Source organism: Mesorhizobium sp. DxT (genome assembly GCF_058448885.1).
The window spans coordinates 1-54,706 of sequence record NZ_JBZFLJ010000012.1; the positions used below are offsets into that span (position 1 = coordinate 1).

Sequence of the window (54,706 nt, forward strand, 5' to 3'; positions counted from 1 at the left end):
GCGCTTGAACTCGTCACTGAAATTGCCGGTCCCCATCATGGCCTCCTTGCCTCAAATTTAGGGAAGAAGGCGTCCACAAATCTAGGGGCTATTCACAATACGCAACCTTGAGACCGCCAAATCAAATAGATGTGCCGACAGGGCTCGACCGGTCTGCCCCCATCTTGCCGCGCAATAACTATAGATTCCTTCCTTCTAATTTAAAAGAATCTCAACCCGGCTGTCACAAACTGCTGCACCTAGCGTACCGAGATGTTTGGCGATCACCGTGGCTGAACTGACAAACAACACGCAGAACGTCCAGACTGCCTACGTACTTATGCGTCGGACGCTGGACCTTCTACCGGATGGTGTTCTGATTATCGGACACAATCGTGAAGTGCTCTACTTCAACGAGGCGTTCGAACGGCTGTGGCGTATCCCCCACGATGTCGCCAAGGACGGCGACATTGCCATGCTTGATCACGTTGTAAGCCAACTTGACGATCCAACGTCGTTCGTGGCCCTCGTGGAACAGCTCTATGAAAGTTCCGAATTCTCCGAAGACGAACTGACCTTCAAGGATGGACGGGTCTTCAACAGGCGCAGCGTTGCCCTGGAAGACGGTGGCGGCGGCTACAGCAGAATCTGGATATTCAGCGATGTGACAGAAGCATGGAGCGCGCGGATCGACGTGTTGACCGGGTTACTTAACCGGCGTGCATACGCCAACGAACTCCCCGAATTCATGGCTTCCACCGAGCATGGCCGCACGAAGTCATTTGCACTGGTCGATGTGGATCAGTTCAAGTCGTACAATGACAGCTATGGTCATGCGGCCGGAGATGCTGTCCTTGAGAGGATTGGCGAGATATTGCGTCATGCTTGCGACAGCAATACAGCCTCGGCATATCGTATCGGCGGAGAAGAATTTGCTGTCACGTGCGTATCTGATGACGACCACGCAGCACTCTCTTTCCATCAGGCAATTTTGCAGCACATTCGCCAAGAAGTCGTAAAGCACGATGGAAACCATCCCCACGGCATTGTCACCGTCTCTGTAGGTCTTGGGCTCTTCTCGGGGCCTGCAGACGCAAAGGTTGTCTTTGCGTCTGTCGATCGCGCGCTATATCGGGCGAAGAAGCTGGGCAGAAACACAATTGCGCTTGAGCCGATAGGGCATCTCTCAGGGCTCGCGTCAAATCAAGCACCGGAGACGTTCAATAAATTGCAAGATCATTCTCCCCAACGCAATATGATTTTAACCGAAACAGGTTAGCCCGAGAGGTAAATGGACCGCAGGGCTCTCACTATGTTCGCTTCCATGAGGACGAATACCGAGATGGCGCAAAAAGACCGCTTATTCGATGTCCTCACACATTCAGTGCCCGGCTTCGTTTGGCTGTCCGATCCCAACGGCAATGTTGAATTCGTTAATGATGCGTGGTGTGAATACACCGGTCTCACGTGCACCGCGTCACTTGGAAAGGGATGGGCCCAGATGGTCCACCCCGATGATCTTGCTGCTCTTGGAGCGATCTGGCCGCCACAGGCCAATGGTCAGAATCCGGCCTATCAAATCCAACTGCGGTTTCGCCATAAGAATGGGCAGTATCGCTGGCACATGGTGCGCGCCAATCCGGTTGCAGATAGCGACGGGCAGTGGATCGGTTGCTCGACTGATATACATGATCTGGTCGCCATGCAGACGAGAGATCGTGCTCAGGCCGAGATCCTCAACAAGGTCGCTGCCGGCGACGACGTTTTCTCCATCCTAGAAGAACTTTGTACGCTGGGCGAAGAGCAGCTGCCAGGCAGTCGTTGTACGGTTCTCCTCCTGAACGACGGTGGCACAGAATTCACCGGTGGTGCGGCCCCATTTCTTCCTGACACTGTTCATTCGTTGATACCCGGCACGAAGGTCGGAACTGGTGTCGGCTCCTGCGGCACTGCGGCTTTCGAGAAGCGCGATGTCGTTTCAGAATGTATCGCGACCGATCCTTTATGGGATGATTGGCGAGAAGCATTCACACCACTTGGCATCAAGGCTTGCTGGTCGCTGCCGGTATATGGGCCCGATGGTGATGTGCTCGCAACGTTCGGCTTCTATTTCTGCGAGGAGCGTGCCCCCCGGGAGGATGAGCTCAAGAACCTCGACAATCTGCGGCGCTTGGCATCCGTAGCCATCGACAAGGCGCGAACAGCGCAGGCCCTTCGGGAAAGCGAAGAACATTATCGCCACACAGTCGAGCACAACCCGCAGATCCCATGGACTGCCGATCCGCAGGGGCGGATATTGAGTTTGTCGTCGCGTTGGAAGGAAGCGACCGGCTTGCCGGTGGAAAGTGCCATTGGTCATGGGTGGTTCCAGGCTCTCCATCCTGAGGACGTTGACCGCGTAAGGGGCTATTGGGCGGAAAGGCTTCAAACCGGTGAGCCGGCGGACCTGAAGTATCGCATACGCCTGGACGACCACACCTATCGATGGGTTCGAGCTCGGGCAACGCCGAGACGCGATGAGAATGGCCAGATCGTCAAATGGTATGGTGCAGTGGAAGACATCCACGACCTTGAATTGGCCACTGAGCGGCTTCACAGGCAGGCTTATGTTGACGATTTGACGCGGCTTGCGAACAGGCGGTCTGTTGAAGAAGAGTTGGCGCGCTTGCTACAGGAGTCCCGAGTTTGCGGTCCCGTCGAACTTCTGGTCGTAGATCTCTCTGGCTTCCGGCACCTGAACGATCGCTTTGGTCATGAGACGGGGGATGCGGTCCTCCGGCTCTTTGCGATTCTTCTGCGCAAGTGCCTATCTGAAACCGATGTGATTGGGCGGATTGCGGGCGACCAGTTCGTGGTGATGCTTCACGTGCCCATTGGTGAAGCCGGCTTGCAGCCGTTTGCGGTCAAGCTCGCCCGCGAACTCGAGCATCGAATGGATCGGAACACAAGAACGCGCAATGTTGGAGTCCGTATCGGTTGCGCCCGGTCGTTGGTTGGTGATCGTTGCGACGATTTGATCCGCCGCGCAAAAATGGCACTGTACGCAGCCAAGGAAGACAGCAAACAACCAGCCAGGTTGTTCACGCCTGCTCTTCAGCGCACTATCAACGAGCGTGCCGATCAGCTGGAACTCGCCAGACAGGCACTCAGGTCTCGCTGGTTGGTTCCCTACTACCAGCCCATGATCGATTTCAGATCTGGCAAGGTGGCTGGCGCTGAGGCTCTGCTTCGGGTCGACCATCCCACCGATGGGATACTCTCCCCTGCGTCTATATGGGCTGCACTTGACGCTCCCAAGCTCAGCAAGTTGATCAACGACCAAATGATGGCGCTCGTGCTTTCTGACCTACGTGAATGGGGGCCATGGCCTGCCTCGGTGGGAAGCATCTCGATCAATCTCTCGGGCGAAATGCTAATGCAGGAGGGGCTAGCGCGCTCGCTGCTGCGGAAGCTTGAGCGTAAATCCGTCAAACCACACCAGCTCACTGTCGAAATTACTGAACGTGTGCTGGTGGACGAGCTCGCCCCAAAGACGCGCCAATGCTTGGAGCAATTGCAGAGGCATGGCGTTCGGGTGTCGCTCGACGATTTCGGCACCGGCTTTGCATCACTCACGCACCTTCAGCGACTCCCGGTGAACGAAATCAAGATCGATCGATCTTTTGTCAGCGATCTCGGCCAGAGCGGCACCGGGACGGCGATTGTAAAATCGATGATCCATCTGGCGCTAAACATGGGAATAGATGTCGTAGCAGAAGGGGTGGAGACCGCTGAGCAGGCACGCCTGTTGCAAGAATGGGGGTGCAGATACGCCCAAGGGTATTATTTCTCCAAGCCTTTGCCAGCGGATGAGTTCGGTGCGGTTTGGTGTGATGTTGCGAAGCCCGACCGCGGAACATTCAAGCAAAAGCGCGCCCTTCCGACGCGAAGTGATGGTGTTGCAGTTCCGCATAGCTAGCCGTCAGCTCGGCAAGCGACCAGGCGTCGAGATCGTGCCTCATATCACGTGCGCGCAGAGATCAACGCGTATGGTCTGGCTGGTTCCGCCCGTTGCCGCCGTTGGCGCAGCGATGCCCGCCGTGATGCCGGACCATGTCTCGGTGGCTGGAATCGGGACCGATCGCAGGAACTCGTTCTCGGCAACCGGAGGCGTACCGTTCAAGAGGACAACGCGGGAGCTGAAATCGGTCGCCTCCCTATAATGGAAGCTCTCTTCCAAAGACCGACGAAGTAGGTCTCGCACCCGGACCCTTGTAGCGCTGTCGCGACTTCGGGCGCTCCGGCTCCATAGCCGTTTGCCGTCACCACGGCGGGACCGTCAGCCGACTTTGTCAGTTCGACAGCAACCGGCAGGCGGAACGATCGCCTCGAAATCGACCGTGGGGACCGCACGCGCCCGCATCGCCCGCGCGCTCATGAGCGGTACCGTGCGGGATTGAGGTCCGATACGTCGATATCGGGAACCTTGTCCGAGACGAGGTCCGCGAGAACGCGTCCCGAGCCGCACGCCATCGTCCAACCGAGCGTTCCATGTCCGGTGTTGACGTAGAGCCCAGGGATGGACGTGGCGCCGATGATCGGCGGGCCGTCCGGGGTCATTGGTCTCAACCCACACCAGAAAGATGCGGCAGCAACGTCGCCCGCCCCCGGGAACAGGTCGGTAACCGAATGTTCGAGCGGCCTGCGGCGGGAGGGCGGCAAGGACAGATCGAAGCCCGATATCTCGGCAGTTCCACCGACGCGGATGCGGCCGCTCAGGCGCGTGATGGCGATCTTGTAGGTCTCATCCATCACCGTCGATACAGGCGCGGCAGTGGCATCAGTCACGGGTATGGTCAGCGAGTAGCCTTTCACCGGATAGACAGGAACATGCACGCCGACGGGGGCGAGTAATCGCGGAGAATGGCTTCCGGCAGCGACGACGACTGCGTCCGCCGTAAGCAGCCCGCCGGCGGTCTGGACGCCCGTGACCCTGCCGCCTTCGTGGACAAGTCCCTGGACCGAGACGCCAAAACGGAAATCGACCGCGGCGGAGGCGAGAGCCGCCAGCTTCTCGGTAAAGACGCGGCAATCTCCGGTCTCGTCGCCGGGAAGCCGCAGGCCCCCAACGAACTTCTCCGTCACCCGCGCGAGCGCCGGTTCCGCGGCGACACAGCCCGATGGGGCAAGGACAGTGAAATCAACCCCGAACTGCTTGAGGACCTCGACGTCGCCGACGATTCCGTCGAGTTGCTTCTGGGTGCGGAACAGCTGCAGGGTACCCTGCGATCGCTCGTCGTATTCGATGGCGGTTGTAGCCCTCAACTCGCGAAGGCAGTCACGGCTGTACTCCGCGATCGGCACCATGCGCGCCTTGTTCACGGCGTAGCGCCGCGACGTGCAGTTGGCGAGCATCTGCAAAACCCACGACCACATCGCCGGATCGAACCGGGGACGGATGGCGAGAGGGCCGTGCTTCATCAGGAGCCAACTGATCGCCTTCAGGGGCACTCCGGGCCCCGCCCACGGTGAGGAATAGCCAGGCGACACCTCACCAGCATTGGCGTAGCTCGTTTCCAGTGCGGGACCCGGCTGCCGGTCGAGGACGGTGACTTCGTGTCCGGCGCGCGCCAGATACCACGCAGATGTCACGCCGATGACCCCGCTGCCTACGATGAGAACCCTCATGTCCGCCTCCTGCGGACGGCGAGTTTGGAAGCCGCGCACATGCGGCTGGGGCGTCTGTCGATCATCATGCATCTCCACCGGGCCAGCGGCGGCGGACCCGGAAATCAGAACCGAATTTTTGACTTGGTTGGATTTCCGGCCCCCGGTCGACGGCCTTGCGGCCGCGCCAGGGCTAGATGCATGCGATAAGGCTACCCGCGTGGTTCATGAACCGGATGCGGGTCCGCGATGATGTCCTGTCCATTCGAGAAGTGGGCACAGCACGAACTCAAGTGTTTCCAAGTTCCACAATAACGCAGGCAACGCTGCTTGCAATGACCTGGCCCACGATTCCGGCGCATCCGGAGGCAGCTGTGCGTGTTGCTGTAGTCTCAGAACAGCAGAGCGAGCACAGCCACCGACGCGACTGCCAGAGCGATCATGCTCGGTATCATCACGGCTACGCCCGAACCGAATGCGAGCGCCGCCACCCAATCGAATTTCCTGTCGGTACGCTCGCGCATCATTCGCTCCGTGCTTCGGCAACGTTGGTCCGCTCAAGATCGTTCCGATCCCGTAGCGGTGCGTCGTCTATCTCGTGCAGCAAAACTCGCTCGGCCGCGCCGTCCAGGTCTTCCAGCTGCCCACTCCTCATTGACCACAGGAATGCGATCAGGCCAACAAGCCCCATGCCCAGTGCAACCGGGACCAGCCACGACAACAGGCTCATGTCGCCTCCGAAAGCCGAAGCGACTTCCAGGCGGTCCTGTCGCGTGATGGCGCTCCGCCTCGCCCTGCAAGGCGCAGTGCGTTGGCGACGACCAGAACCGACGAAGTCGACATTGCCACCGCGGCAACAAGGGGGGTCACGTATCCTGCGAGCGCAAGCGGCAGTGCCATCGCATTATAGGCGATCGAGAGCCCGATATTCTGCGTAGCTAGCCGCTTCGCCTGGCGCGCGACCACGATCGCCTCCGGCACGCTGTTGAGACTGGAGCCAAGGAAGACCAAATCGGCTGCGTTCCGGCCGACATCGGCTGCCGACGAGGGGGCCATCGAAACGTGGGCCGCGCCGAGAGCGGGGGCATCGTTGAGCCCGTCGCCGACCATGAGGATCTTGCGGCCATGAGATGCGAGGGCTTCGAGGCGAGCGACCTTGTCGCGGGGAAGCATGCGTCCCTTCGCCTGATCGATCCCCACGGTACTTGCCGCCTCGGCGACCGCCTCCTCGTCGTCGCCCGACAGGATTTCTGCAGAGAGTCCGAGCCGACGCAGCTGCCTCACCGCTTCGCAGGCGCTGGGCCGCAGCGTGTCGGCGATCTCGAAGCCGCCCAGCACGCGACCGTCGACGGAGAGCCAGGACGCGGCAGGAACTTGGCTGGCAGCTGAAGCACCAACCCAGTCCTGGCGGCCAAGCCTGTAGGTTCGGCCCGCTATTCTGCCTTCGATGCCGTTTCCTGGCGTCTCGCGCACGTCCTCGACGATCAGCGAAGGCGCGGGCGCAAGCGCGGCCACTGCCCGCGAGGCAGGATGCCGCGACATTCGGGCAAGCGCGGCGGCGGCCCCCAGTTCGCGCTCGGGCACGGTGAATGACGTCACCCGGGCCATTCCCTCCGTCAGCGTGCCAGTCTTGTCTAGGACGACGTGGTCGACCTCCGCCAGCCGTTCCAGCGCAGCCCCGTCCTTGAGCGTCACTCCGAACGAGAACAGCCGCCGCGCTGCGACCGCGTGGACTATCGGAACTGCGAGCCCCAACGCACACGGGCACGTGATGATCAGGACTGCGATGGCGATCGTCAGCGACCTGTGCACGTCCCCGGTGGCCCAGAGCCATGCAAGGAAGGCCGAAAAGGCGACGCCATGGACGACAGGGGAGTAGAGCGAGGCGGCCCGGTCGGCGATGCGGCGGTAGCGCGCCCTGCCGCCTTCGGCCGCCTCCATCAGCCGCACCATGTCGGAGAGGAACGAATCCTTCTGCTGACGGTCCACGATTACGGTCAGCGGCCCGTCGAGGTTGAGCGAACCCGACAGGATCTGCGATCCCGGACCGACCTGTTCAGCGGCGGACTCGCCGGTCACGATCGACAGGTCCAGCGAAGCGGAGCCCGACACGACGGTTCCGTCGACGGGCACCCGTTCGCCGGCAAGAACGAGAACAGTTTCCCCGGCTCTGATCGCCGAGGTCTCACGATACTCGCGGCCGCCGTCCGGCGCGACCACCGTCGCCCCGCGCGGCATCATCCTGGCGAGCGACCTGACCGCGTCACGGGCACGTCCGCGCATCGCCCGGTCGACGGTCCGTCCGGCCAGCAGAAAAAACAGTAGCGAGGTCAACGCGTCGAAATAGGCGTGCGGGCCTCCCGCCACGGTATCGTAGAGGCTCATAAAAAATGCGAGCAGCACGCCGACGCTGATCGGCACGTCCATGTTGGTGCGTCCGACGCGCAAAGCGCTCCAGGCAGACAGAAAGAAGATGCGTCCCGAATAGATCAGCGCGGGAAGGGCTAGCGCGGCCGAGATCATATGGAAGGCTTGCCGCGTCTCGTTGCCAGCACCTGACCAGACCGAGACGGATAGTAGCATGATGTTCATTGCCGCGAAGCCCGCCACGGCACTAGCCCGCAGGAGCCGCGCCATCTCGGGATCGGCGGCACTGTCCTCAACCTCCGTCAGGCTGGCGTCGTATCCCGCGCCGCGCAGGACATCGATCAGCGGAGGTACGCCAGTTTCTCGCCTCCATTTCACGACGACGCGTCTGGCGGTCAGGTTGACCCGTGCAGAAACGACGCCCTCCAGTCTCGCGAGCGTTCCTTCGATGGTCCGGATGCATCCGGCGCAGTGCGCTGCCGGAACGGACAGGTCGGTCTGCAACGTGCCGTCGCCGAGATCGCGACTGGCGAGAAGGATCTCGCGGTCATCGAGAAGGCGGGCAGGTCCGATTTCGAGGGCCCCTTCGGTTCCGGGCGCGCAGCAGCTCAAGGCTCATTCCTCCGGGCGCGCCACTGCCTTGTAGGCATGCCATGTAGCGTGCCCGAGAAGCGGGAAGATGACGATCATGCCGACCAGTCCCGTCGCCACGCAGGCAGCGAAGAGCACCAGGACCATGGCTCCCCAGGCGATCATGGTTGGCAGGTTGTTCCAGACGAGCTTCATGCTCGTGCCCATGGCGGTGAGCGCGTCGACGCGGCGATCAAGCAGCATGGGGACGGCAAAGACGCTGACCGAGAAGGCGAATGCGGCGAACAGGCCGCCTATGGCCGTGCCGATGACGAGCATCGCCCAGCCGGAGGGCGTGCCAAGCAGGATGCCGACGACATGCTCGAGGCCCGGGAAGGCGGTGACCCCGAAGAACAGCGACCAGAGCAGGACGGCGGCGCGCGTCCACAGCAGCATCACAAGGCTGAGCAGGAGCCCGGTGAAGAACACCTGCGCACCGGCCCTTGGCCTGACGCGCAGCATCGATCCGAGTGTGATTGGCCTGTTTTCCCCGATCGCGCGGCTCTTCTCGTAGAGCCCGATGGCAAGGAAGGGGGCGACGATCAGGAACCCCGCAAGCGCCGGGAACAGGATATAATCCCTGCCGAAGCCGACGAGCGTCCAGACGAAGAGTACGGACAGCACGAACACCCCCAGGCCGTAGGCAAGGCTCGATGAGGCGCCGTTCCAGAAATCACGCCACCCGGCGGCAAGCCAGCGTCGTCCCTCGAGCAGAGGCAGGTCGCGCTGAAGGGCTGGGTCATGCGTCTCGCCGATGCCAGACGTCTCGCTGAGCAGCCAGTATCCCTTGTCGGCTTCGCCCATGATTTCCTCCCTCAGCAGGCCGACTTGGCGGCGCGGTAGCCACCGTCGCCGTCGGCGGACTTCAGATGTTCGACACATTCCGGCTGCGACTGGAACGCGACGTAGACGAGGTGAGCGTTCGCGCCAGCGAAGAGCAGAAGACCCGCCGGGACAAGGACCCATGGCAGCCATCCGCCGGGGAGCCGCGCGCGTCCCCTCATGGCTGCGCCGTCCCGAGATCGTGGACGTAGACTGCCAGCGTCCTGATCTCAGCCGTGCTCAGGCGCTCGTCCCAGGTGGGCATGTGACCCTGACGGCCGCCATGGACGGAGGCGATGATCGTATCGAGATCGCCGCCATAGACCCAGTAGGCATCGGTCAGGTTCGGCGCGCCGACTTCCACGTCTCCCTGCGCGCTCTCGCCGTGACAGGCCGCGCAGGTGGTGGCGAAGACTTCGCGGCCCGCGTTGATGCGATCGAGGTTCGCCGGAGTCGAATAGTCGGGGTGCGTCAACGAGTAGACATAGGCGGCGACGCTGCGGACCTGCTCGCGGTCGAGCATCTCGTCGCGGCCAAAGGCTGGCATCTGGGCGACCCGGCTTTCTGGATGCGCAGTGTTGATGCCGACGCGCATCGTCTGCTCGATCAGCTCCGGGCCGCCACCCCACAGCCAGTCATCGTCCGTCAGGTCGGGATAGTTGGCGCGGCCCCTGCCGTCGCGGCCGTGGCACGCAGCGCAGTTGTCACCGAACAGCTGCCGCCCTGTGTCGCGCACGGTCCGCATCAATGCCTCGTCAGCGAGGATCGTGTCGTAGGGCTCGTTCTCCAGCCGCGTCGTCCAGGCTGAACGCTGCTGCTGGCCGTCGAGGAGCCGCGCCTCGACCGTCGTCTGTTGGTCGATACCGAGCAGGCCCTTCGTATAGGTTACGCCAAGTGGCCAGGCAGGCACCATGAACCACCAGAAGATCGCCCACACGTGGGTGACGATCAGGAACATCAGCACCCCGCGAGGAACAGGCGTATCCAGTTCCTTGATGCCGTTCCACTCGTGGCCCGTCGTCTCGCGTCCAGTGACGGGGTCGCGTTCTACTTCCGCCATGGCGTGTCGTCCCGTTCGAGGATGCTGTGCTTGGCCCGGTCGAACCGCTTCCTGTTCTTCGGCCAGAAGGCGTAGACGCAGACGGCCAGGAAAAACGCCATCATGTAGAACAGGCCCCAGCTCTTGGAGAAGGCGACCAGCGTTTCGTAAGAGAAGTCCATGTCTGCCTCCTTAGTCTTCCGGATCCGATGGCTGCTCGGTGGCCGCGGTATCCGTGTAGGCGGCGTTGGTCAGGCGGCCCAGCACCTGAAGGTAGGCCACGAGGGCATCCATCTCCGTGACCTGCGTGGCGACGCCGTCGAAGGCGCTGATGGTGGCTTCTTGGCCGTAGCGCTCGGTCACGCCGGAAGCGAATTCGGTGTCCGGGGTGGCCTGGCCGTAGGCGTCGCGCGCGGCGTTCTCCACCATCTCGTCGGTGTAGGGCACGCCCAATGATTGCTGCGCCGCCAGATGCTTGGGCAGGTCTTCCATCCTGAGCGGCGTGCGTGCCAGCCAGCGATAGGCGGGCATGTTGGACTCTGGAACGACGTCCCGCGGATTGTTGAGGTGCGCAACGTGCCAGAAGTCCGAATACTTGCCGCCGACGCGGGCAAGGTCCGGACCGGTCCGTTTCGAGCCCCACAGCATCGGGCGGTCGTACTGCGACTCCACCGCCAGCGAATACGGGCCGTAGCGCTCCACCTCGTCGCGCAGCGTCCTGATCATCTGGCTGTGGCAGGCATAGCAACCCTCGCGGACGTAGATGTTGCGCCCGGCCAGTTCGAGCGGCGTGTACATCCGCATGTCGGGGGCTTCCTCGACGGTCTCGTCGATTGTGAACAGCGGCGCAATCTCGACGATGCCGCCGACGCTGGCTGCTGCAATGATCGCGAGAACGAAGCCGATGGCCGAGCGCTCGAGCTTGCGATGGAAGAGTTCAGGCATCGGTCATTCTCCCGGAACGGCCGCTGGCTGGACAGGCGCATCGGAGCGGGTGGCGGCGAGCGGGGCCGCCCTGACCGTCATCCAGATGTTGTAGCAGCCGATGATCGTGCCAATGAGGAACAAAAGGCCTCCGAAGGCGCGGGCGATGTAGTAGGGATACATGGCGACCAGGCTGTCGACGAACGAATAGGCAAGTGCGCCTTCCTCCGTGTACGTCCTCCACATCAGCCCCTGGATGATGCCCGAATTCCACATCGCGAAGACGTAGATCAGGGTTCCCGCGATCGCGAGCCAGAAATGGACCTCGACCAGCGTGGCCGAGTACATGCGCTCGCGTTTCCAAAGGCTCGGCACCAGTGTGTAGAGCGAGCCGAAGGTGATGAGCGCTACCCACCCGAGCGCCCCTGCGTGGACGTGACCGACGGTCCAGTCGGTGTAGTGGCTGAGCGAGTTGACCGGGCGGATCGCCATGAACGAGCCCTCGAAGGTCGAAAGCCCGTAGAATACGGCCGCTGCCATCATGAAGCGCAACGTCGCATCGTCCCGCACCCGGTGCCAGGCGCCGTTGAGGGTCAACAGCGCGTTACCCGCCGACGCCCATGACGGCACGAGCAGCATGACCGAGAAGGTCATTCCGAGCGTCTGTACCCAGTGGGGCAGGGCGGTGTAGTGCAGATGATGCGAGCCGGCCCACATATAGAAGAAGGTGATGCCCCAGAAGCTGAGGATCGAAAGCCGATAGGAAAAGATCGGGCGCTGTGCCCGCACGGGCAGGTAGTAGTACAACATCCCCAGGAAGCCTGCCGTCAGGAAGAAGGCGACCGCGTTGTGCCCGTACCACCACTGCACCATCGCGTCCTGCACGCCCGGCCAGATCGTGTAGCTCTTGGCGTGCCCCCAGGAGATCGGGACCGCCAGATTGTTGACGATATGGAGGATGGCCACGACCAGGATGAAGGCCATGAAGTACCAGTTGGCGACGTAGATGTGCGGTTCCTTCCGCCGTGCGATCGTCGCAATGTAGAGGACGAAGTAGGTCACCCACACGATCACCAGCCACAAGTCGGCGTACCACTCAGCCTCGGCATATTCCTTCGATTGGGTCACGCCGAGGAGGTAGCCGGAAACGGCGAGCAAACAGAACAGGTTGAAGCCTAGCAGCACGAACCACGGGCTGACCTGTCCCGCTAGCCTCGCACGCGATGTCCTCTGGACAACGTGGAATGAGGTCGCGATCAGCGCATTGCCGCCGAAGCCGAATATCACGCCGCTGGTGTGGGCCGGACGAAGCCGACCGAAGGAAGACCATGCGGCGTCGAAGGCCAGTTCGGGCCAGGCCAACTGGGCAGCGACCCAGACACCCATGAACATGCCGAACACGGCCCAGGCCATCGAAAGCACGATGCCGACCTTGATCGGATCGTCGTAGTAGGATGCGGCCCGGTCCTCGTTTGGCTCGGGGCCATAGAAGGAAGAAAGAACCAGATAGAGCAGCGCGCCCGCGAACACCATGATAATCACGCCATGAACGCCCAGAGTGTCATTCCGGCCTAGTATGGCGAGTGCGGCTCCAGCAACAGCAAGGGTGAGAAGGATAATGGCTGCGTTCTGCCGCTCGCTGGACGTGAGCTGTTCGATCATGTTGCCTCCATGCTGTACTGGATAACCTGCCTCATGCGGCCCTGGGTGGGTTTGAGGGTGTTTCCAGCAACGCTTCGAGCAATGTTCGATTTGCGACGATATCCGCCAGAGTATAAGCATCGAACACCGCGAGGAAAGCTTCAACGGCCTTGCCGACAATGCCCTTCAACCTGCACGCCGGCGATATGACGCACGTCCCGCCATCCGACCGCTGACATTCCACCATCGCGAATCCGTCCTCGGTTCCGCGCACGACATCACCGAGGTTAATGTCCTCTGGCCGCTGGGCAAGGGCGATGCCTCCTAACCGGCCTCGGGTCGTTCTGACATAGCCAAGGCGCCCGAGATTCAGCGCGACCTTCAGAAGGTGATTACGTGAGAGACCGTACGCATCGGCGACATCGGACACAGTCGTGGATCGCCCTTCGCGCAATGCGAGGAAGATCAGCATGCGCAGTGAATAATCGGTGTAGAGGGTCAGTTTCATCCCTTATTCCACGCTCGTCTGGGGCTTGTCCCGCCAACCTAGCCTGAATAGTGCCACCAATGCGACCGCAGCCAGCGCCGTTGCCTTGCTCGCTTCCAGCGTCGCGTAGAGCAGATGATGGGCAGAGGGCGGCATCGGCTGGCCAGAAAGAACTGCATCGACACGTGCGTCGAGAGCAGGCAGCAGCCAAAGCGCCTGAGTCAGAACGATTAGAACGGCCGCAAAAGACAGCACCACCTCCGCACGTGGTGCTCTTGGAATGAAAGTGGCTATGACGAGGAACGCAGATAGACCCCATTCCACCTTTGAAAACGCAGCAAAGGTCACTTGTCCCACTTCAAGTGCACTGGGGAGCGCCAGTGAAGGAGCCTGAAACTTAATAGGCGTCGCAAGGAACGAAACGCCAATGAGCATGCCCAACCAGGCTGTTGCCACAAAGGCGGTCACGGCGTCGGGAAAGGGTTCGGTGGAGCGAAGGGGCATCCTAGCTCTCCGCGGGTGACGGGCCGGGAGCCGAAAGTCGGTAGAACATTGCAAGTTTGAGGCTCTGGGCGATGCGCTCGGCGCGCTCGACAAAGACGGCAGCGACCGCCGGCTCGCAGACTTCTGCTGCCGTCTGTCTGAAAATGCCGAGCCAGATATCGAAGTCCTCCTCCCGCACCTGTTTCAGCTTGAGATGAGCTGGAACCGGTCTGCCGCTGTAAGCGCCGTTCTTCAGGATCACCGAGCACCAGAAGTCGGTCATTTTCTCCAGGTGGGGTTCCCAGTCGCCGTCGATTTCCGAAGCGAATATCGGGCCCAGGCGGCTATCGGCGCGCACGCGGGAATAGAAGTCCCTGACAAGCGCGCCGATGAACGCGCGGTCCATGAGGGGATGCACGAGCGGCTGCTCGGGCTGCGGTCGGATGGCATCTCTTGCGGCAGGAATCATGGCGGTCACCAAAAAGTGGCATCTCTTTAGCCACTTTTACGAGCCAGCTCCTCCGATCGCAAGTGCGCTGATGTCGCGGCTGGCGCGAAACGCTGCGTACCGTCGATTTGTTTGCGCCGGCGCAAAGTCCGGACGCCACCGAGGTGGTCATATGGTGTTCTTTGGAGATGCTGGACGTGAAACCACCACTGACGATCGACCCGGACATGACGGTCGATGAGATCATGCGACGATGGCCTGCCACGATCCGGGTGTTCATTCGACACCGGATGCTGTGCATCGGCTGCCCGATCGGCGTGTTCCACAATCTGACGGACGCGTGTGACGCACACCGCCTCTATGAGGAGACAGTCTCGCGCGAGCTTCTGGCAGCCATGAAGAACGACGACCTGGTGAGCGGGCCGTCGGTGTTCGAAACAACCGGAGCGAGGTGAGATGATGAAGATCATGGGACGGGTACAAGCAAGGCTGGATCAGTCCGGCGAGATCATGGCGCGGGGCCGCGTCAATATGGCCGAGGGCGGCTTCGCTGCGGAAAACGACATGCGGAACGCGATCTGGCGCTGCGTTCTTTGCCGTCACGGCGACGATTGCCGCGACTGGCTGGCTGCGGGACGAACTGACATTCCCGACTTCTGTCCCAACCGGGGCATCTATGCGAAATATGCCAGCGCGGGCGGCACCCACGCGGCGTCGGTTGCTTGACCCCGATCTGACGCGACGGCGCTTCGTCGGAGGCCTCTGCGGGAAGGAAAGGCAGGCCGATGGTCATCCTGGCAGGAATCGTCTGGTGGGCGTTGGCAGTCGTGATCGCCGCGGTCGCGGCGCTGACGGTGCTGCGCATGTCCGATCAGCGGAACGCTGACACCGTGTGGAAGTCGCTCTGGTCCGACTCGGTGCAGGATGTGGCGGAGTTCGATCGCTCCATGGTCGACGGGCTGCCAGAGCCCGCCCGTCGCAATTTTCTCTATACGATCGGAGAGGGCGTGTCGCTTCGGACCGTCGCGGAAATCGAGATGGAAGGGGAGATCGGCCTTGGCGACAGGTCCGACCCTCGCTATCTCGCCATGAGGGGCCATCAGGTCATCGCGCCCCCGCGCGGATTTGTGTGGAAGGTGGACGCGGGATCGGGGTTGATGTCCTTGTCAGGGTCGGACGGTTTCGACAGCTCACGGTCGTGGGTCCGGTTCTGGCTGCTGACGTTGATTCCAGTTGTCCGGGAAGGTGGCACTCCGGACCACGCCCGGTCGGCCTTCGGACGCGTCGTCGCCGAATCCGTCTTTTTCGCGCCAGCCGCGCTGCTGCCTGGCAAAGGAGTCGAGTGGGAAGCCGTTGGCCCGGACACTGCGCGCGCAACGGTCAGCTATCGCGACATGGTCCAGTCGGTCGACGTTTCGGTCGACGAGGAAGGGCGACCCCACAATGTCGTCATTCAGCGGTGGAGCAACGCCAACCCCCAGAAGGAATACCAGAGCCAGCCATTCGGAGGCAGGCTCTCCGAGTTCCGCTCCTTTGATGGCTATATGCTGCCGACGCGGATCGAAGGAGGAAACTTCATCGGTACGCCGGACTACTTCCCGTTCTATCGAGCCCATGTCCTCAGCATCAGGTTCATCGAAGAGCCATGACTGCCAAACGCGGACGGCGCCCGAGGCCTATTTCCTGCGACGGTTCTCCGCCACGACCATGAGGCCGTGCGGATTTGTCACGACGACCCGCTGACGCCCGCCCTTCACGAGGCCTTCGTCTTCCCAGGCGCTGAGCAACCTGCTCACCGTGTGAAGCGTCGTTCCCGTCATCTCGGCAATGTCCTGCCTCGTGATCGGAAAGTCGATTTCGATGCCTTGTTCAGTCTTCCGGCCTGACTGGCTGACGATCCGTAGCAGGGCATGCGCAATACGCTGCTCCACCTGCTGCGTCGACATCTCCATGACCTGCGCCTGCGTCTCCTGCAGCCGCGAGCCGATCGTCTGGTATGCGCTCGCAGCGAAGGAGGGGACGCGGGCCTGAAGATCAGGCCACGCGGCGTTGGGCCAGGTGAGAACGACGCAGTCGACCGCGGCAACTGCGGACGCTGGATAAGTGCTCCGTCCCATCGCCACGGCGATCCCGAAGAGTTCGCCTTCGTTGATGTAGCGCGCGATCACCTGGTGGCCTTCGGGCGAGGTCCGCACGACCCTGATGTGGCCCGCCAGCAGCAGGAAGAAGGAAGCTGCTTCCCCGCCCTGAGAAAAAACTTCGGAATCCTTGGGAAAGCGCGACGACCGCGCCCGGGCCAGTACGGCGTCGAGTCCGGGACCGTCCAGATCCGCGAACGCGGGCAGTCCGGCGATAAGGCTCCTGTCCAGCGTCATCCTGCTTCCAGCGGTCTCCGGCACTGCTTCCGATACGGTTTCTAGCTGCTGTTTGCTCTGGCGCAAACAGCATATCGCCTCGGGAAGGTATCACGAATGCAACGGCGATCGCAGCCGGGTACCAAGAAAGGACAGAAAAATGAAACGGATCATAGCAGCCCTGGCGCTCGGCGCCGCGGTCATCGCAGCAGGAGCGGCCGGAGCTGCCGAGTTCGAGGTCATGATGTTGAACAAGGGCGAGAAGGGCAACATGGTGTTCGAGCCCGACTTCATCAAGGCGGCTCCGGGGGACACGATCCGCTTCGTGCCGACTGACAAGGGCCATAACGTCGAGACGATCAAGGGAATGCTTCCCGAAGGCGCGGAGGCCTTCAAAAGCAAGTTCAACGAGACATTCGAGATCACGCTGGCGGCGGAAGGGGTCTATGGCGTGAAGTGCGCACCGCACTACGCGATGGGCATGGTGGCCCTCATCGAAGTGGGCCAGCCCATCAACGTCGAGGATGCCAAGACCGTGAAGCAGGCGGGCAAGGCAAAGACCGTGTTCGCCGAGCTGTTCGGCCAGGTGGTCGCGGCAAAGTAGCCGTGAATGCTTCACCAATGCCCGGATGTCGAGGGATCCGGGCCAGGAGGCGGACGATGACCGGGCCGGATGGAAAAGCAGCCCGCGCGAACGGTCGAGATGCGCAGAGGCACGACGCCGCGATCATGGGGAAGATGTCGCGGCAGTACGAACGCTGCCATCCGGACGACACGTTTGCCGACCTGGTGCGCCGGTCTTCCTTCTCGAAGGAGGACCGGCGACTACTTGAGGACTGGCTTGTTGCGACGGCCTCGCACGCGGGGTCGGCCGATGGCTGAGGCCCACTTGGATGTCATTTTCGAGAACGGTGGGGTGACCGTCGACGCCGCACTGGTGGCGGAAGGGCTTCGGCTGCGCCCCGACGCCGTCCCCTCGATGCTCCGCGACGGATCCATCACCTCCCGCTTCGAACGCGGCACTGGCGAGGATGACGGGCGGGTCCGCCTGACGTTCTGGCACGGAAACCTCAGGTTCCGGGTGATCGTAGACGGGGCGGGGCAGGTGCTTCGGCGCCTAAGGCTGGACCATGGAAGGCCGAGGCCTATCCGATCACCCATTGGATAGACATTGACAGGCGGAGACACTTACTCGGCAGCTGCTCCGGCGGAGCTGGTTCCGCCCCGGGCAGAGGCAATCGAATCCATGGACATGGCGGACAGCTCTTCGTCCAGGCTCCACATGGTCCGGTGCGGGGAATGGGCCAGCCGCTCCAGCCTGTCGAACACAGACGCCTGCGGCAGTTCGTCCCCCTGGAGCTCTGGGGGAACCTTCCAGCCTGGATCCACCCCTTCCATGTTCGGCAGCTCGTGCGCGATGCCCTTGTGGCAGTCGATGCAGGTCGCTTCGCCGGACAGGAGGTAGCGCGTATGGATCGTCGCGGCGCGCTCGGTCTGCCTGGAGAGGTCCATCGCCACGGACGAATGGCAGTTGCGGCACTCAAGGCTGTCGTTGGCCTTCAGCCGCGCCCACTCGTGCTGGGCGAGTTCGAGGCGGTGGTCGAGGAATTTGCGACGTGTGTTGATTGTGCCGAAGATCTTGCCCCAGACTTCCTTCGACGCCTGCATCTTACGGGCGATCTTGTCGGTCCACTCGTGCGGCACGTGACAGTCCGGGCAGGACGCGCGCACACCCGAACGGTTCGAGAAGTGGACGGTCCGCGTCAGCTCCTCATAGACGTTGTTTTCCATCTCGTGGCAGGAGATGCAGAACTCTTCCGTGTTGGTTAGCTCAAGGGCGGTGTTGAACGCGCCCCAGAAGATCACACCGCCGAGGAAGCCGCCAAGCGTCAGGAAGCCGAGGCTGAGCGTCGCGGCTGGAGTTGCGACGATGCCCCATGCCCAGGCGACCAACGCCTTCAGGCGTGACCACATCTATTCGTCCCCCGCGTGGCCGACGCCCAGCTCGCTCATGTCGGTGAAGGTGTTGCCGATGAGCGGCGCGGTGTCCGCCTGGGGGACATGGCAGGCCGTGCAGAAGTACCGGCGCGGCGAAACGTCCGCGAGCATCTGTCCCTCGCGCGTCATGTAGTGCGTGACGCTGATCATCGGCGCGCCCGAGCCTTCCGTGAACTCGCGCTTGTGGCATGACACGCAGCGGTTCGTATTGACGGAAAGCTGGTAGCCCTCGATCGAATGTGGAATCACCGGAGGCTGGTCCGGATAAGCCCGCATCCTGCGGATGTCGTCGACGGTCCACTTCGGGATCGGTCCGGCGGGTACTTCCTCCATGGGCTGACCCGCTCCGGTGAGCGGCGGAACGATTTCGGCGCTCATCTGCGCGAATGCCGCCGAGCCGGCCGCGACGGCGAGCACCGCGACGAGGATGGCGCGCACACGACGCGTCAGACGGGGATGATCTTGACCGCGCATTTCTTGAAATCCGTCTGCTTGGAGATCGGGTCTGTGGCGTCGAGCGTCACCTTGTTGATCAGCTTGCTCGCGTCGAACCAGGGAACGAAGACCACGCCCCGAGGCATGCGGTTGCGCCCCCTCGTCTCCACGCGGACCCTGATCTCCCCGCGCCGGGAGACCACGCGCACCTCGGCCCCCTGGTTGATGCCGCGCCGGCGAGCGTCGTCGGCGTTCATGAAGCAGACTGCACCCGGGAACGCCTTGTAGAGCTCCGGCACCCGCATGGTCATCGAGCCGGAATGCCAATGCTCAAGCACACGTCCCGTCACCAGCCAGACGTCGAACTCGTCGTCTGGAGATTCAGCCGGCGGCTCATAGGGCACGGCGAGGATGACGGCCTTGCCATCGGGCCTGCCGTAGAATTTCACCCCTTCGCCCGGCTTCACGTAGGGATCGAAACCTTCACGGTAGCGCCATTTCGTCTCCTTGCCGTCGACGACGGGCCAGCGAAGGCCACGCACCTCGTGGTAGGTGTCGAAGGGCGCGAGGTCGTGTCCATGGCCACGTCCGAATTCGGCGTATTCCTCGAACAGACCTTTCTGAAGATAAAAACCATATTCCCGGGATTCGCGGTTCTCATACTCGGCATCGAGGTCCGAAAGCGGGAAGCGGTCCACCTTGCCGTTCTGGAACAAGACGTCGAACAGCGTCTTGCCCTTGTAGTCCGGATTGGCTTCGAGGAGGTCGGCCGGCCACACCTCGTCGGTGGTGAAGCGCTTGGCAAATTCGGTGAGCTGCCACAGGTCCGAGCGAGCCTCACCCGGGGCGTTCACAAGCTGTCTCCAGACGTGAGTCCGTCGCTCGGCGTTGCCGTAAGCCCCTTCTTTTTCAACCCACATCGCGGCCGGTAGGATCATATCGGCCGATACCGCGGTGACGGTCGGATAGGCGTCGGAGACGACGATGAAGTTATCGGGGTTGCGATAGCCCGGATACGTCTCGTTCGAGCTGTTGGGTGCGGCCTGGACGTTGTTGTTGACCTGGACCCAGTAGAAATTGAGCTTGCCGTCGTGCAGCATCCTGTCCTGCTGGACGGCGTGGAAGCCGGGCTTTTCCGGAAGCAGCCCGTGCGGCAGCCGCCAGATTTCCTCGGCATGGTGACGGTGTTCCGGGTTGGTCACCACCATGTCGGCGGGCAGTCGGTGCGCGAAGGTGCCGACCTCGCGCGCGGTGCCGCAGGCCGAAGGCTGGCCCGTCAGCGAGAACGGGCTATTGCCGGGCTCAGAGATTTTCCCGGTGAGAAGGTGGATGTTGTAAACCATCTGATTGGCCCACACGCCCCGGACATGCTGGTTAAAGCCCATCGTCCAAAGCGACATGACCTTCACGTCGGGATTGGCGTAGAGCTCGGCCAGTTCCTCCAGGAACTCAGGCTCAACGCCAGAGAGTTCCGACACCATGTCGAGCGTGTAGTCGGCGACCATGGCTTTGAATGCGTCGAAGTCGATCGGCTCAGTCTTTCCCGGGTCTTGGGCGCCCTTGGCCGCCACCTCCACCGGGTTGTCGGGACGAAGCCCGTATCCGATGTCGGTCGCACCGCTCATGAAGACGGCGTGATCACGGACGAACTGCTCGTTGACCTGTCCCGTCTGGATGATGTGGTTGGCGATGTAGTTCAGGATCGCCAGGTCGGTGCCTGGCTTGAAGACAATCGGTATGTCGGCGAGGTCCATTGATCGATGGGTGAAGGTCGACAGCACCGCGCAGCGTACGTGCGGATGGCCGAGCCTGCGGTCGGCGACCCGGGTCCACAGGATCGGGTGCATCTCCGCCATGTTGGAGCCCCACAGCACGAAGGCGTCGGCGTGCTCGAAATCGTCGTAGCAACCCATCGGCTCATCCATGCCGAAGGTGCGCATGAAGGCCACCGCGGCCGACGCCATGCAGTGGCGGGCATTGGGGTCGAGATTGTTGGAGCGGAAACCTGCCCGCATCAGTTTGGTGGCGGCGTAGCCCTCGAAAATCGTCCACTGGCCCGAGCCGAACATGCCGATGGCCTCCGGCCCTTTCTCGCGGAGCACCGCCTTGCACTTTTCCGCCATCAGGTCGAAGGCCTCGTCCCAGGACACGGGTTCGAACTCGCCGTCCTTGTCGTAGACGCCGCCGCGCTTGCGCATCAGCGGGGTCGTCAGACGGTCCTCGCCGTACATGATCTTGGAGAGAAAGTAGCCCTTCACGCAGTTCAGGCCGCGATTGACTTCGGCCTGCATGTCGCCGTGGGTGGCAACGACGTGACCGTCCTTGACGCCGACCATCACGCCGCATCCGGTGCCGCAGAAACGACAGGGCGCCTTCGACCATTTGATCTCCAGCGCCTCCACGCCGCCTGGCACCGGCTGGGCAGCCGCGGGTAGCGCGATGCCCGCGGAAGCAGCGGCCAGCGAGGCAGCGTGTGCCTTCAGGAGTTCGCGGCGCGTGATCGAAGTCGTCATGTCGCGTGCCCCTCCTGTTCGTCGATATGCTCGAACACCATGTTCGCCGAGATCACGCCGTCCATCGAAGAAATACGGACCAGCGTCTCGCCGAGCATGCCGCTGCTCGATCCCTCGATCGTCACCACGATGCGGCTGCCTTCGTCGGCATGGACTTCCACGCCGGCGATTTCCGCGAGCTGCATTGCGAGTTGCTCGCGCTGTTCGGGAAAAGCCACGACGACGGCGCTTGATATGTGATGCCGGGCCACGGACGCGCCTGTGAGGAATGATCTACGTGTCACTACAGTGCGGTTGGACATCGTCAGCCTCCCGGAGGGCCGGGCGGCCCATAGACGATCTGATACATCCACACGAGGAAGCCGTAACCGCCGACCACGCCCACGGCCACGATTGGCCAGATCCCGAAGGCAAGCGCGAGGAACGCGAGCAATTCCCGCCGTCTGACCTTCGATCGCGGAGCCTGCGGCATCGAGAGCGTGTTGTCGCTGTCCTGGGTCATGACCTCCTCATCATGTGCCTTGGACTGGCTGGTCGCACGCGCCAGCCTCGCAGTGCAGGCTAGCGCTTTAAATGGTATTTTCAATACCCAATTTACTGCCGGTTGGCGGCTCAATGCATCACAACCCGCGGCGGCGACCCCATAGGATCGGCGCGTACCGGATGGCAAACAGCATGAAAGCCGTACTCCACAGTGCTCCGCCTGCAATCAGCACCGGAGCATACCAGTCGCCGGCGAAGGGCGCTGCAACCCGCAGCGCCGCTCCGACGGTGACCGTGATGTACATGGCGATGATCGTCCGGTCTGCGACGATCTCGCGTCCGGTATGGCCAAGGCTTGCACGGGTCATGACAGCCAGAGTCATCGTCCCGATCGCCCCGGCAGTCAGCGCGTGCAATGCGGCACTTTCAGGGGTTCCCGCGACGGATGCCAATCCCAGCAATGCCAAGGCCACGGCAAGCCAGCCATAGCCGACATGAAGGACGACCACGATTGGCTCGACAGCCGTTCTGTGGCCGCGCCAGCGCACCAGCCGTGCGCCCAACAGCATTCCTGCGAGGATAAGCGCGAATCCGGTGAAGGTCTCGTCCGGCACGACGACCCAAGCCGTGGAGGCGGCGGCGGTAGTGGCCAGGGCCACCTTGTCGAGCAGACCGAAGCTCGCGGGCAGCTTGATGCAGCGCTGCTTGACGAGCCAGTTGCGTGTGAAGCTCGGAACAATGCGGCCGCCAATCAGAGCCAGGAGCATGGCGATCGAGCCCAGGGCGAGGCGAAGGCCCACGCCCTGAGCGACGAGATCGAGGTTTGCGGCGTGGTCAAGTACGTTCGCCATCCCGAAGAGCGAGATCATCACGGCTACGGGCGCGTTTTTCCAGTTGCGGCCGGCCACGACTTCCCGCCAGACGGCGAAAGCCAGAACGGCTGGAAATGTGACGTCGACGGCCATCGCCACAAAGGGGTCAGGAAGACCGGCGCAGGCCACACGCCCCGCCGTCCACAGCAGGACCAGCGCGGCCAGCGGCCAGCCGCTCAGAGGCAGCCGACCCGTCCAGTTCGGGATGGCCGTCAGAACGAATCCTGCGACGACGGCCTGCAGGTAGCCGAAGACCATCTCGTGGGCATGCCAGTGAAGGCCGGGAAATGGTCCTGGCAGCGCCTGTCCGGAAAAGTACATCGACAGCCATGCCGGGATGGCAACGCCCGCGTGGAGGGCGGCCAGGAAGAAAAACGGTCGGAACCCGTACTGGAGTATCGGCGGCATGCTTGTCACGCGGCCCCGCCCGTCTCGCGTCGTGTCGCCGGCTCTGCGCAGGGTGCGAAGGACCGACCTGTCGGTCCCTGCTGAAGCGGCCTCGGCGCTCATCGGCCTCCTCCCGCAGCCTTCCGGGCTGCCTGCGCGCCGGCCGCCGCGAAGCCGGATACGTCAGCGAACAGGTCGGCGATTTCCATGAATGCGGAGCCGTCGGGCTCGTCAGGCATCAACTCGTCCAGTTCTCCGAGAAGAGCGAGCACGATGACGATGGCGTCGCGCATGCGCCTTGCGTCAGCGAGTCCCGAACCCCGCCGCACCAGTTCGTCCTCGGCGTCGACACGGTCGAGCATTTTGTTTGCTGTCTCCTGGCAGCCGCAGTCGAGGCGCGCTTCCGATAGCTCTCGCCGAAGCCTTTCGACGAGCGACGGCATGTTCTCGAAAGGCTGGACGAGGTGGGATGGAGTTCTGCGGACGTGACTACTCATTTGGTTGTCTCCTTGCGAAGGACGGCCTCCGCAGCATCGACGCGGCCTCAGCCGGCCTCGCTTCCGGCACGTTTGGATTCTCGATTACCTCCGTGACCAATTTGGCAGCTCCAGCCGTCATCAAAAGCCTGCCGCCCTGTCCCACAGGCGCGCGGCGGCAAGCTTGACATGGGCCAAGGAAGTGTCGTCACGGACGAGCCGAAAACCGAGATGCTCCGGGGGCGTGCCCACCGCGCACCCGCCACTCTTGCCGTCGCGCACGAAGCTCGACATGTAGGCCCGGTGAAGCCCCTCCAGGACGCGAACGCCGCAATTGTCCGTACGGGACTCGACGGAACCGTCCGGAGCGAGCGTCGTCCGAGCATAGCAAGTCGACGTCCACTCCCAGACATTGCCGCCGAAGTCATCGATGCCGTTCGCGTTAGCGCCGTAGAAGCCGCGCGCCTTGACGGCGGGATCGGCCGGGCGCTTAGCCGCCGATTCTTCCCTGTAGCGGCGCAGCCAGGCGACCGCCGGATTGGCCGGATTCTCGGCCGCGGCGGAGAAGGCGTCTCCTGCGAAGCGCTCACCCGCGGCGGCCGCTGCCTCGTCCGCGGTCGGAAGCCGCCACGGGTATCCTGTCTTATGCGAGTACCAAGCGGCGAACGCGGTCGCGTCGCGGTAGTTTACCCCGGTGACAGGCACGTCCTGACCGACCCGGATCGGGCCGTCGGCCGGATCGCAGGCACCGTCCTCGACGCACAGGGCATACGCCGCGGCGCCGACCTGCTGCTTCATGATGCGGAAGGCGCTCACCTTGAGTGGTTCAACCGTGGGTGCCGTCGGAACGCCCCTGGTCAGGAATTCTCCCGGAGCTGGGAAGTCCAGAGTGACGGTCCTGATCTCAACCGTCTCCGCGATGTCGGCGGCCATGGAGGCGTGGTGGGCGATTCCGGCCGCGGTGGCGGGCACGGCAAGCGCAGCAGCCGCGCCGACCAGAACGTCGATGAGGTGATGTGGCATAGCGGTTCTCGAAGGGGTGGCGGCCCGGAGCGAGACCGGGCCGCCTTGCAGTCAGTGAGTGGGGATCGGGCCGGGAGCCTCGACCTGCTTCATCAGGTCGTCGTTCCAGTCGCCCTCGACCAGAAAGTGCGCGGTCGCTCCGAGTTCCACTGCCTCGATGAGGTTGTGGTTTACGTAGGCGTACACGCCCGGCTGCAAGAAGGTGTAGAGCGCCGCTCCCGCCGAGCCGCCGCGAATGAACCACGTCTCCAGGTCCTTGGCGGGCGGGTTGTCGAACTTGCCCTCTTCCCAGACATAATCGCCATGGCCGCCGATCAGGTGCGGGCGGGTGTCGCGATTAGCCTGGCTGTGGACGATCAGGACGGTTTCCCCGACCCGCGCCTTCATGGCGTTGTCGCCAGTCAGCGCGCCCTTGGCACCGTTGAAGACCACATGCGTCGGAGTAAGGCTCTTCATGACCTCGAGGGTATCGGCATAGCTGTCCCCGTGGCTCTCGTAGGTCTTGAAGTTTCCATCCTCGTCACGCGGGACGTAGAAGTCGTTTTCGCCGATGTAGAAGACCTTGTCGTAGGTGATCTGTTCGCCCTTGTCGTTCTTCAGCCCGTCGCGCGGCAGCACCATGATCGTCCCCGACATGCCCGACACGACGTGCCAGGGGATCATCGGACCTTCCGGTGCGCAGTGGTAGACGAAGGTGCCAGCGCGAGTCGCCTTGAAGCGTAGCTTCACCTGCTCTCCGGGGTTGACCAACGTCAGCGCCCCTCCGCCCAACGCACCAGTCGCTGCGTGGAAATCGATGTTGTGCGGCATCGAATTGCTGCCGGGGTTCACCAGTGTCAGTTCGACATAGTCGCCCTCGTGGACGACCATCATCGGACCAGGGATCGAGCCGTCGAAGGTCATGCCTTGGAGGACTGTGCCCTCGTCGTCGATGACAACGGGCTTTTCCTCGATGGTCATGGTGAACTCGACCACCTTCGGCCCTTCCTTGGTTGCCTGCTGGTGTGCATGGACGAAGGGCGGAGCGACGAGCGTGACCTGCTCGCGCGGCAGCGCTTCGATCTCGGCTTCGTTCGCGAAAGCGGCCATCGGGGGCATCGCGGCCAGCATGGCGGCGGCCGCCGCTCCCATCAGTGCCTGGCGGCGCGTGAACATCTCGGTTCTCCTTTGTGATCCATCGTTGTCGATGGGGAAAACCTACGCCTTCACGCTGCCTTCGTGTTTGTGCTGGAACAAACTATTGACGGTTTCCAGCGTGAGAAGCGCTCACTTCAACCTTCGGGACCGACAAGCGAATGCGGAAGATATGTGGCTGTCTGTTGGACGAAATAGAACGCCGCTCACCTCTCTCGAATGCCCCGAGCTGGTGGCGAAACAGTGGGGCGTATACGACCACATAGGGCGCGCAAAACCTCTCGGCGCATTGGAGGCCGGGTCTGGAAGGTCCGGCTCCAAAGGCGATAAGTGAACAGCAGTGGTTGGCTCTCAGGCCTCAGTCCGGCAGACCGGCGGCGCGCAGGTGGACCGCCATCGCCTCCACGTCGGCAGGGTTGCGGAATGGAATGATGGTAAAATGGCGCGCTATCGAGAAGTTGGGATTGAGATCGATGAGGCGGCCAGCGGCCGCTATCGCCTCCTCCGCTTCTCCTGCGGCAGAAGCAGCGATCGTCAGGAACAGCAGGCAGGGCTGGAGCTTCGGCGCGACAGCGGCGCACTTACGTGCAGAGGCCAGTGCCGCGTCGTAATTACCCGTAAAGAACTCCGCGCGCGACTTCAGTGCCGCTGCCAGAGGCGTTCCGGCCGGATCAAGCCGTTCGAGCTCATTCCAGGCCGCAAGGGAATCAGAGTGAAGGCCAGCACGCGCCAGCGTATCGGCATATGTTCCAAGCGTGGAGGCGTCGTTTGGGTTGAGGCGCAGGGCCTCGCGCAGTTCCGCGAGACCGGTGTCGAAATCGCCCTCACGAGCGATCAGGGCTCCGAGCCCGGCGCGCGCGGTGGAGTAATGCGGGTCTAGCTGCACCGATTTTGCGACTGCGGCTCTTGCCTCCGCCAGTACGGCGAGATCGCCCCGGCGTTCGTCGTAGGGTTGAATAAAGAACTGAATCAAGAGCTGGGAGAGAAGCTCCCAGGCGACCGCGTAGTTTGGATCGAACGCAACCGCGCGCCGCGCCAGTTCGAGCGCCTCGACCGCGCCTTCATGGCTGAAGGTCAGGTGAGCCTTGCGACCGCGCAAGACCAGATCATAGGCGTCCAGCACCGCCGGCGGCTTGCCCTGCGAGCGGATGACCGCCGCATTTCTTGTTTGTGCTGCAAGTTGTGCAGCGACATCCGAGGCGATCGATTCCTGAATTGCAAAGACGTCGCCCCAAGGACGGTCGAAACGCTCTGTCCAGCGGTTGACCCCGGTCTCCAGGTCGACAAGCTGGACAGCGAGACGCAGTTCATCGCCGTTCCGCCGCAGGCTCCCCTGCAGCAGGAAGTCAGCGCGAAGCCCCTCACGGATACGAGCCAGATCGTCGTCGGTGTCGAACCGAAAGCTCGAATTGCGGGCGATAACCGCAATGTCACGGAAACGCGACAGCGCCATGATGACATCCTCAGCGACGCCTTCGCCCAGCCAGGCGTCGACATCGCTTTCGGTGCTGGTTCGGAATGGCAGGACGGCGACAGAGGGTCTGGGATCACGCCCTTCCGCGCTGCTGACATCAGCAGCGAAGTGCGTCCATGCCATGCCGGCCACAACCGCCGCCAGCGCCAATAGAGCCGTAAGCGCCACCAGAGGTCGACGCCAGAGGGGATGCGACATCGGGCGCGGAAAATGCCCGTCGTTTTCCTCAGTGACGCCTCCAGCAAAAAGATAGCCGCGTCGCGGCACTGTCTTGATCAAGCAATGATCATCGTCGCCGAGCGCTTTGCGAACGTCGCGCACGCATTGAGCAAGCGCATCGTCGTTTACGATCACATCGGGCCACACGACGGCTACCAGTTCATCTTTGGTGACCAGGCGACCGGAGTGCTCGACAAGGAAACGCAGCGTATCGAATGCCTTCGGCCGCAGCTCGATCTGGTGTTCACCTTCAGTGAGCGCCATTCGTTCCATATCAAGAACGAAGGAGCCGAACCGATATCGTCTTGCCGTATTCATTCCTCCCTCGCACGCATGCGATCAGCCGAAATTATACCCGTATTAGAGGAAAATTGCAGCGCGAATACATGCGTCCCACCGGAAGACAGAGCAGGCTTCGCGTGCTTTCCGTGCATTACAGGAGGAACACCAATGGAACGCAAAAGCACTCTCTTCGCTGCCTCAGCGATTTCACTTCTCGCAGCGTGCCATTCCGCCGCTGCAAGCGATGTCAGGAGCCTGAAGGAGCAGGTCGTGGGAACATGGTCGCTCGTCTCGCTCAGGGTCCACCAGCCCGACAAGAAGGTCGAGCTGTTCGGCGAGAAACCGCGAGGAATCCAGATCATGGATCCGAACGGTCGATTCGTGAACATCATCACCCGCTCCAGCCTCCCGCTCTATGCGGGCAACAACCGCATGCAAGGTACGGCCGAGGAATACACCGCGATCGGAAAGGGATCGAATGCTTTGTATGGGACCTACGAGGTCGACGAAGAGAACCAGACCGTGACCTTCAATGTCGAGGTCAGCACGTTTCCGAACTGGGAGGGCGAAAAGCAGCGTCGCGAATCCAGCGTGGAGGGCGACGTCTGGCGTTACACCAATCCTATGACAACGATCGGCGACGGCCATGTCGAGGTCGTCTGGAAACGCCTGGACTGAGCCAGAAGGGGCACTGGCCCCTGAACGCATCCGCCTCATCGAGGCGGATGCGTTCACCGCGTGCTCGTCTGGGGGAAGTGGTCGACCCGGCGGGAAACCGCCATCATCGACTGTGCCTGTGCGTCTGTTGCCGCGCCGGACTTCGCCACGACAACCATCGTGGAAAGTGAACCATAGTCCGGAGCTGGCTTTTCTTATCGCGCAGTGGCAAAAGCGCCCTCGATGAATCCGCCGACGGCCGGTGTCGCTCAACGGTTCCGATAGCTACGCGTTAACGTCGAACGGCAGTGCTGTGCATGTCATAGCCAGGTACCGGATCGAACGTTGGCTCAAGGACATTCATCATCCTCGCAAAAGCGACGAACGCTTCGCGGGCTTCCTCTGCGGACACCTCCTGCGCCAGCGCTGCGAGACATAGTCGGCGGACGTTCTCGCGAATCGGTCCACGCCGTGCTGGCGGCCATTCGTCGAGGAAATCGAGGAGATCACCGATTGTAAGCAGATCCCGAGAACCGGATAGCCCAACGGTAACCGTGACTGGCAGATGCAGCCTCATGATGGCATTCCTCCCGAAGATGCATAGGGACGATCGCTCAACGCCGATTGGCTGAAAGGGTTGCGTATGCGACACTACAAAAGAACGGCCGGCGTTGAGCCGGCCAGCGAGTCAGGAGGTTGGGTATCGGCAGGGCCAGTGGAAGTCCGCGCTCGCCAACCAGAAACCATGCGTTTTGTTCCAGCCCCCTTGCTCAAGAAACAACGCAGACGCGACGCTGCAGAGTGGTGGTAGCCGCAAGATGGAAGAACTTGCGGCACATAACGGTTATCCAAACCGGAACCTTGCGGCCGCCATGCCGGCCCCCGGCAGACCGCTCCGGAACGAGACGAGCGCTTCAGCCACCCAAAGCCAGCAGCAGGTCTTAACAAGAAAGGGCCGGCACGAAGGCCGGCCAAGTTTTGAGGGGATATACGGCAGGGCTGCAGTCCTGCCGCCCCACCAACCGCCCACAGTCTGGTTTGTTCCAAGCAGCGACCGGTGAGCGCCGAGACGCGGTTAACGATGGGGTTGTCTGGCGGGAAGGTCCCGCTTCAGTAAGTCGCCGAGAACTGACGCGGTTTCCAAGAGGAGACGTCTGATCTCCGATGGCGTCAGTTCATGCGCCCGGTCGGCAGCATCCTGCAGTTCGACCACCAGTTCCACACCTCGCATATGCAACTGCATTGATCGGTTCCTCATACCTTTCTCTGACAGTGCGATAATCAACAACAACGAACCCTTTCCGGCAAGCGCCGGGTGAAAGGAACACCATGGCCACGCGACACAAGCGGGGCTCATCAGCGCTCGTCGCCGCCGTGACTCGTGACAGCGCTGGTCCCCGGATCGGGGCGTGAAGAAGGTTTCCAATCACAACGAATATGCAGCCAAGGTCTGCCGTCCTTCGACGTGTGCCAGGGTCCGCTCGGCACGCTCGCATGAACCCGGGCCGCCCGCGGCTCTGGGCAATCCCATGAAGGGCAAATGCCACGCGCTTGCTGTTCACTGCAGCAGCGGCGATGCTCTCGCTCGCTGCCTGCACCACGACCGATCGCACCAACGGCGAGCAGATCGCCAATAAAGACGTTCACTCGGCGCCAAGGCTGCATGCCGGCTCCTGCCGGCTGCAGAGGCTGTGGCAGACATCATTGCTACTGGCGATCCGCGTCCGCCGCCAGCTTCCGCCGAACTTCTTCGAGCGCAACGCTCAGAAGCGCATCGACCTCCTCAAGTTCGGTTCGCAAGTCGTCCCGGTCGCCGATGTAGCGGCGCAGCTCTTCGAGCATCTGGCAGACATGTTCCATACAACGTCCTCTGATTCATTCGCGATGAAGGCACGCCAAACGCGCTCCATCGTAATACGGGTGCTCTAGGGGCATGGATCAGTGGCGGTAAGGCCGCTAGAGTTTCTTGAGGATAGCAAGAAGTTGACCTTCGCGACTGGTCATGGCCGCGAGAGCATTGGCGACGCTTTACTGAGGGTTCTGGTGTCCTGCTCATTTGAGCACCTCATGCCGGTGGGCGAACCCTACCGGGCAGTCTGAACTCTGCGCATCCGCCGCGTATTATCCTTTCGATGGATTTGACGCGACCTGAGGCAATTGCCGCACATTCCACCGTTTCAGTTTCCGACTTCGTAACTCGCATGATCGACAATGAGCTCCGAAGTGGGAGGCTGCCATGTTCGGACAACCGCCGGTATTCTTTGTGGGCTTCTGCGCGGCGCTTGCCGGTGCCGGGATCATCGGATGGAAGATCGCGCCTGAGGAACGCCGGGTTGATGCTGCATCGATCGTCTCGGCCGGCCACACCATCGCCATGCCGATCTGCGGCAGCGGCAAGCGCATCAACTGCGTAGTCGATGGGGACACGATCTGGGTGAGGGGTGAGAAGATTCGCCTCGAAGGCTTCAACGCGCCCGAGATGAACGGCTCGTGCGACCGCGAAAGGCGGATGGCCGTTCAGGCGCGAGATGAGCTCCGGCGCGCGCTCGACGGCCGTGCATTCACCATCGAGCGCAACGGCAAGGATCGTTACGGGCGCACCCTGGCCACGATCCGCGTTGGCGAGCGCGAGGTTGGTGCGGAGCTGATCAGCAAGGGGCTGGCGCACGAATGGCGAGGGTTCAAGGAAAGCTGGTGCTAGCTCGCAAGCTCTGAACCGCTGACAGGATTGGTGCTTTTCCCATCCGCATCCGGGCAAAGAAAGACCCTGCCGGGGCGGGGGTTCCCTGTCAGGCTGCTTCCGCATGTGGAAATGGCATATCGAACCGCAACGGAACACCAAGCGCCCTGAAAGCATCCTCAAGGGAGTCGAGGCGCGAGTTGTGGTCGAGCCTGAACAGTCTATCCACGTGTTCACGCTTACAATCGAGTAAGCGCATCAGGTCGGCGCGGGTCTTACCCTGTTCGCGAAAGATCATGTACAGCGCGGATTCGAGCTACACGAGCGCCGGCACCTCAACAAAGCGGCCAGCTGCCGTGCGCGATGAGCGGAAATGAGCCTACTTGGCAATCCTGGCTTCCCAGCGGCCATCGACCACCGCGCCTCGCACCAGTTCCACCATCAGGTTACGCACGGTTTCCAGGGCGTAGGTCGCCGGGCGATCGGCCAACTCGCAGATGTAGAGGGTTCGCGAAAGCTCAGGCTCGATGATCGGCCGGAAATGCAACAGGCCGCTTTCGATATGCTCGTACATGAAAAGCTTGGTGCCGATTGCGCAGCCGAGCCCAGCGGCCAGTGACGCCCCGATGGCGTGGACGGAGTTCATCTGCAGCTTGGCGCGGCCTTCGATCTTCTTCAGCAGGTTGGTGTCGTCCATCAGCGCCCGGGCCGAGATGCCTTGCCGCAACAGGATCAGCGGCAAGTCGAGAATGTCGTTGAACAGCACCGGCGCGTCACTGGCGCCAATGATCTCGCGCGTGCCGACGAGCACCATCTGCTCTTCGAGTACCGGCTGCGTCTTCAGCCGCGGGTCGGCCGGCGGGTTGTAGACGAGCGCGAGATCGACCTCCGAGGCCATCAGGTGCAGCAGCGTCGATCCTGACAGGCTTTCAGACAACGACAACCGCACCCGCGGATAATCGTCGACGATACGGCGGCAAAGATCGACGCCGATCGCCTTGACGGCGGAATATGCCATGCCGACCGAGACGTCGCCGGAGACATCGTCGCCGGCCTCCCGAATGTCCTTCTGTGCGGCCGACATCGCCTTCAGGATCGCCTTGGCGTGACCGTAGAGTCTCTCTCCCGCCGCCGTTGGCCGCAGGCCCCGGGGCTTGCGTACGAACAGATCGGTCCCGAACTCGGCTTCCAGATTGGCGAGATGGTGGCTCAGCGCCGAGACTGCGACACGGCAGGTCTCGGCTGCACTCGACAAAGTGCCCTGCTCGTAGATGGCGGCGAAGTACCGAAGCTGCCGTGAGTCCACCCGCTCTAACCTTTCTAGATTTTCGAACGTTCGGTTAGAAACATTATGATTTTCCGTCTTCTCCGGCAACGCTAGCGTGAAGCATCGAGGAGGCGTGAATGCAATCGGACTTCCAACCGCTGGCCGGCATGAGGGTTGTCGAGATGTCCCACATGATCATGGGGCCGTCGTGCGGCATGTTTCTCGGCATGCTGGGTGCGGAAGTGATCAAGGTCGAGCCGCCAGAAGGCGACAAGACCCGCAATCTTACCGGCATGGGTCGCCCCTTTTTCCCGTTGTTCAATCGCGGCAAGAAGTCGGTGCAGCTGGACCTGCAATCGGAGAGCGGTCGCAAGGCGCTTGATGCGCTGTTGGCAACGGCCGACGTCTTCATCGACAATTTTCGCGACGCATCGCTGGCAAAGATGGGAGCGGACCCGGACGATCTGCGCAAGCGGTTTCCTGAGCTCGTGCTGGCTTCGCACAAGGGCTTTCTCGCCGGGCCCTACCAGGACAGGACGGCCCTCGACGAAGTGGTGCAGATGATGACGGGCCTCGCCTACATGACCGGTCCGACGGGGCGTCCGCTCCGGGTCGGCTCGTCCGCTAACGACATCATGGGAGGGCTTTTTGGCGCGTTCTCGGTCGTGGCTGCACTCCTGGAGCGCCAACAGACTGGCAAGGGTCGCAGCCTGCGCGTCGGGCTGTTCGAAAACTGCCTGTTGCTCGTAGCCCAGCACATGGTGCAGTTCGAGCTGGAAGGCGTGAACCCACCGCCTATGCCTGAGAGGACCTTCTCGTGGCCGGTCTACGATATATTCGACACAGCCGACGCGAAACAGATGTTCGTCGGAGCGGTGACGGAGGGTCAATGGACGGCACTGTGCAAGTTCCTTGGCCTGGATGATCTGCTCGCCGATCCCACCCTGCAGACACGCATGGACCAGATCGATGCCCGAGACCGCACCATTCCTATCGTCGCTGCGGCAATCGCCACCCACCGTGCGGCCGATCTATCGCAAGAGTTCGAAGCTCTCGGTATTCCTTATTCGCCGATCGCCAAGCCCTCCGAGATGTACTCGGATCCGCATGTGATGCGGCCAGGCGGGCTGGTAACCTCCAAGCTGCCCAGCGGCCAGACATTCCGGGCGCCGTCGCTGCCTGTCGATGTCGACGGTTCCATGATGAGCGTCGGCGGTGACGTTCCAGCCCTTGGCGCTGACACGACGGCGGTGCTGGCGGGTCTCGGCTTTGATGCCGACGCGATCGGCAAGGCGCGTGGCAGCGCAAGGAGAGCCGCATGAACCGCCGCGACGAAGCCTATCCAGTCGACAAGATCAGCCTGCGTGAGGTCGGGCTCCGCGACGGCCTGCAATTGGTGAAGGCCTGGCCGTCGACTGAGGAAAAGCGCACCTGGCTGTTGCAGGAGCATGCGGCCGGCGTCCGGCACTTCGAGGTTGGCTCGTTTCTGCCGGCCAACCGCATGCCGCAATTTGCCGACCTCGCGGCAATAATCGAGGCAATGGCGGCGCTCGACGGAGCACGATCGGCAGCCCTGGCTTTGAACGAGCGCGGCGCCGTCGATGCCATCAGCACAAATGTCGACGAGATCGTTTGCGTGGTTTCTGCGACCGAGGAACACAGTCAGGCGAACATGCGCCGCTCGCGAACCGATGCGATCGACCTCGTGCGGACCGCTGCCCGCCTGCGCGACGAGACCGGTCACAAGGCACTGATCAATGCCGGCATCGCCATGGCTTTCGGCTGCTCGATCGCCGGCAGGGTGCATCCGGATGACGTAGTCCGGCTTGCCGAGGCATGCCTGCAGGCCGGCGCCGACGTCGTTGGCATTGCCGATACGGTCGGCTTTGCGGGTCCGCGACAGGTAGAACGGCTTGCCGGCGATATGCGCACGCTGGTGGGCGACGGCGGATTCATCGTCCACCTTCACGACACCCGTGGCATGGGCATCGCGAATGCGTCGGCAGCACTCGATGCAGGCTGTCGCATCCTCGACGGTTCGCTTGGCGGGCTCGGCGGCTGTCCATTCGCCCCCGGGGCGACCGGCAACGTGGTCTTCGAGGACCTGGTCTTTCTTTGTGAAACCATGGGCTTCGCCACCGGTATCGATCTGGAAGCGCTGGCGGCCGTCCGCAGCATTCCCGAAAAGGCAATGCCGGGAGAGCGCTTCTTTGGAGGAATTGCGCGTGCCGGACTTCCGGCGACGCTCGAATGGAGGGCCTGAGCGGGACCGGAAATCCCGCTTTCCAACTGACGATGCATTCTAGGGAGGAATGACAATGCCAAGAACCACACAAGTCCTGACGGCGACCTTGCTGCTCTCAGCCTCTGCGATCGGCATGGCCAATGCGCAAACCGCGATGCGCTGCAGCCATCAGCTACCGCCGGCCCATCATATCGCCATCGTTGTCGACCAGTGGGCGGCAGAAGTGGAGAAGCTCTCCGAGGGCGAACTCGACGTTCAGGTTTTCGGCGCCGATAGCCTGGTCAAGGCGAACGACAACATCCTCGCGGTCGCCAAGGGCGACATCGAGTGCGCCTTCTCGCTCAATTTTCAATGGGGCAAGACGCTGCCGCTGATGAACGTGACTGTCGGCCCATACACGATGTCGTCGATCGAGGCCTGGAAGAAGTGGCCAACCTCGGAAGCAGCCGCATTCCTCGAAGAAAAGCTTGCCGAGAAGGGAGTCAAGAACGTCGCCTGGATGTTCCAGACCAACACCAGCGTCTTCACATCCAAGGGCAAAGCGTTGATCGCCCCCGCCGATTTCCAGGGTCTCAAGATGCGTGGCATCGGTCCCGCCTTCGACCGTGGCCTGACGGCAATGGGCGCGACGACCGTATCGATGCCCGGAAGCGAGGTCTACCAGGCGCTGGCCACCGGCATCGTCGACGCCGCGATCACCGACGTCGCCGCTGCCTACTCGCGCAAGTATTTCGAGGTTCAGGATCACATGACGGTGGTTCCGGTACTGGCGGCTTATCTGCACGGCTACGTCAATCCGTCTTGGTACGAAGGCCTCAGCGACAAGTCCAAGGCGGCACTGGACGAGGCCGGAAAGTCTGCGTCGCAATGGGCGCTCGACGCTTCGATCAAGGCCTCCGCAGATGCACCGAAGCAACTGGAGGAAAAGGGCGTCACCGTCCACATAGCGACCGATGCGGAAAACGAGGCGTTCAAGGCGGCGATGCAGCCGGCCTTCGCCGAGGGCTTCGCGGAGGAGACCGGCGAGGACGGCAAGACGCTGCTCGGCCTGATCGAGAAGATCCAGTAGCATTCGGCATGTCCGGAGAACCGGCAAAGGAGGAGGCGCCCAGCGCCTCCTCACTTCCCCTGAGAGCAGCGAGGGCTCTGTCGCGGCTGGGCGGAGCATTGAGCGCCCTGCTGATCCTGGTTGTCCTGGGTATCACGGTCGTCAGTGTCTTCAACCGCTACATGCTTAACAAGCCCATCATGGGCGTGGACGAGGGGACGGGATTTCTGGTGGTGGCAATAGTCATGCTAGGTGCGGCGGAGGCTTTGCGGCGCGGCGATCATATCCGCATCGATCTTCTCGTCGATCACGCCAGCCCCCGGTTGCGCTGGTGGCTGGAACTGTGGTCGCTTGCCAGCGTCATCTGCTTCGCCGCGTTGCTGCTGGTGGCCTCGTGGCACACGGTCCGGTTCTCGCGAGCCTTCGGCGCCTATTCCACCGGCTATCTGTCGATCCCAATGTGGATACCGCAATCCACGATGGTCGTCGGATCGGTTCTGCTAGGCCTAGCCGCGCTTGCGGCCTTGCTCGACAGAGCAGGGAGAAGGCGGCCATGACGACGCTGCTCATCCTCGGATCACTTGTCTTTCTGCTCCTGACCGGCATGCCGATTTTTGCCGCGCTCGGCCTGTCGTCGGTCGCGGTGCTGCTGGTCTTCGAGGGCAAGATCGACTCGATCGCGGACACCATCTTCGCCAGCCTGAACAATCCCTTGCTGGCGACCATCCCGATGTTCGCCTTCATGGCCCATGTCATGATCAAGGCAAAGGTCGTCGACGATCTTTACGACATGGCCAACAAGCTTGTCGGCCATGTCAAGGGCGGACTCGGCTTCGCGACGATCCTTTCCTGCACCATCTTTTCGACCATCTCCGGCTCGTCGGTCGCCACCGCTCTCACCATAGGCTCGACCGCGATCCCGCAGATGCAGCGGTTCGGATACCGCCCGCGCGACACCTATGGAATCATCGCGGCCGGCGGAACATTGGGAATCCTCATTCCTCCATCAGGCCCGATGATCCTCTACGCAATCGTGACCGATGCCTCGATCGGGGCCCTGTTCTTGGCCGGCATGATCCCCGGATTGATCATGGCGGTGGTCTTTGCCGTCTTTTCCTGGGTGCAAGCCAACAGGCACGGCGAGACCGAGGCGCAGACCTGGCCGGGCAGCCGGGTCGTTGCGCGGGCGCTGCTCAACTCGATCTGGGCCGTCGCATTGCCGCCGATCATCCTCGGTGGCATCTATCTCGGCGTTTTCACGGCGGCCGAGGCAGCTGCGGTCGGCGCGGTCTACGCGCTGGCCGTAGCGCTGATCGTCTATCGCAATGTCTCGCTGGCTGATCTGTGGGACTGCACCTGGCAAACGATGCGCACCAGCGCGATGCTGTTCATGATCATCGCCGGCGCCGGCCTTTTCGGTCATGCGGTCACGATCATTCGTCTTCCGGCAGAGATCATGGAGACCGTAACCGCCTTCGGACTGTCACAGACCGGCTTCATCCTAGTGGTGATGGTCGCCATCTTCATCCTTGGAATGTTCCTGGAGACGATCGCCATCATCCTGATTACCACGCCGATCATCCTACCGGCGATGATGGCGCTCGACATCAATCCGATATGGTATGGCGTGCTCTTGATGATCAATCTGGAGCTGGCCCTGATCACGCCGCCCGTTGGCATGAACCTATTCGTCATCAAGGGGATAACCGGAGCGCCGCTCGCCGACGTCATCCGCGGCTCAATGCCCTACGTCGCGCTGCTGGTCGGCGGCCTGGTTCTGTTCTGGGCGTTTCCGCAACTTTCCTTATGGCTACCAACTGGCGCAGGATTTGGCCGATAGGCCACCAGTGGGTTATACAACGTCGGTGCGCAGAGCCATCGGGACGCACACATGGTGGAACAAGGCATCTGACGGTCGTTCAGATGGAAGACTGTCCGTTGAGAGGCAATGTTCGGCGATAAGCAGCCGTCGGGGGGCTGAGGTATCTGTTCAAGGTTTGCCTACGCCATTCATCCCCCCAATCAGGAAGATGTACCCAACCTTCTTCTGACATCCGACAGTCCTCGCATTCCAACAAGAATGGTCTGAGGGTTCTGATGGTATCAGTATGACCTCAGCGCCGCGCGTCAGCCGATGACCTGTGCCTCGGGTCTGTCGCCCGCTCGCGAAAGTTCCGCGTGCCAGTGGCCAGTCGCGTCCTCCCAGACGATGCCAGTGGTCTCGCCCGGCCGCAGCTGCTTGCAGGCGGCTCGCCGCGCAGCGCCGAATGCGGCATCATGACTGGAGAACGTCTCCGAATAGGTGTCGTCCACCCGATAAGCCCAGCCGCCGTCGTGTTCGACGATCCGATATTTTACAGCGTCCATTTCATTGCTCCTGCCGTGGGAATTTTACTGTCTGCTGCTTTTGCGCCGGAATTTCTTTGCTAATCGGCCGCCATAAACCCATCACTGGCGCACGACGTCCTGCCATTCGGGGTGGCGACCGATCTGTGCTTTTGCGAAGGGGCAGAGCGGCATAATTGCGATACCGTCGCGGCGAGCGTCCTCGATTGCCTTGCGCACCAGCCGTTCGCCGACCTTGCGACCGCGCAAGGCTGCGGGCACCTCCGTGTGGTCGATGATTATCAGGCTGTCGCCGGCGCGGCTGTAAGTCATCTCCGCCTCGATGCCATCGACGACCAGCCGGTACCGCCCCTTCGACACGCCATCTTCCCGTTCGACTGTCTCGTCGTCTGACAAGGGCGCAGGCCCGGCCAGCGCGGCGTCCGGCACGCGCACCTGACGCGGCGTACCGTGGGCACACTCCAGAAGATCACGATCCCAGCCGCCCAGATCGGCCGCCGCCTCATAGGTCGAGACGAGGAATGCCATGAGCGCCTCGTCGGGATCGGCGGCGGATTGCACGGCATCGTAGGGGAGGACGAATTCCGACACACCGTCATGCCAGAACGCGGCATCGGGCTGTACCGTCGCGGCGCGGTAACCGCCGGGCGCCGGATAGGCGTAGGCATAGAATGCCGGGTAGTCGATGCCATTGCCGCCCGGCCAGAAGCCCGCCGACGATACTTCGCGATCATAGGCCTCCTGCGCCACGTTGTCGGGCAGGGCGGGGATGCCCGCCGGATGCAGTGGCGCGCGTCGGCCCGAAAAGCGCGTGACAGCCAGGTCGAAGCTGCCCCAGAACAGGTGAACGGGACTGGACTTGCCCACAAACGACGTCCGAAACCGGTTGAAGACCCTGTCAACTGCGATCAAACCCTGGTGGAAGCGCTGAACGGCTTCGCGGTCATAGGGCCGGTCGCGATCGTCCTCGGCGAAGGGAACCGGGTAGGGCACCTCGTTCGGGCTGCCGTTGAAGGTTGGCGTGCCGCCAAGATCGGAGACCAGTTGCAAAAAGCTCGCGTGGAAGGTCGCGACCGTCATAGGCCCAAGATCGAACGACTCCTTGCGACCGTTGCCACAAGTGCCGACAACCCTGTGCTCGCGCAAGTCGAACAGGATCTCGATGCCGGGACCGTCCGGAATGGGCGAGGACGCCAAACCGTGGGGCGTGACATAGAAGGTCGCGTTCCACGAATGATTGAGCCACGGAGTGTGTGCCAGCCGGTATTTGCCGGCGATCTGGAGATACAGATGCAGGGCTGAACACGTCTCGCGCCAGCTGAGGTAATCAAGCTGCGGCCACCTGGTCATGGTCGTTTCTCCACGCTGGTTTGGGTCAATCGGGAAGAGGAATGTACTCGTTGCGGTCGTCGGCGGGCAGGTCAAAGCGGCCCTTGCCCCAGTTCGCAGCCCGCCATTCGGCCTTGGCAAGTTCGATCCGCTCCTGCGACGAGGCGACGAAGTTCCACCATATGTAGCGCGGTCCGTTGAAGGTCGCGCCGCCGAGGATCATCAATCGCGCGCTCCGCTCGCCAGCAGCTATCGTGATGCGGTCGCCCGGCCGGAATACCATCATCTGGCCCGCCTCGAATTCCTGTCCGGCTACCGAGATCGAGCCATCGACGATGTAGATGCCCCGGTCTTCGTGATCGTCCGGCATGGGCAGTCGACTGCCCGGCTCAAGCCTCACATCGGCGTAGAAGGTCTCGGAGAGCATCGTCGCGGGCGCGGTCTTGTCATAGGCGTTTCCGAGGATCAGCCGCACGGAGACACCGCGATCCTCGATGACGGGCAGCGTCTCCTTGCCGTGATGCTCGAAGCTAGGCGCCACGTCCTCGTGGCTGTCGGGCAGAGCCAGCCAGGTCTGGATCCCGAACAGGCTGTTCGGACCGTTGCGCGCCGCCGCCGACGTACGTTCCGAATGGGTGACGCCGCGACCGGCGACCATCCAGTTGAGCGCGCCGGGGCGGATGATCTGGTCGGCGCCGGTGCTGTCGCGGTGATGGAAGTCGCCCTGGAACAGGTAGGTGACCGTGCCGAGGCCGATATGCGGATGCGGCCGCACGTCGACGCCATGGCCGGTCAGCAACTCCGCCGGCCCGGCCTGATCGAAGAAGATGAACGGTCCGACCATCTGACGCTTCGGTGCCGGCAAAGCGCGCCGCACCTGGAAATCGCCAAGGTCTCGGGAACGCGGAACGATAAGGGTTTCGATCGCATCAATGTTGACCTCATCGGGACAGCCTGGTTCGATTGATGGGTTCCAACTCATGCGCCTATCCTTTCGTGGTTCCGCCAGACGTTCGACATAGCTGTCGGTAACGCTGGCAACTAGCTCCGCCATCCGCCGAGCTGTGTCGCGAAAAGTGCAACGCCAAAGCCGCCTCTCGCGAAGGTCAATCGCTACCGCTCGACCCCCGCAAGGCGCGGATCTTCCACGAGGCATTCGATCAGCAACTCCGTCAGTACCCGCACCTTGCGCGATTGATGCTGCCCCGGCGGCCGGATGACGAAGACCCCAGCCGATGGCACCGGGTAACGTGTCATGATCGGCACCAGCGCGCCCGCGGCGACATAGGCGTCGGTGACACAGTCGGGTAGCCAAGCGACCCCAAGCCCTGCGGCTGCGGCTGCAGCGAGCGCGATACCATTGTCGGCCTTGTAACGCCCTTGCGGATTGATGGTGACGACCTTGTCGCCGTCCATGAACTGCCAGGCTTCCGTGCCCTGCATCAGGGCCTGGTGAGAGGCGATCTCCTCTGGCGCCTCCGGCGCGCCATGCGCCGCTATGTAGTCGGGGCTGGCAAGAAACTTCCCGTGGATAGTCCCCACGCGTCTTGCGATCAGGTTGGAGTCCTGGAGGAGGCCGACCCGGATCGCGCAGTCGAAACCCTCGGCGATGAGATCGACAAAGCGGTCGCTGTAGGATGAGTGGATGTGAAGTCTCGGGTGGCGGCGCGCCAGCTCCGCCAGCACTGGTGCTAGGTGCGTCGGACCGAAGGTCAGCGGCATTGCGACACGCAGTCGGCCGGTCAGGTCACCAGTGGGCTGGATTATTTCCCGCGCCGCATCGATTTCGGCGCCTACTCTTGCTGCATGGTCTCGGAATGAAGCCCCGGCTTCCGTCAGAGCCGCGCCTCGGGTGGTGCGGGCGAGAAGCTGGACACCGAGCTCCGCCTCAAGCCGGAAGAGCCGACGGCTGACGATCGATTTGGACACGCCGAGCCTGCGCGCGGCAGCCGATACGCCGCCGGCATCGGCAACTTCCACGAATGTCCGAAGGTCGTCGATATCCATCTGGTGTTCCCCTTTTCGCGACACAGCGTGGCAGGAGCGAGCTCTACTTTATTGCAGAAAGAGATGTCACTTACCCCATGCGGACGGTCTGAGGTCACGCATTCGCGTCAGTCGCACCGTCACCAAGAAATCGCACCAACTCAAGTCCTGGTAGCGTGGAGGAGCAAAAAGGAAGCAAGAACGGCACCTGCTGGGCAGAACCTGCACCGCGGCGCCCTGGATCATAGGCTAATTCGTGGTCGGACAGACGGGTGCCCGTTCGCATTTCACCGTAGCCAGACCAGCCCCGCGCGCCAATTCAACGCGGTCCGCAAGGACCGATGAACATCTTGAAAGAACCCATCATGGAAATAGGCGTCGACAGTTTTGCTGCCATCCTTCCCGATCCGACGACCGGACGACTTCCCTCGGCGACCGGTCGCATGGCCGACCTGCTTGACGAGATCGAAACCGCTGACCGTGTCGGGCTCGATGTATTCGGCATCGGGGAGCACCACCGCGCAGAATTCCTCGACTCCGCGCCGGCCATTATTCTTTCGGCGGCGGCGGCCCGAACCAGCAAGATCCGCCTGACGAGCGCGGTGACGGTGCTGAGCGCCGCCGACCCGGTGCGGGTTTTCCAGGAATTCGCAACGCTCGACCTGATCTCCAAAGGGCGCGCCGAAATCGTCGTCGGGCGTGGGTCGTTCGGAGAGGCGTTTCCGCTGTTCGGGCTCGATACCCGCGCCTATGACGATCTTTTCGCCGAAAAGCTCGACCTGTTCCTAAAGCTCGGCGAAGAGACCAACATCTCCTGGTATGGGCGCTATCGCCCCGCCCTTCACGGAGAGGGCGTTTTCCCGCGTCCCCACCAGCCGCGACTGCCGCTGTGGGTGGGCGTCGGCGGCACCCCGTCATCCTTCGAGCGCGCCGGAGAGCTCGGCCTTCCGCTGATGATCGCGATCATTGGCGGCACGTTCGAACGCTTTAGACCGCTCGTCGATCTCTATCGCGAGGCCGGTGGGCGTGCGGGGCACGCCCAGGAGAAGCTCGTTGTGGGGGTGCATGCGATGGGTTTCGTCGGCGAGACCGACGCAGAGGCCAAGGATGCGTTCTTTCCCGGATGGGCGCATCTGACCGGCACCATCGGACGTGAGCGAAGGTGGCCGACGCCAACGCGTCAACAGTTCGACGCGATGGCCAGCCCTGAAGGCGCTTTCCTGATCGGTGCGCCGGCGACGGTTGCTGCCAAGATGCTCGAGGCAAGCGAGACGCTTGGCGGCATCTCACGCATCACCTTCCAGATGAGCACCGCATCACTTGAAACCACCGCGATGAAGCGATCGATCGAGCTTCTCGGCACGGAAGTCGCACCGATTATCCGGATGTCTCACAAGACGCCGTAAGATACTCTCATTCCCCAAGATACCGGCGGAGCAAAGTCCAGGGAAACGAATGAATCCAGTCATCGACAATCCGGCCGCGTTTCGTTTCGAGCCCCGATAGCGGGCCGCGATGGCGACATCGCAGCCACCTATTTCCGGGGTCGAGGACGGCCGGTTCGTCCTCGTCCACACCGAAGTGCGTATCGGCTCACCGGACAGGGAATCGGTTCGCAACTGGCTCGGGGCATCTTTGAGACAGTCCGCGCGCGTAGTGGCAAGGTCGTCCTGCGCTGCTCGTTCATGGGTGGCTACCGTGCACGCCATCCCGAATATTCCGACATCGTGATGGGCTAGAACGGAGCCGCCGCCGGTCTCGCGACACAGGGACAATAGGTGGCAATTGCACAAGCCCGTGTATGCTCGCCGCGAGTTCCATCGAAACGATGAAAGCAGGAGTTTAGGCTATGCCGAAAGGATCGGACCTTTTTGTCACCGCACTGGAGAACGAAGGCGTCGATCGCATCTTCGGCGTGCCGGGCGAGGAAAACCTCGACCTTCTGGAATCGCTGCGGACCTCCAGCATCAAGCTGGTGCTGACACGCCATGAGCAGGCCGCGGCCTTCATGGCGGCCACGCATGGACGGCTGACGGGTAAGCCCGGCGTGTGTCTGGCAACGCTCGGACCCGGCGCGCTCAATTTCTCGAACGGCGCTGCGTATGCACACCTGGGTGCGATGCCGATGATCCTCATCACCGGGCAGAAGCCGGTGATGAGCGCCAAGCAGGCCCGCTTCCAGATCGTTGATATCGTCGCCTCGATGAAGCCGCTGACCAAGATGACGCGCCAGATCGTCAGTGCCGCCGCCATACCCTCGACGGTCCGCGACGCCTTTCGTGTCGCGATGGAAGAGCGGCCGGGACCGGTACATCTGGAACTGCCGGAGGACGTTGCGGCCGAAGAGGTCGCAAACATCCCGGTCATCGCGCGCCATGGGGTGGACCGCCCCGTGGCCAGTGCCGCGGCTCTCGACAGGGCAGCCGAGATCATCCGCAACGCAAAACGCCCGCTAGTAATGATCGGCGCTGCGGGTAACCGGCCCACCCTGGTTGACCGGCTCTCGGACTTCGTTGCTCGAAGCCGCCTGCCATTCTTCAACACGCAGATGGGCAAAGGCGCTGTCACCGGCGGCTCGAACCTTTACATGGGCACCGCGGCGCTCTCGGAGGGCGACTATGTGCACGAGGCGGTCGATCTTGCCGACCTGATCGTCGCCATCGGCCACGACACGATCGAGAAGCCGCCCTTTCTCATGAAAAGTGCGGGGGGACCAAAGGTCATCCATGTCGGCTACCAGTCTGCTACGGTCGAACAGGTCTACCATCCGGATTTCGAGCTGATCGGCGACATCGGGGCTGCGGTCGCGGGACTTGCCGAGCGGCTCGAAGGAAAACTTTCACCCGACGAGGGCATGCTCGAACTGCGTCAGCGTATCCTCGCCCGCATCAACGACCGCGCCGAGGAAGATCGTTTTCCGCCTACACCGCAGCGCATCGTCCACGATGTGCGCAAGGTGATGCCGGAAGACGGCATCGTCTGCCTCGACAACGGCATGTACAAGATTTGGTTCGCGCGCAACTACAGGACCCATGTCGCCAACACGCTGCTGCTCGACAATGCGCTCGCCACGATGGGCGCCGGCCTGCCCTCGGCGATGATGGCGGCGATGCTTTATCCGAACCGCCGCGTGCTGGCCGTGTGCGGCGATGGTGGCTTCATGATGAACTCGCAAGAGATAGAAACTGCGGTGCGGCTCGGGCTGAACCTCGTGGTGATCATCCTAAACGACAGCGCCTACGGCATGATACGCTGGAAGCAGGCGGTGGACGGCTTCCAGGATTTCGGCATGAGCTTCGGCAATCCCGATTTCGTACGCTACGCCGAGGCCTATGGCGCCAAGGGCTCGCGGGTCAGTGCGGTCGAGGATCTCATGCCGGCGCTCGAAGCCGCCTTCGCCGACGGCGGTGTTCATCTGGTCGATTTGCCGATCGACTATTCGGAGAACACCCGTGTTCTGGTCGACGAGTTGCGCAACCGCAGGCCCGACGTGGAACTCGCGTAATCCAGCGAAGGGAGATCGACTATGCTGAAAGTGGTGCAGGCATTCGACCGTGCCCCGATCACGGAGATCGAGACCGACGACGACGACGCGCTGGAGCGCAAACTGCTGGCGGCCGAGCGCGTCCTCAGGGATCGCAACGGCTGGCTGAAGTCGCATGAGCGCGTTGCCATTCTGCGCAGGCTGGCCGCGTTGATGGAAGGCAGGCGCGATCATCTCGCCATGCAGATCGCGCGTGAGGGCGGCAAGCCGCTGCCCGATGCCATCGTCGAGACCAATCGCGCAATCGATGGCGTCCACAATGCCGCCGACGAGTTGCGCAACTTCGCCGGCCGCGAGGTCCCGATGGGGCTGTCGGCCGCCGCCGAGAACCGCTGGGCCTTCACCACGAAGGAACCCATCGGCGTTGTCGCTGCGATTTCCGCCTTCAACCATCCGCTGAACCTGATCGTTCATCAGGTCGCGCCGGCCATCGCGGTCGGCTGCCCCGTCATCGTCAAGCCGGCGATCACGACGCCGCTCTCCTGTCTCGACTTCGTGGCTCTGATCCGGGAGGCGGGCCTGCCGGAGCCGTGGTGCCAGACCTTGATCACGGAAGACAACGCACTGGCCGAAAGGCTGGCGACGGATAGCCGCGTCGCCTTCCTCACATTCATTGGATCGGCAAGGGTCGGCTGGTCGCTGCATTCCAAGCTCGCCCCCGGCACGCGCTCGGCACTGGAGCATGGCGGGGCGGCGCCAGCCATCGTCGATCGCAGCGCGGATCTCGGCAAGGTGATCGAGCCGATCGTCAAGGGCGGCTATTATCACGCTGGGCAGGTCTGCGTTTCGACGCAGCGCATCTTCGTCCATGCCGACATCGCCGACGACTTCACGCAGAGGGTCGTCGCCCGCGTCGAAAGTCTGCGCACGGCCGACCCCACATTGAACGACACCGAGGTCGGGCCGCTGATCCTGCCACGCGAGGCTGACCGGGTCGGACAATGGATCGAAGAAGCGGTTCAGGGTGGGGCGACGCTGGCAACGGGCGGCAAGCGACTATCTGAGACTACCTTGCAACCAGCGGTTCTACTCGACCCGGCCACAGCCGCGAAGGTTTCGACGCTGGAGGTGTTCGGCCCCGTGGTCGCAGTCTATCGCTACGACGATCTGGACGAAGCCATTCGTCGGGCAAATGCCCTGCCGACGGCCTTTCAGGCCAGCGTTTTCGCGCAGGATATCGACGTCGCAATGCGCGCGGCCAATCGGCTCGATGCCTCGGCCGTGATGATCAATGATCCCACCGCTTTCCGCACCGACTGGATGCCTTTTACCGGCCGGAAGGAGTCCGGATACGGAACCGGCGGCATCCCCTATACCATGCGCGACATGACGCAGGAAAAGATGATCGTGATGCGCAGGAGCTGACGCCGCGGCCAATTGGAACCACGGCTATTTGGTCCCTGCGAGACCGACGAGTGCGCCTGAAATCGCGTGCAGGCTTGACGCTCTCGTCGGCGCACGTTTCGGGCAGCGGACCTTTCGGACGTGATCAGAGTTGCGTGTCCGCCGCATCCAGTGCGGTGCAGGCGCCGACGCCGAGAGCCAGATGGACGTGGCGGAAGAGCTCGATCTGGCGTTCGATGATGATGATGGGATCCACGTTATCGCGGCGGCTTTATTGGTGGGAGCAGCCGTGCCATCCGTCCGTCTTTGAACAGGAGGAGCTGCGTGGGGTTGGCTGAAATTCGTCGTTCCCCTTCCGATGAGCTAACCGGGCAGCGGGGCCGGTTGGCCGGCAGCGTTGCGATCGCAAGTCCGCACGCAATCATGCGTCCCGGTCAGTCGCTGATTGCCGCCACACCTTGGTCGGAACAAACAAGGTCTGCAACTCGGAGATGGGTTTTCCCTCAATCAATCCGAGCAACGCCTTGGCCAGGCATCGGCCAGTTTCGCGTATGTCCTCGTGAACAACGTAGAACTCGTCGCCGAAGACGGAAAGATTAGCAAAGAGCTGCTTGGTAACGATATCGACATCGCGACCGATGACAGCACCAACATCCTTGAGGCCGGCCTGGATAGCCAGTATCGCGCCGCCGGTGCCGCTCACCCCGCCCGAACTGTTGATCAGTCCGTCCGGCGCGGGGCTTTGCAGCATCAGGTTTCTGACGGCCAGCCTGATCTGCTCGATTGAGCTATCGTTCGAGATCCCCTGGAACCGTACCTCCTCCAGCTTGTGCTCGGCCATCGCCGCCTCGAACCCCTGCCGCATGTGGTCGTGGAAGCTCAGGCCTGCGGGCGGGGCAAGCAGCGCCAGTCGCTTGCGTCCCAGGCTGGCAAGGCATTCAACCGCGATTCTGGCGAAGGCATGGTTGTCGAAATCGACGTAGGGGTGTTCGACACCTATTTGCGTCCGACCATGGGTCACGAAGGGCATTCCTTGCTCGATCATATACTGTACCCGCAGATCCGCTGGCTCGATCCGGGAAATGATGATCCCGTCCACGGCTTCGGTCTCGATGAGCTTCCTAATCGGCAAGACGGGATCGCTATGCTTCGAATAGGGCGTGACAATTAGCTGATAAGGCGTGCCCTCAAGGCATTCGGTGATCCCGAAGACGATCTGCGACAGGAAGCTGCCGATTTCCTCTTCGGTATCCAGGACAAGGCTGACTACGTTCGTCTTTCCGGTCCGCAGTCGCAGGCCAGCCCTGCTGGGATGGTAGCCAAGCTCGCGCGCCATGTCCTGGACGGATTTGCGGGTCGCTGAACTGATCTTCTCATCGTGCCGAAGGGCGCGAGAGACAGTCGTGACGCCCAAACCCAATGCGGTCGCGATGGTTTTCAGCGTCGGTTTCTTGCTGCGTGGTTCCAATCAATGCGCCCAGGTTATGGTCTGCTTTTTCTGGTTGGGTCCATTCACCTTACTGCCGTTCCGTGTCGTTTCCACTCCTTCATTTTGAAGGGCCTCGGACATCTTTCCCAAATTGATCGTGCCTACCGGCCAGGCAGGTTGCCGCGCGCTGCCTCTGGTAGAGTGAGGAGTTTTTCCGCGTCTTGACATTTCATTGTTGCAACGATACACAATTAGGTTGAAACGATACAAATGTAAAGTTCTCGCCCAACCGAGTGGCGCTTTCACCAAATGGCTGCCGAGCCATGCACCCGCAGACTATGCCCTCGACGCAAATTGCGCCTCAGACGCGTATTTGTAAGGAACAAGGTCATCTCGGCGCAGCGCGCGGACTTGCGGCCCGACGGGTACCGCCCTCCGAAAGGAGCCACAGCATGACCGTGCATTCCTGTTCGTCATTCGCCCAGTGGCACAGCAAAGGCCGACCTGCTTCCTACGTGCGCGCGCTGAAATCCCCAGGCGGGGTCCTTGAAATGCTTGAGGTTGCGCAACCCGCTGGGGGTATGTCACGCCCAGCCCTACCGGATATCGTCTTGTACGAGGACATGATTGGCAATGGTCGTGTCAGATCAGATCTCGGGGGAGGGCGCTTTGATGTAACTAGCGAAAGAGGCTTACTCAATTTAGCTGCGCCAAACTTTGCAACAACGGCGGTCATGGAGGAAAGCCATCAGGTTCGCAGCGTGACGTTCCCCTTGGCTCATTGGCAGGGCGTCCTGAATGAAGCCGCCGACGGCCGGTTCTCGATCGACACGGCCTTCAACTACGGCCGGGTGTTCGACTCACCGCCGATCCGATCGGCGCTGCGGAACCTGTGGGTGCTCTGCGACGACGAAGGAGCGCCATCACGGCTTTGGGGCGCGTGCCGCAGGCTGCGAGATCCTGGCGGAGTTGTGCCGGTTAGGCGGAGCACAGTTCAAGGCAGCAAGGGGCGGGCTTGCACCGTGGGCCGAGCGGCGTTGTATCGATCTCATGCACGCTCGGCTTTGCGAAGACATCAGCCTCGACGATCTGGCGGCCGAAGCGCGGCTCTCCCCTTTCCATTTCGCGCGGATGTTCAAGCAGAGCGTCGGCGTGCCACCACGGATCTATCTGACACAGCTGAGAGTGGAGAAAGCCTGCCGACTGCTCGAGACGACAGACCTGTCCATCACCGGTATCGCGCAGGAAGTTGGGTACTCGTCAAACCAGGTGCTCGCCCGGGTCTTCATCAAGCATCAACGCATGAGCCCGACTGACTACCGTCGCGCTGCCCGCGATCCGGGGCGCCGGAAGGAGAAAGCGTCGGCACTGCAGGCATAGGTGGCACGGAATGACTGTTCCCGCATGCCAGTCTTTCGCCCAATTGTACCGCGCAGGCCACTTCGGATCATATGAACGCACGATGAAATCTCCAGCCGGAATTCTGGATCTTTCTGAGGTTGAAGGACCTGCCGGGGATGAGCGTCGGCCCGCCGCCTCGGGATCATCTGACGCGGCTAAGGATGGAGAAGGCCTGCGAACTCCTTGCACGGACCGACCTCCCTGTCACCGAGATCGCGCAGGAGGTGGAATATTCGTCGAACCGGGTGCTTGTCCGCGTATTTATAGAGCACCAGTGGATGAGCCCGACCGACTATCACGATGCGGACCGCCGAACCTTACCTGATAGGCAATGGGAATGACCCTTCAGCATGTGAGATTTCCTGGAGGACTGTGCCTGCCTCCTCTGCGTATCGGGTTGCGTTCAGCCTCCTGCAGGGATGCGCGCGATAGCCTTGATCTCGAAATCGAAGCCAGAAAGCCAGGTTACGCCGACCGCGGTCCAGTTCGGATAGTCGGGACCGAGAAAGACCTCATCTTTGATGGCCAGCATCATAGCGGCATGGTTTTCGGGGTCGACGTGAAAGGACGTGACGTCGACCACGTCGCGGAACGTGCAGCCTGCCACGGCCAGGACCGCTCCCAGATTATTGAAAGCCAGCCGGATCTGCGCGGCGATATCCGTTTCCGGGCTGCCGTCCTCGCGACTGCCCACCTGTCCCGACACGAACAACAGATCGCGGGACCGGATTGCGGCCGAGTATCGGTTCTTCTTGTATAGTTCTTGCCGCCCTTCGGGGAAAACGGGAACTGGTTTCGTCATACCGGGGTCCTTTCACTGTAATGGTCGATGCGAGGCGCTGCTCGCTCCGGCGTCAATGCTTGAGGTGCGACAGCCAGTCCGTTAGCAACGCGGTCCCGGCCGTCTCCAGATCGCCGGCATATCGCGCGGCATCGCTGCGCAGCGTGACAGGATCGATACCGGCCGTGGCCAGCTCACTGGCGTGACCCAGAAGCCAGTGCTCGAACCGCGCGCCAAGGACCTCCGGATGGAACTGCAGGCCGAGCACATTGGGCCCACGCGAGAAGGCCTGGTTCGCGCATAGCGCGGTGGACGCGAGCAAAGTGCTGCCCTCCGGCAGGTCAAACGTGTCGCCATGCCAGTGAAGCACCGGAACGTCGCGAAGCGCAGCGACAGGATTGCGGGCGGCCAGGTCCGAAAGGTTGAGTTCCGACCAGCCGATCTCCTTGACCGGACCCGGATAGACGCGAGCACCGAGGGCTGCCGCCATCAGTTGCGCGCCGAGGCATATGCCGAGTGTCGGCCGGTCGGCCGCGAGCCGCGACCGCAGCAGGCCTATCTCATCGGCGACGACCGGATACGCGTCGTGATCGTATACGCCGATCGGGCCGCCCAGAATCACGAGTATATCGGCGGCGAGAGGATCGAGCTGTGCCGCATCGCGCTCCGCCACATCGATATATTCGATGTCGTAACCCGCCGCTCTCAAGGGGAACGCGAAGCTGCCGAGGTCCTCGAACCATATGTGCCTAATAGCGTGTACGGTCTTCAGCGTCATTCCTCTCCTCCCAAGCCGCCAGTGGCGCGAGCCACTCGTGCCATCAGGATATGTTCGAGATCCTTGAGCGCAGCCGCTGCGGTGGCGAGCGGTTCGGTTCCCGATCCGATGGCGATCGTCTCGCCCATCGCGTCCGTGGTGATCCGGATTGCCTTGTTCTTTCCCGACACATGCGCAAGCGGATCGCTCGGTGGGTAGGGACGGATGCCGACGGTCGCCCGCGTCGCGCCGTCCGCGCGGGTGAGGCTTCCAACGAGTTTGGGAACGAGATGCTGCCTTCGCCACGCTTCGATGTCGCGCGCGGTGACTGACTGAATGCCCTCGACGACCAGATCGTCCATCGTCAGGGCGGTGTCGAGGCCGAAATTTGCGACGAGTATGAGTTTGCTGGCAGTGTCCCACCCCTCGGTGTCGTTGCGTGGATCGGCTTCAGCGAAACCGCCTGCCTGGGCGCGCGCCAGCGCCTCGTCGAAGCCGAGGTTCTGGTTCATCATCGCGTCGAGCAGGTAGTTGGTGGTGGCGTTCAAAATGCCCTCGATTTCCAGTACCTCACAACCTTTTAGGCTGTGTTCGAGAAGGTCGATCGTCGGCAGGGCGGCTGCCGCTGCGCCGCTGAGTTTCAGCATCGCCCCTGTGGAACGCGCCAGGGCTTGCAATTCCGGGCCGCTGTGGACCAGCGCGCCCTTGGATATGACAATGGCGTCGCGCCCCGCCGAAAGCGCAGAACGGAGATAGGCGAGGCCCGGCCCACCGGTCCGGTAATCGCTCGGACCTGCCTCAATGAGAATCTCGGCGCCGCTCGTCTCGATGAACGCCGGACCCGACAGGCCCGGCTCTAGCGCATCCAGGTGCTCGGCTTCGAGCCCGTCCGCGTCTGCCAGACCGGATCGCGACCCGCAGACGGCTACAAGGCGCAAGTCGGCGCCATGGACCTGCCGGTAGCGAGAGCGGCGAGCAAGGAGAAGACTGGCCGTGGCGCGGCCCACTCCTCCGAAACCTGCGATCGCGACCCTGATTACATTCATGGTTTTCAATGCCCTGTCTTCGAACACCGAGCACGGATTGGCAACGCTTCCAGCAGCGTCGATCGCTTTCCCCGGCGGGCTATGTCTATTGAGCGAGTGTAACCTCGCCGCGGCGGTGCGTAGCACATTCACGGAACAGGCTTTCGGCGGTCGCGAACGTTGCGGCCGCCAATCACCTTCGGCAAAGCTGTCTCATGCGCGGATAAAGGCAAGCATGTCCGGGTTCACGACCTCGGGATGCGTGGCGAACAGTCCGTGCGAAAGGCCGGAATAGGTCTTGAGCGTTCCGTCACTGACAAGCTTGATCGCCTTGTGAGCCGAGTTCTCGATCGGCACGATCTGGTCATCCTCGCCGTGAATGATTAGCACGGGAATGGTAAGCGCCTTCAGATCCTCCGTGAAGTCGGTCTCAGAAAACACTGCGATGCAGTCATGGTGCGCCTTTGCGTCGCCACTCATGCCCTGGCGCCACCAATTGTCGATCATGCCGTCGCTGATCTTCGCTCCGTCCCGGTTGAAGCCATAGAAGGGCCCGCTCGGAAGATCGCGGTAGAACTGCGCGCGGTTTGTTTCCAGGGCGGAACGCAACCCGTCGAAGACCTCCATGGGAACGCCGTCCGGATTTGCCTCGGACCGAACCATCACCGGCGGGATCGCAGCGATAAGAATGGCCTTGGCCACCCGGCCGCGCTCGGAGCGGGCCACATAGCGGGTGACTTCGCCACCACCGGTCGAGTGGCCTATATGGACCGCGTCGCGCAAATCGAGCGCCTTGGCTATCTCGGCCACGTCCGCAGCATAGGTATCCATGTCGTTGCCGGTGTCGGTCTGGTCGGACCGGCCATGGCCGCGCCTGTCATGCGCGATAACACGGTAGCCTTCCGACAGGAAGTACAACATCTGGTTGTCCCAGTCGTCTGCGCTGAGCGGCCAGCCATGGTGGAACATGATCGGCTGCGCGTCTTTCGGGCCCATATCCTTGTAGAACAGGGTGGTGCCGTCACTTGTAGTGATGCTTGCCATTGCATGTCTCCTTGCAAGCCAGGTCTAAGGGATCTTCGTATGGACGGAGGCTTGATCAGCCGCGATCTCACCTGGCCGGAACCCGCGACTGCCTTTCACGTGACAAGTCTAGCGGGTTGGTGAACGTGCTGCGGCGCGGAAGCTGCCGTGCACGCACCTATCTTGCGGGCTCTTGCTTGCAAGCCCGCCTAGATAAGGGGTGCCGTCTACGCGGCCTTGGCAGCAAGCGTGATCGCGTCCGCGCCGGCCGGCATGCGAAGAGGAGAAGTCGGATCGGTTACCGCGTCCCAGACGGCTTCAGCCACGTCGCCTGGGGTCGTAACTTCGGCCTTTTGCGGCGGTGCTGCGGAGAACACCTCTTTGGCCCATGCGGCATAGGCTTCGGGTATCCCATTCTGCGAGCGAGCCCGGGCGGCTGCGCTGAACGACGTTTCCGGTGCACGGCCCGGAATGACGAGCCGCACGCGCACCCCGAACGATGCCACCTCCAGTGCGAGGTCTTCGCTGAACGCCTCCATGGCCGCCTTGCTGGCCGTATAAGCCGAGAGCATCGGCAGCGGCTTGAGCGTTACAGCTGACGACACGTTGACGATGACGCCCGATCCTTGCCTGCGAAAACCAGGCAGCACGGCTTGCGTCATCGCCATCGCGCCGAAAGTGTTCAGTTCGAAAAGCTGGCGTGTCGCGTCGATCGATACGCCTTCCAGTGCCCCCATAAGGCCGGCACCGGCATTGTTGACGAGAGCGTCTATTGGCCCCGCCTCCTCCACGGCACGCGCGATGCTGGTGGCGTCGGTCACATCGAGCTCGACGACGCGCAGGCGCTCGTACGCAGGCAGCAAATCCTTTCGCGGCGTGCGCATCGTGGCAATGACAGTCCAGTCGCGATCGAGGAAATAGCGGGCGGTCTCAAGCCCGAAGCCGGACGAGCTGCCAGTAATGAGGATCGTGTTCATGCAAAAACTCCAGTGAGTTGGTCGTGATTGGGAGATGAGGGGACGCAGGCGTCCTGCTCACTTCGCCTCGATGCTGCCTTCCGGCGCAGCGTCGGCCGCGAGCGCGGCGACGGCATCGGCCCAGGCGGAGTCGCCGGGATAGAGCGAACTGCGAAGGAAAGCGGTCGAAAGACGTTGGATCACGGCAACCCGCTGGGGGCGTTCGTCCGTCGTCTCCCGCGCCTCGTAACCGGGGATGCCGCCAAGAGAGTGTTCTCCGCCAAAGGCAGTAAACAAAGCCTTGGGCGACGGGCTCAGGTCGTAGGGATCGCGCCACCAGTCCGTTCCTCGCGTGGTCAGTCCACCCTTGTCAGCGTCACCGACCACGACCAGCGTCGGCGCGGTCATGCGGGAAAAATTCGAGTGCATGAACGGTAGGGCGCGGGCTGCAAACTCGCTCAAATCGTCGCCGCCTTGACCGGGTGCCGCCAGGAGCACACCCGCCTTGATGCGCGTGTCCTTCCTGTTGACCACAGATCCGTCGTCGGGGTCGGGGTGAGTGGCGCCGAGCAGTGTGCTGGCTGTTTGCCCACCCCACGAGTGCCCGGCAACCGCGATTCGGGAGCGGTCGAGCCGCCCCTGTATGATCGGTGCCTCGCTCTCGATGTGATCGAGCCCATCGAGAATGGCAGTCATGTCTTCCTCCCGAAAACGCCAGAACCGCGGGCGACGAGGGTCGTCCGAGGCAAGGCGGAGCATCCGCGAATCCAGA

58 protein-coding genes and 2 pseudogenes (1 of these 60 cut by a window edge) are annotated in these 54,706 nt (G+C 62.4%); 22 read left to right on the top strand and 38 right to left on the bottom strand.

Annotated elements, in window-relative coordinates; translation table 11 throughout:
* Window positions 1–268 precede the first annotated feature (268 nt).
* Entirely contained in the window at window positions 269–1,258 is a 990-nt protein-coding gene (locus ACVJNE_RS20145; RefSeq protein ID WP_499568494.1) for a GGDEF domain-containing protein, read from the top strand.
* 63 nt (window positions 1,259–1,321) lie between these two features.
* Window positions 1,322–3,937: an EAL domain-containing protein gene (locus tag ACVJNE_RS20150; RefSeq protein ID WP_499568496.1), complete on the top strand. Its 2,616-nt coding sequence runs from the start codon at window positions 1,322–1,324 to the stop codon at window positions 3,935–3,937.
* Between the two features lie 455 nt (window positions 3,938–4,392).
* Here the strand turns inward: ACVJNE_RS20150 and ACVJNE_RS20155 are convergent, their stop codons facing one another.
* The 13 genes from ACVJNE_RS20155 to ACVJNE_RS20215 all read right to left on the bottom strand — a co-directional run bounded on the left by ACVJNE_RS20155 (window position 4,393) and on the right by ACVJNE_RS20215 (window position 14,487).
* Window positions 4,393–5,646: a D-amino acid dehydrogenase gene (locus tag ACVJNE_RS20155; protein ID WP_499568498.1), complete on the bottom strand. Its 1,254-nt coding sequence runs from the start codon at window positions 5,644–5,646 to the stop codon at window positions 4,393–4,395.
* A gap of 371 nt (window positions 5,647–6,017) precedes the next feature.
* Entirely contained in the window at window positions 6,018–6,149 is a 132-nt protein-coding gene (locus ACVJNE_RS20160; RefSeq protein WP_499568500.1) for a hypothetical protein, read from the bottom strand.
* A complete protein-coding gene (gene ccoS / locus ACVJNE_RS20165; RefSeq protein ID WP_499568501.1) occupies window positions 6,149–6,355 on the bottom strand; it encodes a cbb3-type cytochrome oxidase assembly protein CcoS in 207 nt (68 codons plus the stop codon). The genes ACVJNE_RS20160 and ccoS overlap by 1 nt, the downstream gene beginning before the upstream one ends.
* A complete protein-coding gene (locus ACVJNE_RS20170) occupies window positions 6,352–8,604 on the bottom strand; it encodes a heavy metal translocating P-type ATPase (RefSeq protein WP_499568503.1) in 2,253 nt (750 codons plus the stop codon). The genes ccoS and ACVJNE_RS20170 overlap by 4 nt, the downstream gene beginning before the upstream one ends.
* Window positions 8,605–8,607: 3 nt before the next feature.
* Window positions 8,608–9,426: a DUF2189 domain-containing protein gene (locus ACVJNE_RS20175; RefSeq protein WP_499568504.1), complete on the bottom strand. Its 819-nt coding sequence runs from the start codon at window positions 9,424–9,426 to the stop codon at window positions 8,608–8,610.
* Window positions 9,427–9,437: 11 nt separating this feature from the next.
* Window positions 9,438–9,626 carry a hypothetical protein gene (locus ACVJNE_RS20180; RefSeq protein ID WP_173193991.1) on the bottom strand — a complete coding sequence of 63 codons (189 nt, stop codon included), beginning with the start codon at window positions 9,624–9,626 and terminating at the stop codon, window positions 9,438–9,440.
* Window positions 9,623–10,504 (bottom strand): cytochrome-c oxidase, cbb3-type subunit III, encoded by an 882-nt coding sequence (ccoP, locus tag ACVJNE_RS20185; RefSeq protein ID WP_499568506.1) that lies wholly within the window; start codon window positions 10,502–10,504, stop codon window positions 9,623–9,625. The genes ACVJNE_RS20180 and ccoP overlap by 4 nt, the downstream gene beginning before the upstream one ends.
* Window positions 10,492–10,665 carry a cbb3-type cytochrome c oxidase subunit 3 gene (locus ACVJNE_RS20190; RefSeq protein WP_499568508.1) on the bottom strand — a complete coding sequence of 58 codons (174 nt, stop codon included), beginning with the start codon at window positions 10,663–10,665 and terminating at the stop codon, window positions 10,492–10,494. Before ACVJNE_RS20190 ends, ccoP begins: the two co-directional genes overlap by 13 nt.
* Window positions 10,666–10,675: 10 nt before the next feature.
* Entirely contained in the window at window positions 10,676–11,428 is a 753-nt protein-coding gene (gene ccoO / locus ACVJNE_RS20195; RefSeq protein WP_499568509.1) for a cytochrome-c oxidase, cbb3-type subunit II, read from the bottom strand.
* A gap of 3 nt (window positions 11,429–11,431) precedes the next feature.
* The gene (ccoN, locus tag ACVJNE_RS20200) at window positions 11,432–13,066 is read right to left on the bottom strand and encodes a cytochrome-c oxidase, cbb3-type subunit I (RefSeq protein ID WP_499568725.1); all 1,635 of its coding nucleotides are present in this window, start codon (window positions 13,064–13,066) and stop codon (window positions 11,432–11,434) included.
* Between the two features lie 34 nt (window positions 13,067–13,100).
* The gene (locus ACVJNE_RS20205) at window positions 13,101–13,556 is read right to left on the bottom strand and encodes an Rrf2 family transcriptional regulator (RefSeq protein ID WP_499568511.1); all 456 of its coding nucleotides are present in this window, start codon (window positions 13,554–13,556) and stop codon (window positions 13,101–13,103) included.
* Window positions 13,557–13,559: 3 nt separating this feature from the next.
* The gene (locus ACVJNE_RS20210; protein ID WP_499568513.1) at window positions 13,560–14,039 is read right to left on the bottom strand and encodes a DUF4149 domain-containing protein; all 480 of its coding nucleotides are present in this window, start codon (window positions 14,037–14,039) and stop codon (window positions 13,560–13,562) included.
* Window position 14,040: 1 nt separating this feature from the next.
* On the bottom strand, window positions 14,041–14,487 hold the full coding sequence (locus ACVJNE_RS20215) for a group III truncated hemoglobin (RefSeq protein ID WP_499568515.1): 447 nt from the start codon (window positions 14,485–14,487) through the stop codon (window positions 14,041–14,043).
* 167 nt (window positions 14,488–14,654) lie between these two features.
* On the opposite strand from ACVJNE_RS20215, the gene ACVJNE_RS20220 reads away from it, so the two are divergent.
* The 3 genes from ACVJNE_RS20220 to ACVJNE_RS20230 are packed head-to-tail and all read left to right on the top strand — an operon-like array spanning window position 14,655 to window position 16,115.
* The gene (locus tag ACVJNE_RS20220; RefSeq protein WP_499568516.1) at window positions 14,655–14,921 is read left to right on the top strand and encodes a DUF1858 domain-containing protein; all 267 of its coding nucleotides are present in this window, start codon (window positions 14,655–14,657) and stop codon (window positions 14,919–14,921) included.
* A 1-nt stretch (window position 14,922) separates the two neighbouring features.
* Window positions 14,923–15,192 carry a DUF6455 family protein gene (locus tag ACVJNE_RS20225; protein ID WP_499568518.1) on the top strand — a complete coding sequence of 90 codons (270 nt, stop codon included), beginning with the start codon at window positions 14,923–14,925 and terminating at the stop codon, window positions 15,190–15,192.
* 59 nt (window positions 15,193–15,251) lie between these two features.
* Window positions 15,252–16,115: a DUF6544 family protein gene (locus ACVJNE_RS20230; RefSeq protein WP_499568520.1), complete on the top strand. Its 864-nt coding sequence runs from the start codon at window positions 15,252–15,254 to the stop codon at window positions 16,113–16,115.
* Window positions 16,116–16,142: 27 nt separating this feature from the next.
* Here ACVJNE_RS20230 and ACVJNE_RS20235 read toward each other — a convergent pair whose 3' ends face one another.
* Window positions 16,143–16,841 carry a Crp/Fnr family transcriptional regulator gene (locus ACVJNE_RS20235; protein WP_499568521.1) on the bottom strand — a complete coding sequence of 233 codons (699 nt, stop codon included), beginning with the start codon at window positions 16,839–16,841 and terminating at the stop codon, window positions 16,143–16,145.
* 139 nt (window positions 16,842–16,980) lie between these two features.
* On the opposite strand from ACVJNE_RS20235, the gene ACVJNE_RS20240 reads away from it, so the two are divergent.
* The 3 genes from ACVJNE_RS20240 to ACVJNE_RS20250 are packed head-to-tail and all read left to right on the top strand — an operon-like array spanning window position 16,981 to window position 17,988.
* Window positions 16,981–17,424: a pseudoazurin gene (locus ACVJNE_RS20240; protein WP_499568523.1), complete on the top strand. Its 444-nt coding sequence runs from the start codon at window positions 16,981–16,983 to the stop codon at window positions 17,422–17,424.
* Window positions 17,425–17,480: 56 nt separating this feature from the next.
* On the top strand, window positions 17,481–17,702 hold the full coding sequence (locus tag ACVJNE_RS20245; protein ID WP_499568525.1) for a hypothetical protein: 222 nt from the start codon (window positions 17,481–17,483) through the stop codon (window positions 17,700–17,702).
* The gene (locus tag ACVJNE_RS20250) at window positions 17,695–17,988 is read left to right on the top strand and encodes a DUF6522 family protein (RefSeq protein ID WP_499568527.1); all 294 of its coding nucleotides are present in this window, start codon (window positions 17,695–17,697) and stop codon (window positions 17,986–17,988) included. Before ACVJNE_RS20245 ends, ACVJNE_RS20250 begins: the two co-directional genes overlap by 8 nt.
* A 122-nt stretch (window positions 17,989–18,110) precedes the next feature.
* Here the strand turns inward: ACVJNE_RS20250 and ACVJNE_RS20255 are convergent.
* From ACVJNE_RS20255 to ACVJNE_RS20305, 11 genes and pseudogenes are all read right to left on the bottom strand, one after another.
* A pseudogene (locus tag ACVJNE_RS20255) lies at window positions 18,111–18,794 on the bottom strand (cytochrome c3 family protein); the annotation flags it as partial.
* The gene (locus tag ACVJNE_RS20260) at window positions 18,795–19,292 is read right to left on the bottom strand and encodes a nitrate reductase cytochrome c-type subunit (protein WP_499568529.1); all 498 of its coding nucleotides are present in this window, start codon (window positions 19,290–19,292) and stop codon (window positions 18,795–18,797) included.
* Window positions 19,265–21,766, bottom strand: coding sequence for a periplasmic nitrate reductase subunit alpha (gene napA, locus ACVJNE_RS20265; RefSeq protein WP_499568531.1), 2,502 nt, complete (start codon window positions 21,764–21,766; stop codon window positions 19,265–19,267). Before napA ends, ACVJNE_RS20260 begins: the two co-directional genes overlap by 28 nt.
* Window positions 21,763–22,068: a chaperone NapD gene (locus ACVJNE_RS20270; RefSeq protein ID WP_499568533.1), complete on the bottom strand. Its 306-nt coding sequence runs from the start codon at window positions 22,066–22,068 to the stop codon at window positions 21,763–21,765. The genes napA and ACVJNE_RS20270 overlap by 4 nt, the downstream gene beginning before the upstream one ends.
* 2 nt (window positions 22,069–22,070) lie before the next feature.
* The gene (napE, locus tag ACVJNE_RS20275; protein ID WP_499568726.1) at window positions 22,071–22,238 is read right to left on the bottom strand and encodes a periplasmic nitrate reductase, NapE protein; all 168 of its coding nucleotides are present in this window, start codon (window positions 22,236–22,238) and stop codon (window positions 22,071–22,073) included.
* A 148-nt stretch (window positions 22,239–22,386) separates the two neighbouring features.
* Window positions 22,387–23,631 carry an NnrS family protein gene (locus ACVJNE_RS20280; RefSeq protein ID WP_499568534.1) on the bottom strand — a complete coding sequence of 415 codons (1,245 nt, stop codon included), beginning with the start codon at window positions 23,629–23,631 and terminating at the stop codon, window positions 22,387–22,389.
* Complete coding sequence (locus ACVJNE_RS20285) at window positions 23,628–24,005, bottom strand: hypothetical protein (RefSeq protein WP_499568536.1); 378 nt, start codon at window positions 24,003–24,005, stop codon at window positions 23,628–23,630. The genes ACVJNE_RS20280 and ACVJNE_RS20285 overlap by 4 nt, the downstream gene beginning before the upstream one ends.
* A gap of 120 nt (window positions 24,006–24,125) precedes the next feature.
* Entirely contained in the window at window positions 24,126–25,007 is an 882-nt protein-coding gene (locus ACVJNE_RS20290) for a formylglycine-generating enzyme family protein (RefSeq protein ID WP_499568538.1), read from the bottom strand.
* Between the two features lie 51 nt (window positions 25,008–25,058).
* On the bottom strand, window positions 25,059–26,162 hold the full coding sequence (nirK, locus tag ACVJNE_RS20295) for a copper-containing nitrite reductase (RefSeq protein WP_499568540.1): 1,104 nt from the start codon (window positions 26,160–26,162) through the stop codon (window positions 25,059–25,061).
* Window positions 26,163–26,499: 337 nt separating this feature from the next.
* On the bottom strand, window positions 26,500–27,783 hold the full coding sequence (locus ACVJNE_RS20300; protein WP_499568727.1) for a hypothetical protein: 1,284 nt from the start codon (window positions 27,781–27,783) through the stop codon (window positions 26,500–26,502).
* A 135-nt stretch (window positions 27,784–27,918) separates the two neighbouring features.
* A pseudogene (locus ACVJNE_RS20305) lies at window positions 27,919–28,152 on the bottom strand (winged helix-turn-helix domain-containing protein); the annotation flags it as partial.
* A gap of 132 nt (window positions 28,153–28,284) precedes the next feature.
* Between ACVJNE_RS20305 and ACVJNE_RS20310 the strand changes: the two are divergent.
* Window positions 28,285–28,794, top strand: coding sequence for a lipocalin-like domain-containing protein (locus ACVJNE_RS20310; protein WP_499568542.1), 510 nt, complete (start codon window positions 28,285–28,287; stop codon window positions 28,792–28,794).
* A gap of 271 nt (window positions 28,795–29,065) precedes the next feature.
* Here ACVJNE_RS20310 and ACVJNE_RS20315 read toward each other — a convergent pair whose 3' ends face one another.
* Window positions 29,066–29,350: a DUF982 domain-containing protein gene (locus ACVJNE_RS20315; protein WP_499568544.1), complete on the bottom strand. Its 285-nt coding sequence runs from the start codon at window positions 29,348–29,350 to the stop codon at window positions 29,066–29,068.
* Between the two features lie 998 nt (window positions 29,351–30,348).
* Between ACVJNE_RS20315 and ACVJNE_RS20320 the strand changes: the two genes are divergently transcribed.
* The gene (locus ACVJNE_RS20320; protein WP_499568546.1) at window positions 30,349–30,702 is read left to right on the top strand and encodes a hypothetical protein; all 354 of its coding nucleotides are present in this window, start codon (window positions 30,349–30,351) and stop codon (window positions 30,700–30,702) included.
* Between the two features lie 307 nt (window positions 30,703–31,009).
* Window positions 31,010–31,474, top strand: coding sequence for a thermonuclease family protein (locus ACVJNE_RS20325; RefSeq protein WP_244649365.1), 465 nt, complete (start codon window positions 31,010–31,012; stop codon window positions 31,472–31,474).
* 358 nt (window positions 31,475–31,832) lie between these two features.
* Here ACVJNE_RS20325 and ACVJNE_RS20330 read toward each other — a convergent pair whose 3' ends face one another.
* The gene (locus ACVJNE_RS20330) at window positions 31,833–32,759 is read right to left on the bottom strand and encodes a LysR family transcriptional regulator (protein WP_499568548.1); all 927 of its coding nucleotides are present in this window, start codon (window positions 32,757–32,759) and stop codon (window positions 31,833–31,835) included.
* Window positions 32,760–32,857: 98 nt separating this feature from the next.
* Between ACVJNE_RS20330 and ACVJNE_RS20335 the strand changes: the two genes are divergently transcribed.
* From ACVJNE_RS20335 to ACVJNE_RS20355, 5 genes are all read left to right on the top strand, one after another.
* Complete coding sequence (locus ACVJNE_RS20335) at window positions 32,858–34,042, top strand: CaiB/BaiF CoA transferase family protein (protein WP_499568550.1); 1,185 nt, start codon at window positions 32,858–32,860, stop codon at window positions 34,040–34,042.
* Entirely contained in the window at window positions 34,039–34,983 is a 945-nt protein-coding gene (locus ACVJNE_RS20340; RefSeq protein ID WP_499568551.1) for a hydroxymethylglutaryl-CoA lyase-like TIM-barrel protein, read from the top strand. Before ACVJNE_RS20335 ends, ACVJNE_RS20340 begins: the two co-directional genes overlap by 4 nt.
* Window positions 34,984–35,038: 55 nt before the next feature.
* Window positions 35,039–36,034, top strand: a complete 996-nt coding sequence (locus ACVJNE_RS20345; protein WP_499568553.1) for a TRAP transporter substrate-binding protein — start codon at window positions 35,039–35,041, stop codon at window positions 36,032–36,034.
* A gap of 98 nt (window positions 36,035–36,132) precedes the next feature.
* Complete coding sequence (locus tag ACVJNE_RS20350) at window positions 36,133–36,570, top strand: TRAP transporter small permease (RefSeq protein ID WP_499568554.1); 438 nt, start codon at window positions 36,133–36,135, stop codon at window positions 36,568–36,570.
* Window positions 36,567–37,853: a TRAP transporter large permease gene (locus ACVJNE_RS20355; protein ID WP_499568556.1), complete on the top strand. Its 1,287-nt coding sequence runs from the start codon at window positions 36,567–36,569 to the stop codon at window positions 37,851–37,853. The genes ACVJNE_RS20350 and ACVJNE_RS20355 overlap by 4 nt, the downstream gene beginning before the upstream one ends.
* 287 nt (window positions 37,854–38,140) lie before the next feature.
* Here ACVJNE_RS20355 and ACVJNE_RS20360 read toward each other — a convergent pair whose 3' ends face one another.
* The 4 genes from ACVJNE_RS20360 to ACVJNE_RS20375 form a co-directional block, all read right to left on the bottom strand.
* Window positions 38,141–38,380 (bottom strand): DUF2188 domain-containing protein, encoded by a 240-nt coding sequence (locus ACVJNE_RS20360; RefSeq protein ID WP_499568558.1) that lies wholly within the window; start codon window positions 38,378–38,380, stop codon window positions 38,141–38,143.
* Between the two features lie 81 nt (window positions 38,381–38,461).
* Entirely contained in the window at window positions 38,462–39,709 is a 1,248-nt protein-coding gene (locus ACVJNE_RS20365) for a DUF5996 family protein (RefSeq protein ID WP_499568560.1), read from the bottom strand.
* A gap of 25 nt (window positions 39,710–39,734) precedes the next feature.
* A complete protein-coding gene (locus ACVJNE_RS20370) occupies window positions 39,735–40,670 on the bottom strand; it encodes a pirin family protein (RefSeq protein ID WP_499568562.1) in 936 nt (311 codons plus the stop codon).
* A gap of 131 nt (window positions 40,671–40,801) precedes the next feature.
* On the bottom strand, window positions 40,802–41,695 hold the full coding sequence (locus tag ACVJNE_RS20375) for a LysR family transcriptional regulator (protein ID WP_499568563.1): 894 nt from the start codon (window positions 41,693–41,695) through the stop codon (window positions 40,802–40,804).
* A 344-nt stretch (window positions 41,696–42,039) separates the two neighbouring features.
* Here ACVJNE_RS20375 and ACVJNE_RS20380 point away from each other — a divergent pair, with 344 nt between their 5' ends.
* From ACVJNE_RS20380 to ACVJNE_RS20395, 4 genes are all read left to right on the top strand, one after another.
* On the top strand, window positions 42,040–43,080 hold the full coding sequence (locus tag ACVJNE_RS20380; protein ID WP_499568729.1) for an LLM class flavin-dependent oxidoreductase: 1,041 nt from the start codon (window positions 42,040–42,042) through the stop codon (window positions 43,078–43,080).
* A 225-nt stretch (window positions 43,081–43,305) separates the two neighbouring features.
* Window positions 43,306–43,413 carry a GNAT family protein gene (locus tag ACVJNE_RS20385; protein ID WP_499568730.1) on the top strand — a complete coding sequence of 36 codons (108 nt, stop codon included), beginning with the start codon at window positions 43,306–43,308 and terminating at the stop codon, window positions 43,411–43,413.
* Between the two features lie 110 nt (window positions 43,414–43,523).
* On the top strand, window positions 43,524–45,179 hold the full coding sequence (locus ACVJNE_RS20390; RefSeq protein ID WP_499568565.1) for an acetolactate synthase large subunit: 1,656 nt from the start codon (window positions 43,524–43,526) through the stop codon (window positions 45,177–45,179).
* Window positions 45,180–45,200: 21 nt separating this feature from the next.
* Window positions 45,201–46,583 (top strand): aldehyde dehydrogenase family protein, encoded by a 1,383-nt coding sequence (locus tag ACVJNE_RS20395; protein WP_499568566.1) that lies wholly within the window; start codon window positions 45,201–45,203, stop codon window positions 46,581–46,583.
* Window positions 46,584–46,983: 400 nt separating this feature from the next.
* Here ACVJNE_RS20395 and ACVJNE_RS20400 read toward each other — a convergent pair whose 3' ends face one another.
* Window positions 46,984–48,030, bottom strand: a complete 1,047-nt coding sequence (locus tag ACVJNE_RS20400) for a LacI family transcriptional regulator (RefSeq protein ID WP_499568568.1) — start codon at window positions 48,028–48,030, stop codon at window positions 46,984–46,986.
* Between the two features lie 1,011 nt (window positions 48,031–49,041).
* Here ACVJNE_RS20400 and ACVJNE_RS20405 point away from each other — a divergent pair.
* Both ACVJNE_RS20405 and ACVJNE_RS20410 read left to right on the top strand, forming a co-directional pair.
* The gene (locus tag ACVJNE_RS20405; RefSeq protein WP_499568569.1) at window positions 49,042–49,371 is read left to right on the top strand and encodes a helix-turn-helix domain-containing protein; all 330 of its coding nucleotides are present in this window, start codon (window positions 49,042–49,044) and stop codon (window positions 49,369–49,371) included.
* Between the two features lie 137 nt (window positions 49,372–49,508).
* Window positions 49,509–49,733, top strand: coding sequence for a helix-turn-helix domain-containing protein (locus ACVJNE_RS20410; RefSeq protein WP_499568571.1), 225 nt, complete (start codon window positions 49,509–49,511; stop codon window positions 49,731–49,733).
* Between the two features lie 62 nt (window positions 49,734–49,795).
* On the opposite strand, the gene ACVJNE_RS20415 is transcribed toward ACVJNE_RS20410, so the two are convergent.
* The 6 genes from ACVJNE_RS20415 to ACVJNE_RS20440 form a co-directional block, all read right to left on the bottom strand.
* Complete coding sequence (locus tag ACVJNE_RS20415; RefSeq protein ID WP_499568572.1) at window positions 49,796–50,194, bottom strand: RidA family protein; 399 nt, start codon at window positions 50,192–50,194, stop codon at window positions 49,796–49,798.
* A 52-nt stretch (window positions 50,195–50,246) separates the two neighbouring features.
* Window positions 50,247–50,951, bottom strand: coding sequence for a glutamine amidotransferase (locus ACVJNE_RS20420; protein ID WP_499568574.1), 705 nt, complete (start codon window positions 50,949–50,951; stop codon window positions 50,247–50,249).
* The gene (locus ACVJNE_RS20425; RefSeq protein WP_499568732.1) at window positions 50,948–51,976 is read right to left on the bottom strand and encodes a homoserine dehydrogenase; all 1,029 of its coding nucleotides are present in this window, start codon (window positions 51,974–51,976) and stop codon (window positions 50,948–50,950) included. Before ACVJNE_RS20425 ends, ACVJNE_RS20420 begins: the two co-directional genes overlap by 4 nt.
* Before the next feature lie 192 nt (window positions 51,977–52,168).
* Entirely contained in the window at window positions 52,169–52,999 is an 831-nt protein-coding gene (locus ACVJNE_RS20430; RefSeq protein ID WP_499568575.1) for an alpha/beta fold hydrolase, read from the bottom strand.
* 206 nt (window positions 53,000–53,205) lie between these two features.
* On the bottom strand, window positions 53,206–53,955 hold the full coding sequence (locus tag ACVJNE_RS20435; RefSeq protein WP_499568577.1) for an SDR family oxidoreductase: 750 nt from the start codon (window positions 53,953–53,955) through the stop codon (window positions 53,206–53,208).
* Window positions 53,956–54,012: 57 nt separating this feature from the next.
* Window positions 54,013–54,706, bottom strand: partial view of an alpha/beta hydrolase family protein gene (locus tag ACVJNE_RS20440; RefSeq protein ID WP_499568579.1) — the 3' portion only. 242 nt of this gene lie beyond the right edge of the window; 694 of the gene's 936 nt are visible here — the last part of the coding sequence; its start codon lies beyond the right edge, outside the window — the gene reads right to left on this strand; it ends in the stop codon at window positions 54,013–54,015.

Bases quoted from the DNA above. Each gene is read 5' to 3' on its own strand.
- ACVJNE_RS20285 (WP_499568536.1), bottom strand. From the start codon at position 24,005: ATGAGTAGTCACGTCCGCAGAACTCCATCCCACCTCGTCCAGCCTTTC.
- ACVJNE_RS20340 (WP_499568551.1), top strand. From the start codon at position 34,039: ATGAACCGCCGCGACGAAGCCTATCCAGTCGACAAGATCAGCCTGCGT.
- napE (WP_499568726.1), bottom strand. From the start codon at position 22,238: ATGCCGCAGGCTCCGCGATCGAAGGTCAGACGGCGGGAATTGCTCGCG.
- ACVJNE_RS20315 (WP_499568544.1), bottom strand. From the start codon at position 29,350: ATGAGGCTGCATCTGCCAGTCACGGTTACCGTTGGGCTATCCGGTTCT.
- ACVJNE_RS20390 (WP_499568565.1), top strand. From the start codon at position 43,524: ATGCCGAAAGGATCGGACCTTTTTGTCACCGCACTGGAGAACGAAGGC.
- ccoO (WP_499568509.1), bottom strand. From the start codon at position 11,428: ATGCCTGAACTCTTCCATCGCAAGCTCGAGCGCTCGGCCATCGGCTTC.
- ACVJNE_RS20410 (WP_499568571.1), top strand. From the start codon at position 49,509: ATGAGCGTCGGCCCGCCGCCTCGGGATCATCTGACGCGGCTAAGGATG.
- ACVJNE_RS20175 (WP_499568504.1), bottom strand. From the start codon at position 9,426: ATGGGCGAAGCCGACAAGGGATACTGGCTGCTCAGCGAGACGTCTGGC.
- ACVJNE_RS20250 (WP_499568527.1), top strand. From the start codon at position 17,695: ATGGCTGAGGCCCACTTGGATGTCATTTTCGAGAACGGTGGGGTGACC.
- ACVJNE_RS20245 (WP_499568525.1), top strand. From the start codon at position 17,481: ATGACCGGGCCGGATGGAAAAGCAGCCCGCGCGAACGGTCGAGATGCG.
- nirK (WP_499568540.1), bottom strand. From the start codon at position 26,162: ATGTTCACGCGCCGCCAGGCACTGATGGGAGCGGCGGCCGCCGCCATG.
- ACVJNE_RS20420 (WP_499568574.1), bottom strand. From the start codon at position 50,951: ATGACGCTGAAGACCGTACACGCTATTAGGCACATATGGTTCGAGGAC.
- ACVJNE_RS20425 (WP_499568732.1), bottom strand. From the start codon at position 51,976: ATGAATGTAATCAGGGTCGCGATCGCAGGTTTCGGAGGAGTGGGCCGC.
- ACVJNE_RS20380 (WP_499568729.1), top strand. From the start codon at position 42,040: ATGGAAATAGGCGTCGACAGTTTTGCTGCCATCCTTCCCGATCCGACG.
- ACVJNE_RS20190 (WP_499568508.1), bottom strand. From the start codon at position 10,665: ATGGACTTCTCTTACGAAACGCTGGTCGCCTTCTCCAAGAGCTGGGGC.
- ACVJNE_RS20375 (WP_499568563.1), bottom strand. From the start codon at position 41,695: ATGGATATCGACGACCTTCGGACATTCGTGGAAGTTGCCGATGCCGGC.
- ACVJNE_RS20180 (WP_173193991.1), bottom strand. From the start codon at position 9,626: ATGAGGGGACGCGCGCGGCTCCCCGGCGGATGGCTGCCATGGGTCCTT.
- ACVJNE_RS20415 (WP_499568572.1), bottom strand. From the start codon at position 50,194: ATGACGAAACCAGTTCCCGTTTTCCCCGAAGGGCGGCAAGAACTATAC.
- ACVJNE_RS20225 (WP_499568518.1), top strand. From the start codon at position 14,923: ATGATGAAGATCATGGGACGGGTACAAGCAAGGCTGGATCAGTCCGGC.
- ccoS (WP_499568501.1), bottom strand. From the start codon at position 6,355: ATGAGCCTGTTGTCGTGGCTGGTCCCGGTTGCACTGGGCATGGGGCTT.
- ACVJNE_RS20435 (WP_499568577.1), bottom strand. From the start codon at position 53,955: ATGAACACGATCCTCATTACTGGCAGCTCGTCCGGCTTCGGGCTTGAG.
- ACVJNE_RS20395 (WP_499568566.1), top strand. From the start codon at position 45,201: ATGCTGAAAGTGGTGCAGGCATTCGACCGTGCCCCGATCACGGAGATC.
- ACVJNE_RS20430 (WP_499568575.1), bottom strand. From the start codon at position 52,999: ATGGCAAGCATCACTACAAGTGACGGCACCACCCTGTTCTACAAGGAT.
- ACVJNE_RS20230 (WP_499568520.1), top strand. From the start codon at position 15,252: ATGGTCATCCTGGCAGGAATCGTCTGGTGGGCGTTGGCAGTCGTGATC.
- ACVJNE_RS20280 (WP_499568534.1), bottom strand. From the start codon at position 23,631: ATGAGCGCCGAGGCCGCTTCAGCAGGGACCGACAGGTCGGTCCTTCGC.
- ACVJNE_RS20325 (WP_244649365.1), top strand. From the start codon at position 31,010: ATGTTCGGACAACCGCCGGTATTCTTTGTGGGCTTCTGCGCGGCGCTT.
- ACVJNE_RS20290 (WP_499568538.1), bottom strand. From the start codon at position 25,007: ATGCCACATCACCTCATCGACGTTCTGGTCGGCGCGGCTGCTGCGCTT.
- ACVJNE_RS20210 (WP_499568513.1), bottom strand. From the start codon at position 14,039: ATGCCCCTTCGCTCCACCGAACCCTTTCCCGACGCCGTGACCGCCTTT.
- ACVJNE_RS20355 (WP_499568556.1), top strand. From the start codon at position 36,567: ATGACGACGCTGCTCATCCTCGGATCACTTGTCTTTCTGCTCCTGACC.
- napA (WP_499568531.1), bottom strand. From the start codon at position 21,766: ATGACGACTTCGATCACGCGCCGCGAACTCCTGAAGGCACACGCTGCC.
- ACVJNE_RS20260 (WP_499568529.1), bottom strand. From the start codon at position 19,292: ATGCGCGGTCAAGATCATCCCCGTCTGACGCGTCGTGTGCGCGCCATC.
- ACVJNE_RS20335 (WP_499568550.1), top strand. From the start codon at position 32,858: ATGCAATCGGACTTCCAACCGCTGGCCGGCATGAGGGTTGTCGAGATG.
- ACVJNE_RS20405 (WP_499568569.1), top strand. From the start codon at position 49,042: ATGCACGCTCGGCTTTGCGAAGACATCAGCCTCGACGATCTGGCGGCC.
- ACVJNE_RS20310 (WP_499568542.1), top strand. From the start codon at position 28,285: ATGGAACGCAAAAGCACTCTCTTCGCTGCCTCAGCGATTTCACTTCTC.
- ACVJNE_RS20320 (WP_499568546.1), top strand. From the start codon at position 30,349: ATGCTCTCGCTCGCTGCCTGCACCACGACCGATCGCACCAACGGCGAG.
- ACVJNE_RS20345 (WP_499568553.1), top strand. From the start codon at position 35,039: ATGCCAAGAACCACACAAGTCCTGACGGCGACCTTGCTGCTCTCAGCC.
- ACVJNE_RS20160 (WP_499568500.1), bottom strand. From the start codon at position 6,149: ATGCGCGAGCGTACCGACAGGAAATTCGATTGGGTGGCGGCGCTCGCA.
- ACVJNE_RS20370 (WP_499568562.1), bottom strand. From the start codon at position 40,670: ATGAGTTGGAACCCATCAATCGAACCAGGCTGTCCCGATGAGGTCAAC.
- ccoP (WP_499568506.1), bottom strand. From the start codon at position 10,504: ATGGCGGAAGTAGAACGCGACCCCGTCACTGGACGCGAGACGACGGGC.
- ACVJNE_RS20270 (WP_499568533.1), bottom strand. From the start codon at position 22,068: ATGTCCAACCGCACTGTAGTGACACGTAGATCATTCCTCACAGGCGCG.
- ACVJNE_RS20360 (WP_499568558.1), bottom strand. From the start codon at position 38,380: ATGGACGCTGTAAAATATCGGATCGTCGAACACGACGGCGGCTGGGCT.
- ACVJNE_RS20155 (WP_499568498.1), bottom strand. From the start codon at position 5,646: ATGAGGGTTCTCATCGTAGGCAGCGGGGTCATCGGCGTGACATCTGCG.
- ACVJNE_RS20220 (WP_499568516.1), top strand. From the start codon at position 14,655: ATGCTGGACGTGAAACCACCACTGACGATCGACCCGGACATGACGGTC.
- ACVJNE_RS20215 (WP_499568515.1), bottom strand. From the start codon at position 14,487: ATGATTCCTGCCGCAAGAGATGCCATCCGACCGCAGCCCGAGCAGCCG.
- ACVJNE_RS20235 (WP_499568521.1), bottom strand. From the start codon at position 16,841: ATGACGCTGGACAGGAGCCTTATCGCCGGACTGCCCGCGTTCGCGGAT.
- ACVJNE_RS20150 (WP_499568496.1), top strand. From the start codon at position 1,322: ATGGCGCAAAAAGACCGCTTATTCGATGTCCTCACACATTCAGTGCCC.
- ACVJNE_RS20365 (WP_499568560.1), bottom strand. From the start codon at position 39,709: ATGACCAGGTGGCCGCAGCTTGATTACCTCAGCTGGCGCGAGACGTGT.
- ACVJNE_RS20205 (WP_499568511.1), bottom strand. From the start codon at position 13,556: ATGAAACTGACCCTCTACACCGATTATTCACTGCGCATGCTGATCTTC.
- ACVJNE_RS20240 (WP_499568523.1), top strand. From the start codon at position 16,981: ATGAAACGGATCATAGCAGCCCTGGCGCTCGGCGCCGCGGTCATCGCA.